The following is a 56,848-nucleotide window of genomic DNA, read 5'->3' as shown; positions in this document are numbered from 1 at the left end:
GCTGCTGCCCCGCAGCACGCTACGGCGGGTATCGGCGCGGCAGGCTTGAGTAACTGGGGCCAGCAGCGTCCCTCCGCTCTGCCCGCGGACTCCGGCTTCGACGTCGACCTTCCCGCAGTAGTTGAACCCGACCTTTCGGGCAGCCGCTCGGACGACCTCGACGTTCCCGACTTCCTGAAGTAAGCCACGTTCGGAGAGTCAGTACCAGGTGTTTTGGTGGCGAAATGAAGTACGGCCCGGCGTTTCTGTAGCCTTCACGGATGCAGGCGCCGGGAACCTGGCTCTCCATGTGGGGGATCACCCCCCGGACGTGATGGCCCGTCGCGCCCGGTTGGCGCAGGCTACTGGACTGAGCGCCGGTGGTCCGGGTGCAGGGCAGTTCCAATATATGGATCAAGTCCACGGCAATCACGTTGAGTTCGTTGCAACTCACGGTCCGGGACCAACTGCTGATGCGATGGTCTCCGTCGGTGGATCGTCCGGCTCGCAGACGCCCACAACAATCCCGCGTCCACCACAGCCTCTGGCTGTCATGGTTGCTGACTGCGTCCCCGTTGTGCTCGTTGGGAGTGACGCCGGCGACAACCCTGTCATAGCAGCTGCCCACGCCGGGCGTCCCGGTGTGGCTTCGGCCGTTGTGCCTGCCACCGTCGAGGAAATGCGACGCCGGGGAGCTGTCAACATCAGCGCATGGCTCGGTCCGTCCATCTGCGGATCCTGTTATGAGGTCCCGGAGCAGCTGCGGGCCGACGTCGCAGCAAAAGTTCCCGAAACATGGTCCTCCACATCGTGGGGAACGCCGGCGCTGGACCTGCCGGCCGGTGTCCGGGCCCAATTGGCTGCACTCCACGTCACCGTGGAGTACTCCGGAGAGTGCACCCTCGAAAACGACTCCCTATTCTCCTACCGGCGGGATTCCCGAACCGGTCGATTCGCAGGTTTGGTGTGGACGCATGACTAGCCTTGGGTATGACAATGAACAGCGCCAGGATTCAGGTGGTGACGCCCGCACCACTGAGCTTGCTGATCGGCTCGGCCTGGTCCGGCAGCGGATAGTGTCGGCCGTCCACGCTGCTGGGCGAACCGATTTACCGAGGCTGATTGTGGTCACCAAATTCCATCCCGCGGCCGACGTCCGTCGCTTGGTGGCCCTCGGCGTAACGGACGTCGGCGAAAACCGCGACCAGGAAGCCGCCGCCAAGAGTGCTGAGCTCGCAAACGTTGACGTCAAGTGGCATTTCATCGGACAGCTTCAGAGCAATAAGGCGAAGTCCGTGGCCAAGTATGCCTCGTCGGTCCAGTCCATAGATCGCCCGGCGGTCGTTGACGCTTTGGCCAAGGCCATCGCCCGTGAAAAGGACGCCACGGGACGAAGCGACCTTGACTGCTTCATCCAGGTCAGCTTGGATGACGACGCCGGGGCGCACCGTGGCGGTGCCAACCCTTCCGACATTGAGGTCCTCGCAGGAAAAATACAATCAGCGGAAGGGCTGCGATTGGCCGGGCTGATGGCCGTGGCGCCGCTGGGGGTCGATCCGAACGCTGCGTTTGAGAAGCTCGCCGGGATTTCCCAAGCACTCTGCGCCATTCATCCCGACGCAACAGGTATTTCGGCGGGGATGAGCCAGGACCTGGAAGCAGCGGTGAAGTTCGGGGCGACACACCTGAGAATTGGCTCCGATATTCTCGGTTCCCGTCCGGCCGTGGGGTAGCGTCAAAGTATTGGAATGACGGGCCGGGGTTCCAATAATGTCAAGTCATGGCGGCCCGCCTACTGCAGAAATGATAGGAGTGCACCATGGCTGGCGCTCTGCGCAAGACAATGATCTATCTTGGGCTCGCCGACGGCGATGAACACTACGAATCTGAGCAGTCCGTCGCCACGCACCACGATGAAGAACGCCCCCAGGCACAGGAACGGGAAGAGCGCCGTGCGCCTGCTCCCGTCCGGGAAGTTGTCCGTGAAATGCCCACTGTTGATGCCGAAGAGGAATACCGCGCACCCGTGACACCCATCAAGCGTGCGGCGTCCAGCCGCGAAGATGCCTCGGGCCTGAGGCAGATCACCACAGTTCACCCGCGTTCATACAACGATGCCAAGGTCATCGGTGAGAGTTTCAGGGATGGCATCCCTGTGATCATGAATGTCACTGACATGGGTGAAGCCGACGCCAAGCGACTCGTGGACTTCTCAGCCGGCCTTGTTTTTGGCCTGCACGGCAGCATCGAGAGGGTGACCAACAAAGTCTTCCTGTTATCGCCGTCGTACGTTGAGGTCATCGGAGATGACAAGAAGGCCAGCGAAACGCAGGCCAGTTTCTTCAACCAGAGCTGACAACAGTCTTTTGCGGATGCCAGGCGGGTCAACCTGCCTGGCATCTGTGTTGCAATAGTAGGGACCGATCCGCATTCCGGAACAAGTGGGAGATCTGAGCTAACTCGTGGGCATTGTTTTCGGCCTTATCTATATTGTGTTGTTGCTGTTCTTCATTGCCCTGATCATCCGACTCATCTTCGAATGGGTCCAGATGTTCGCCCGCCAGTGGCGGCCAAGGGGTGTGGCGTTGGTAACAGCCCATGTGGTGTATTCCGTGACGGATCCTCCGCTTGGCAGGCTCCGGCGGCTGATACCACCCCTTCAACTGGGCGGAATTTCGCTGGATTTGGGCTTCCTTATCCTGATTATTGCCGTCAGCATTGCCATGGCAGTGACCAGCAGCCTGGCGTAGCTGCTCCGCGGAACCCGGGCCACCGATGGTCCATAGGCCGCAAATTCTCCAAATCAACACGATGGTGTTGAATTGGAGGAACAAGATGATATTTAGGTACCGTAGTTTTGAACGGCCGGAAGGCCTACTGACTAACTAGACCAACGAGGTGACCAGATGGCTTTGACGCCAGAAGACGTTGTCAACAAGCGCTTTCAGCCGACCAAGTTCCGCGAAGGCTACGACCAGGATGAGGTCGATGACTTCCTCGACGAGATCGTGGTGGAACTTCGCCGCTTGAACCAGGAGAACGACGAACTTCGCAAGAAGCTCGGCGAGGCTGGATCGGCTGTTCCCGCTGCAACTGCTGCAGCCCCGGTCGTGGAGAAGGTTCCGGCCCCGGTCAAGGTTGACAAGGAAGCCGAGGCTAAGGCGGAAGCCGAAGCCAAGGCTGCCGAAGCTGCCAAGAAGAAGGAAGCCGAGCAGGCTGCAGCCGCTGCCGCAGCTCCGAAGGCACCCGCTGCCAGCAACGGCGTCACCTCTTCAGCTGAGTCTGCTGCAGGCCTGCTTGCCATGGCACAGCAGATGCACGACAAGCACGTTTCAGACGGTGCGCAGCAGAAGGAAAAGATCATTGCCGAGGCTCAGATCGAGGCGTCCAGCCTCGTCAACGACGCCCAGGAGAAGTCCCGCAAGATCCTTGGTGCCCTTGAGCAGCAGCGCTCCGTTCTTGAGCGCAAGGTTGAGCAGCTCCGCGGCTTCGAGCGCGACTACCGTTCACGCCTGAAGGCTTACATCGAGGGTCAGCTCCGCGACCTCGACGCCCGTGGTTCTGTCGCTGCCCCTGAGGTTGGCGAAGCAACCGCTGACGTTTAGCAAGTATTCTGAAAGCCGGTGGCTGAGGACTCCTCGGCCGCCGGCTTTCGCTGTTAATGATTGATAGCTGCCAAAAGCTGACAGCAGCCCGCCACGCTTCCCGAATGAAAGCACTATGACCGACGACTTCACCGCTGATGCCGCACAATCGGCGCCTGCCGGGCGCCGTAAGTGGCGTCCTGCCACGCTTTGGCTCTTTGCCGGCTTCGCCGTGTTCGCCTACGTATTCGATCAGCTCACCAAGCTATGGGTGACCAGCACCATGACGGAGGGTGAGCGCATTCCTGTGCTGCCTCCGCTGTTGCACTGGTACTACATCCGTAATTCCGGGGCAGCGTTTTCCATCGGCGAGAACGTGACATGGATCTTCACAATCGTCATGGCAGCTGTTTCCGTGGCGATCCTCTTCCAAGTGCGAAAGTTGGGTTCTGCTTGGTGGGCGCTTTCCCTGGGGCTGTTGCTGGGAGGGGCTCTTGGCAATTTGACCGACCGTTTGTTCCGTGAGCCATCCTTCGCCATGGGGCACGTGGTGGACTTCATCCAATTGCCAAACTTCGCCATCTTCAACATCGCCGACTCGGCGGTGGTGTCCGGCGTCGTTATTATTTGCCTCCTGACGCTGCGAGGCGTCGGTATGGACGGAACGCGGCAGGTGGCAGCGCCCAAGCCCGCCAAAGATGCGAAGCCTACGGGCGGCACCACGGGGGAGCCTGCTGGTGAGTGAATCCGTAGTGGTCCCCGAAGAGCTGGCCGGCGTTCGCGTTGACGCAGGCCTGGCGCAGCTTCTGGACATTTCGCGATCCGCGGCGGCGCTGCTGATTTCCGAGGGAAACGTCACAAGCGGCGGAGTGGCACTTGGTAAATCGGCAAAGCTCGTTGCCGGCGCGTTGATTGATGTCACGGTTCCCGAGCGTCCGGATCCCTTGGAAGTCGTGGAGGAAGTTGTGGAAGGCCTGAAGATCCTGCTGGACGATGAAGAATTCGTCGTCATCGACAAGCCTGTGGGGGTCGCTGCCCATCCCTCGCCCGGCTGGGTGGGCCCCACTGTTGTGGGTGGTCTCGCCGGCGCCGGATACCGTATTTCAACCTCGGGGGCGCCTGAGCGGGCGGGAATCGTCCACAGGCTCGACGTCGGTACTTCCGGCGTGATGGTCGTGGCGAAGACCGAGCACGCCTACACCGTCCTGAAGCGGGCGTTCAAGGAACGTACCGTGGAGAAGGTTTATCACGCCGTCGTTCAGGGACTGCCTGATCCACTGGAGGGCACTATTGACGCGCCGATCGGGCGTCACCCCGGCCATGACTGGCGATTCGCCGTCATTGAGGACGGCCGCCCGTCAGTAACCCATTACGAGGTCCTGGAAGCTTTCGGCAAGGCGACCCTGGTGGAAGTCCACTTGGAGACCGGCCGGACGCATCAGATCCGCGTCCACTTCTCGGCACTTCGGCATCCGTGTGCCGGAGATCTCACCTATGGGGCAGACCCTCGCCTCGCTGCGAATCTCGGCCTCACGCGTCAATGGTTGCACGCCCGCCAGCTGGGCTTCACCCACCCCCGCACGGGCGATTGGGTTGAAGTCAGCAGCGACTACCCGGCGGATCTCCAGTACGCTTTGGACTTGCTCGCCACCGGCTCCGCATAGACGGAATTTACCGCGGGTCCAACTTCTGTCTGACCCGGGACGGTAGACTGTCGTGGTGACTTCCAGCAATGATTCGTTCGTCCATCTGCACACCCACACCGAATACTCCATGCTGGATGGAGCTGCACGGCTCGGTGAGTTGTTCGATGAAACCGAACGTCTGGGTATGCCCGCTCTGGCCACTACGGACCACGGATATCTGTTCGGTGCTTTCGACTTCTGGCGCAAGGCCACAGACAAGGGCATCAAGCCGATCATCGGCGTCGAAGCGTATGTAACCCCTGGAACCGCCCGAGGGGACAAGGAGCGCGTGCGCTGGGGCGATGAAAGCCAGCGCAAGGACGACGTCTCAGGTGGTGGCTCGTATACCCACATGACGCTGTTGAGTTACAACAACGTGGGCATGAGGAACCTGTTCAGGGCTTCATCCATCGCGTCGCTGGATTCTGTCTTTGGCAAGTGGCCTCGGCTGGACCGCGAACTACTCAACACCTACTCCGAAGGCTTGATCGCCACCACGGGTTGCCCTTCCGGGGAAGTCCAGACCAAGTTGCGGCTCGGCCTATACCGGGAGGCTGTGGAAGCCGCAGCGGAGTTCCGCGATATTTTTGGTGCGGAGAACTACTTCTGTGAACTGATGGATCACGGGCTGGACATTGAACGGCGCGTCACGGGCGACCTCCTTCGCCTTGCCAAGGAGCTCAACCTCCCGCTGGTAGCCACCAACGACCTCCACTACACGCATGAACATGACGCCAAGGCCCACGAGGCCTTGTTGGCGATCCAGTCCGGGTCCACGCTCCTTGAGCCGACGTACGACAATGGCGGCTCACGCTTCGCTTTTTCGGGCAGCGGCTACTACCTGAAATCTCCGCAGGAGATGCGGGAACTTTTCCGCGACCATCCTGAGGCCTGCGACAACACGCTGCTCATAGCCGAGCGCTGCGAAGTTTCCTTCAACACCGGTGCCAACTACATGCCGCGCTTCCCTTGTCCTCCGGGGGAGGACGAGACCTCCTGGCTCGTCAAGGAAGTGGATGCAGGCCTGAAGTACCGCTATCCCCAAGGCATTCCCGATAAGGTCCGCAAACAGGCGGACTACGAGCTTGGCGTCATTACGTCCATGGGATTCCCCGGGTACTTCCTGGTGGTTGCCGACTTCATCAACTGGGCCAAGAACAACGGGATCCGAGTGGGTCCCGGCCGTGGATCCGGTGCAGGCTCCATGGTGGCCTACGCCATGCGCATCACGGACCTCGACCCCCTGCAGCACGGCCTGATCTTTGAACGCTTCCTCAACCCGGATCGCGTTTCCATGCCCGACTTCGACGTCGACTTCGATGATCGCCGCCGCTCCGAGGTGATTGACTACGTCACCAAGAAGTACGGCGACGAGCGTGTGGCCATGATCGTCACGTACGGCACCATCAAGACCAAGCAAGCGCTCAAGGACTCCTCGCGCGTGCTTGGTTACCCGTTCAGCATGGGCGAGACGCTGACCAAGGCACTTCCTCCTGCCGTCATGGCCAAGGACATTCCCTTGGCGGACATCCAGAACCCGGAATCCAAGCGTTACAGCGAAGCAGGAGATTTCCGCCAGCTGATCGCCACAGATCCGGAGGCCGCCAAGGTCTTCGAGACGGCGCTGGGCATCGAGGGACTGAAGCGTCAATGGGGTGTTCACGCGGCTGGTGTGATCATGTCCTCGGACCCCATCATCGATGTCATTCCCATCATGCGCCGTTTCCAGGACGGCCAGGTCATCACCCAGTTCGACTATCCGACGTCCGAAGGCCTGGGCCTGATCAAGATGGACTTCCTGGGCCTCCGAAACCTGACGATCATTTCGGATGCCCTGGAAAACATCAAGATGAACCGCGGCGTTGACCTGGATCTGGAAAACCTGGAACTCGATGACGCTGCGTCCTATGAGCTCCTGGCGCGCGGTGATACCTTGGGCGTGTTCCAGCTGGACGGCGGGCCCATGCGGTCCCTGCTCAAGCTCATGAAGCCTGACAACTTCGAAGACATCTCCGCTGTTCTTGCGCTGTACCGGCCGGGACCCATGGGCGCCAACGCCCACACCGACTACGCCCTTCGCAAAAACGGGATCCAGGAAGTAATTCCCATCCACCCCGAGCTGGAAGAACCGCTCAAGGAAATCCTGGGCGGCACCTTTGGCCTGATCGTGTATCAGGAGCAGGTTATGGCCGTGGCGCAGAAGCTGGCCGGCTACTCGCTCGGCCAAGCCGATATCCTCCGCCGCGCCATGGGTAAAAAGAAGAAGTCCGAGCTGGACAAGCAGTTCGCCGGCTTCTCGCAAGGCATGCAGGACAACGGCTACTCCATGGCCGCCGTGAAGACGCTCTGGGACATTCTGCTCCCGTTCTCCGACTACGCCTTCAACAAGGCCCACTCGGCAGCCTACGGCGTTATCTCCTATTGGACGGCGTACTTGAAGGCGCACTACGCGCCGGAGTACATGGCCGCCCTGCTGACGTCCGTGGGCGATGACAAGGACAAGTCCGCCATCTACCTCAACGAGTGCCGTCGAATGGGCATCACGGTCCTCCCGCCGGACGTCAACGAATCCTCGCTGAACTTCACCCCTGTGGGAACCGATATCCGCTTCGGCATGGGCGCCATCCGCAATGTCGGCGTCAACGTGGTGGATGCCATGGTGGCCGCCCGCACTTCCGAGGGAAAATACACCTCGTTCAAGGACTTCCTCTTGAAGGTTCCGGCCGTGGTTTGTAACAAGCGCACCATCGAATCGTTGATCAAGGCCGGAGCGTTCGACTCACTAGGCCACCATCGGCGTGCTTTGGCGATGATCCATGAAGAAGCCATCGACTCCGTTATCACGCTCAAGCGCAACGAGGCCATAGGTCAGTTCGATCTTTTCGCGGGCTTTGAAGACCAGGAGCCTGAAGCGTCGCTGACCACCGAAATTCCGGACCTGCCTGAGTGGGAGAAGAAGGACAAACTGTCCTTCGAACGGGACATGTTGGGCCTTTACGTTTCAGACCATCCCTTGCAGGGGTTGGAAGGCGTCCTCAGCCAACACGCGGAACAGTCCATTACGTCGATCATCGCCGAGGATGGACCGCACGACGGCGCAATAGTCACCATTGCGGGCATGATCACCTCACTGAGCCGCAGGATCGCGAAAGCCAGCGGAAACGCCTATGCCCGGGCAGAAATCGAAGACCTGGGCGCTTCCATGGAGGTCATGTTCTTCGGCCAGGTGTACGGGCCCATCGCCTCGGTCCTGGCTGAGGACTTGATTGTGGTGGTCAAGGGTCGCCTGCAGCGCCGCGACGACGGGGCGGTCACTTTGAACTGCATGGAGCTCTCCGTCCCGGACCTCAGTGAAAGCGTGAACGGTCCCGTGGTGATCACCATTCCTACGTTCAAGGCCACCGAGGCAGTAGTGACTGACCTGCGTGATGTGCTGCGCACCCACCGTGGAAATTCGGAAGTCCGGCTCAAGCTGATGGGCGACACGAAGGTGGAGGTCATGGGCCTGCCCGTTCATATGCGGGTCAACCCCAGTCCATCGCTTTTTGGTGACTTGAAAGTCCTGTTGGGTCCTGCCTGCCTGGATAATTAGCATGCTCGCGGCAGCTCGATCAGATTTCGTAGTCGAGCGGCGCGGGCTTGCTGTATCCGCCGCTGTGGTACAGCAGGGGAGTGCCGTCCTCGCCCACTTGGCCATCTATGACCTCCACCACCACCACAGCGTTGTTCTCGAATGACAAGCGCATCTGGATCCTACCCACGAGCCAGCCGCTCACATCCTTGAGAATGGGCACGTCGTGGGGCCCCGGCTCCCAATGGTCGCCTTCGAATCGATCGCGTGTCCGCGCGAAGCGATTGGCGAGGGCTTGGTTTTCCAGCCCCAGCATATGGACTCCGATGTACTCCGCATTAGCCACAGCGGGCCAGGAACTGGAGCTCCTGGCCATGTTGAACGTGAAGCGGGGCGGCTCTGCAGAAAGCGAGGCCACAGATGTGGCGGTGAAGCCGAAGGGGCTTCCGTTGAGGTTCGCAGTGATGATGGCGACTCCAGCGGCGTGCCGACGGAACATCTCCCTGAATGTCTGCTCGAAGCCGAATGGTTCGCTGGGCACGTCGGTTTTTCTCCTGAATCGGGGCTTTGGATCTCTCCTTCAGAGTATTCCTCCCGGACTGCGAGCCCCACATTTTTGTCGGGTCGGCGTGAACCTTTGTTAATGTGAGTTGCATGACCGATTCCACCGTGCACGTTCCCGCCGTCGCAGAACAGTTGCCTGCCTCCAAACCGCGGCGATCCAAGGACGTCCTTTGGCTGGTCCTTCCGGCGGCTTCGGGTGTGGTTGCCGGACTTATCTGGTGGCTCCTGGCTCCGGGGGGCCTGAACCTGGTCTCGGGCAATCCTGACTTGGCGAATGCGGCGAATCCTGATTCCTGGCTGCCCCGGGACTTGGTCCTCGCGGCCCTGATGCTGTTGGCAGGGTGCCTCACCGGCGTCATGCTGGACGGAAAGCTGAACGGCGATGGTGCCGCGCGACGCTTTGCCTTTGCTCTACTCGGGGGTGCTTTGGGTGCGGTCTTCGCATGGTTGGTGGGGCTGCTTGCCGCCCAGTTGCTTGGGCCTGCCCCGGACCCGGCCCTTGGCCCTGGGTTTGGCTTCACGTTGCGCTCCTACGCGGTGCTGGTCCTGTGGCCCGCTGCCATCGCGTTTATCACTTTCGTCCTGGCGCTGTTCGGGGTTCTGTCCAAGAAGCCCGTAAAATAGCGGAGTGACCACTTCCTCGGATACCTCCGCCCTCTCCACTGACGCCCTCAACTTCCGGAGCATCGATTTCCGGGGCCGCCACCTTTCCTTGGCGGAGCTGCGCGCAGCTGTGCCAAGGGCGCAGCATCAGACGATGGCGGACGCCGAACAGAAGGTCCTGAACATCATTTCCGATGTCCGTAGCCGTGGCTTTGCCGCCTTGGGCGAACTGGCCAGGAAGTTCGACGGCGTGGAGCAGTCCCACCCCAGGGTCCCGGCTGAGGCGCTCACCCAGGCGTTGACCGAACTGGACCCTAAGGTCCGTGCAGCCTTGGAGGAGTCCATCAACCGGGCCCGGCAGTTTGCTGATCAGCAGCGCCCCACCAACGTTGAGGTGCAACTTGGCGACGGCGCAGTTGTCAGCCAAAACTGGATTCCAGTGGGGCGCGTTGGGCTTTACGTTCCCGGTGGACTCGCCCCCTTGGCGTCATCTGTCATCATGAACGTGGTCCCCGCGGTTGCCGCGGGCGTCGAGTCCATCGCACTGGCCTCCCCGCCTCAGAAAGACTTTGGCGGCCTCCCGCACCCCACCATCCTGGCGGCGGCTAAACTCCTGGGCATTGACGAGGTGTACGCCATCGGCGGTGCTCAGGCGATTGTTTCGTTTGCCTATGGCATTCCGGGAACCGGAGATGAGCTGCCCATCGAGCCTGTTGACGTGGTCACGGGCCCGGGCAATATTTTTGTGGCTACAGCCAAACGCCTCGTCAAGGGTGTGGTGGGCATCGATTCCGAGGCCGGAACCACGGAGATCGCCATCCTTGCCGACTCCACTGCACAGGCCCCGCTGGTAGCCGCCGACCTCATAAGCCAAGCGGAGCACGATCCCAAAGCAGCTTCCGTCCTGGTGACGGACTCAGCGGAGCTGGCTGACGCCGTCGTGCTTGAACTCGCTCAGCAGGCCGCCGCCACAAAGCACAGTGCCCGCGTCCTTGAGGCGCTGTCCGGACCACAGTCCGGTGTGGTGCTGGTAGATGATCTTGAGCAGGGAATCGCCGTCTGCAACGCCTACGCCGCTGAACACCTGGAAATCATGACGGCGAACGCTGCCACGGTGGCCTCGCGGATTCGTAACGCGGGCGCGATCTTCGTGGGCGACTTCAGCCCGGTAAGCCTGGGGGACTACTGCGCTGGTTCCAATCACGTGCTGCCCACCAGTGGGACGGCCGCTTTTTCGTCCGGTCTCAACGTCACCACGTTCCTCCGCGCGGTTCAAGTCATCAACTATGACCGCTCTGCCTTGGAGCAAGTCAGCGGACACATCGTGAGCCTGGCGGGTGCAGAGGACCTTCCGGGTCACGGAGACGCTGTCCGAATTCGCTTTGCATAAGGCATTAACCACTACATATAAGGGTGCCCACCACTACATGTAGTAATTACACGCTTGTCATTACGGTGTGGCGGAACGTAAACTGGTGCCGGAAGTGAATCTTCCGGCACCTTTGCGTATCCGGCGTCCTGCCGATTACGAACTCCGTGCCGGAGCTGTCAGGGGAGGCCCAGCGTGTATTGTCCGTTCTGCCGGAATCCCGACTCCCGCGTCGTCGACAGCCGAATGGCCGACGACGGCTCCTCCATCCGACGCCGCCGCCAGTGCCCGGAATGCGGACGTCGCTTCACCACGGTGGAAACCACCAGCTTGTCCGTAATTAAGAGGTCCGGCGTCGGCGAACCATTCAGCCGGATCAAGGTCATCAGTGGAGTCCGCAAGGCATGCCAGGGACGTCCGGTCACTGAGGACGATCTTGCAATGCTCGCCCAGGAAGTCGAGGAGAATATCCGTTCCTCGGGCGCAGCGGAGATCGATGCGCATGAGGTGGGCCTCGCCATTCTGGGCCCGCTCCGGAAGCTTGATGAAGTGGCATACCTTCGTTTCGCCAGCGTGTACCAGGCGTTTGAGTCCTTGGAGGACTTCGAGTCAGCCATCTCGCTGCTACGCCATGAGGCAGAAGCGGCCAAAGCAGGGGCCAAGGAAGTCAAGGGTTCGGAAAAGAGCCAACTGTAGCTTCGGTGGCGGCCGCGGAGGGGAAGCCGCGGCCGCCACCGGTATCAATCCTGACCGGGATCAGCGCCCCCCGGACACAGGGAGCACGGCTCCGGTAATGTAACCGGCCTCGTCCGACATCAGCCACATCACCGCCGCAGCCACCTCCTCCGGCTCTGCGCCGCGGCCCATGGGAATGGTCGGATTCAGCCTCTCCACGCGGTCCGGCATTCCAGCTGCTGCGTGGAGGCCGGTATTGGTGCTACCCGGGGCTACGGCGTTGACCCGGATGCCCTGTTTGGCGACTTCTGCGGCAAGGCCCACAGTCAACACATCCACCGCCCCCTTGGTGGCCGCGTAGTGGACCCAGGTTCCGGGAGAGCCCGCCTTGGTGGCAGTGGAGGAGATGTTAACGATAGAGCCGCCGCTGCCGTCGTTGTCAGTCGAAAGTCTTCGGACTGCTTCCTGGCACATGAAGATCATTCCGGACACGTTGACATCAACAACCCGTTGGACAGTTTCCGCTGGTACTTCCACGAGGGCACCGATCAGGTTCCCAGTGATCGCAGCATTGTTGATGACGGCGGTCAGAGGACCCCAAGCAGCGGCCTCGTCGAACAGGCGTGCGACGTCGGCGGGTTGGCTGACATCGGCCTGAACGGCACGTGCCTTGCCGCCTTGGGCCAGGATGTCGTTGACAACCTCCCGTGCCCCTCCAGCGTCCCCGGAGTAATTGACCATTACGTGATACCCGGCAGCCGCCGAGGCAAGTGCCACGGCGGCTCCGATCCCTCGACTGGCGCCGGTGACGATCGCGACTCCGCGTTCACCGAGCTCGTCGGCCGCTTTTGCCTCTGTCATGCCGCGGCTACTTCGCGAGTTTGTGGTGCAAGGCAACCTCGAGTGCCGCGCCCACGATGCCGGCGTCGTTCTTCAACTTTGCCGTGACGATTTTGGTCCGCAGTTCAAGGTGCGGGAAGTACTCGTCGGAGCGCTTGGAAATACCGCCACCCACAATGAACAATTCGGGGGAGAACAGGAACTCCACGTGCTGGAGGTAGCGGTTGAGCAGGACCCCGTACTCATCCCAGCTCAGGCCGTCGCGTTCGCGTGCCACCGCGGAGGCCTTGGTCTCGGCGTCGTGTCCGTCCACCTCAAGATGACCGAGCTCGGCATTAGGGACCAGCTGTCCATTGAAGATGAACGCCGATCCTATGCCGGTACCCAGGGTGATCACCAGGACGGTGCCGTCCACCCCTTCGCCTGCGCCGTAACGGGCTTCGGCGAGGCCGGCCGCGTCGGCATCGTTAATGACCTCTACGGGACGGCCGAGGCGTTTGGTGAAGGTGGCGTCGATGTTGGTGCCCAGCCAGGTCTTGTCCACGTTGGCCGCCGAGTTGACCACGCCGTGCTGAATGATGCCGGGGAATGTAACACCCACGGGGGAGTCCGCCGCCGGCGCGTCGGCGCGGCTGCAGAGTTCCTCAACGATTTGGGCGACAACCTCAGCTACAGCCTCGGGCGTGGCGGGCTGCGGAGTGGGAACGCGGAAGCGGTCGCCAATCAGCTTGCCCTTCTTCAGGTCGACGATGCCGCCCTTGATGCCGGTACCACCGATGTCGATACCGATCAACGGGGCGTTCTTGTGGGTCTTCTCATCCTTCTTGGACAATGCATTTCCGATCATGGCAGGAGGGGATGGGCATGGCGCAGCCGCCCGGGCTGCGTGGACCTTCCGAAGAGCTCAGGGAAGGGTCAGGATTTCCGCGCCGGTCTCGGTGACCAGCAGGGTGTGTTCGAATTGGGCCGTGCGTTTGTGGTCCTTGGTGACAACCGTCCAGTCGTCGGCCCACATTTCCCATTCGATGGTGCCGAGGGTCAGCATGGGTTCGATGGTGAAGACCATGCCTGCCTCGATCACGGTGTTGTACGCCGGGGCTGCGTCGTAATGCGGAATGATGAGGCCGGTGTGAAAGGCCTCGCCAACGCCGTGGCCGGTAAAATCCCGGACTACGCCATAGCCGAAGCGTTTTGCGTAGGACTGGATGGCACGGCCGATTACGTTGATTTCGCGGCCAGGGGCCACGGCCTTGATGGCCCGGTTGAGCGACTCCTGCGTACGCTCAACCAGCAGACGGGATTCTTCGTCCACGTCGCCAACCAGGAAAGTGTAGTTGGTATCCCCATGCACGCCGTTGATGAAGGCAGTGATGTCAATGTTCAGGATGTCGCCATCCTGCACCACGGTCGAGTCCGGGATTCCGTGGCAAATAACCTCGTTGAGGGAGGAACACAGGGACTTGGGAAAGCCCCGGTAGCCGAGGGTGGACGGGTACGCGCTGTGGTCCAGGAGGAACTCGTGCCCCACCTTGTCCAGATGGTCCGTGGTGACGCCCGGCTGGATATGTTTGCCGACCTCGACGATCGCTTGCGCAGCGATCTTTCCGGCAATCCGGATCTTCTCGATGGTTTCCGCCGACTTCACCTCGGAGCCCGTGAACTTGGCGGGTGCCTTCTTGCCGACATACTCCGGCCTGGATATCGATGCCGGGACGGGTCGTTCAGGGCTGATGGTTCCCGGGGTGAGGGCGCCAATGGGTGCAGTCGAAGCAAGAGAAGGCATAGATTGATCATATAAGGCACACAAGAGACGTAAGTAACAAAGTGTGGCCGGGTTCCTGTGACCCCGCCAACGTTACGCGTCGAAGGGCCCGAAGACTGAGGAGGAGACGTGACGGAGTACTGGTACAACGTCAAGACGCACGAGATCGAAGAGGACGCCTTGTCCGATTGGACCCAGCTCATTGGCCCCTATAAAACCAGGGAAGAAGCCGAGCACGCCTTGGAAAAGGTCAAAGCACGCAATGACGCCTGGGATGCCCAGGACGACGACTAGCCAGGACGCTGCTTAGAAGGAGTGCTCCGGTCCGGGGAACTGACCGGACCGGACATCCTCCCCGAAAGCGGCGGCGGCATCACTCAGAGTGGTTCGAAGATCTGCGTATTGCTTGACGAACTTGGCCATCTTGCCGCCACGTAACCCTGCCATGTCCTGCCACACGAGGACCTGCCCCGTGGTGCTTTTGCCAGCGCCGATACCGACGGTCGGGACCCGCAATGCGGCGTCGACGACGGCCGCGGTCTCTGCAGGCACCATTTCCATGAGGACACTGAAGGCGCCGGCATCCTGCAGGGCTACGGCGTCATCCACGAGTCTCTGAGCGTCGTCGCCGCGGCCTTGAACGCGGTATCCGCCGAGGGAATGTTCGCTTTGCGGGGTAAATCCGATGTGGGCCATGACGGGGATGCCTGCCTGGACCATGGCCTTGACGGTGTCCGCGTAATATGCGGACCCTTCGATCTTCACGGCGTGCGCCAGCCCCTCCTTGAGGAATCGGACGCCTGTGGCCACTGCCTGGCCGGGAGAAACTTCATAGCTCCCGAAAGGCAGGTCCGCTACGATCAGCGCCCGCTTGGCTGCCCTGCTGACTGCCCGCGTCAGGGGAAGGAGCTCATCCACGGTGACAGGGAGGCTCGTCTCGTTGCCGAACACGTTGTTGGAAGCGGAGTCTCCCACCAGGAGGACTTCGATTCCCGCCTGGTCAAAAATCTCGGCGCTGTACTGCTCATATGCCGTCAGCATCGCGAAATGTTCGCCGTTGTCCTTGGCCTGCTGCAGGTGGTGTATCCGGACCCGGCTGATGGGCTTCCTGCCTGCCGCCGGTTGCGCTTGGGCCGCGGCTGTGGGGCCGTTGCCGTAAGGAGCGGGAACTTCGGCGGGCGTGGTGGACTCAGGGAGGTTGCTCGGGGCCATGGATAGAGCCTAAGCGGTGCCGGCGGTGGCTGCCACCAGTGTGCTCGGCGTCACCTTATGTAAACGCTGTGTTACGCGCAGCTACTGCTGCGGCATTAGTACGGAACTCTTAGTAGAGTGAAGGCTGAGCTGCCGTGGCTTCTATCCATTGGAACCAGCGGCATGGACACTGAATCGGAAATGAGGCCCTATGGACCGCCAGCAAGAGTTCGTTTTGCGGACGATCGAAGAGCGTGACGTGCGCTTCGTACGCTTGTGGTTCACCGACGTCGTGGGTTCCCTGAAATCGGTAGCGCTGGCGCCTGCCGAAGTTGAGGGCGCTTTTGAAGAGGGCCTTGGTTTTGATGGTTCAGCCATCGAGGGCCTTGCCCGTGTTTTCGAGTCGGACATGCTCGCGCAGCCGGACCCTTCCACCTTCCAGATCCTCCCGTGGCGGGGAGAGACGGAGCAGACGTCGCGCATGTTCTGTGACGTCCTCACCCCGGATGGTGAACCGTCGGCCGCGGACCCCCGCAACGTCCTCAAGAGGACCCTTGCGAAGGCCGCTGACATGGGCTTCACCTGCTACACCCACCCCGAGATCGAGTTCTACCTATTGAAGTCCAAGGACCTGGGCCCCGACGGCGCTCCGGTTCCTGTGGACGAAGGCGGCTACTTTGACCATGTACCGGGCGGCGTAGCCCAGGACTTCCGCCGCACCGCCGTGACCATGCTCGAATCCGTGGGCATCTCGGTGGAGTTCAGCCATCACGAGGGCGGTCCGGGCCAAAACGAGATTGACCTCCGTTATGCGGATGCCCTTCAGACCGCGGATAACATCATGACCTTCCGCACAGTCATCAAGGAAGTCGCCCTCCAACAGGGCACGTACGCCACGTTCATGCCCAAACCCTTCACGGACCACCCCGGTTCAGGCATGCATACCCACTTCTCGCTCTTCGAAGGTGATACCAACGCGTTCTTCGAAGCCGGGGCCGAGTTCCAGCTGTCCAAGACGGCGCGGCAGTTCATTGCCGGAATCCTCAAGCACGCTCCTGAGTTCACGGCCGTCACCAACCAGTTTGTTAACTCCTACAAGCGTCTCTGGGGCGGCGGCGAGGCCCCGAGCTACTTGAGTTGGGGCCACAACAACCGCTCCGCATTGGTGCGTGTCCCGCTGTACAAGCCCGGCAAAGGCCAGTCGGCTCGCATCGAGTACCGCGGCATCGACAGCGCAACCAACCCCTACCTGGCCTACGCCGTTCTGCTCGGTGCCGGCCTGAAGGGCATCGAGGAAGGCTACGAACTTCCCGCTGCCGCTGAAGACGACGTCTGGTCGTTGACCACCGCGGAGCGCAGGGCCATGGGACATGCGCCGTTGCCTGCAAGCCTCCACGATGCCATCCGCGCCATGGAGGAATCCGAGCTGGTTGCCCAGATCCTGGGGGAGCAGGTGTTCGAGCACTTCCTGCGCAACAAGCGTGCAGAGTGGCAGGACTACCGCCTCCAGGTCACCCCGTATGAGTTGCAGCGCAACCTCGGCATTCTCTAGGCCGGGCCAATGAGCCTTGCGCGTCGGCTCATCTCAGCCGGATTCAGTGACCTCGAGAAGGGCGAACGGTTCCTTGCGGCTCCGGAACTTGACGGGATCGACGAGGATGCCCTGTTCGCCGGGCTGTCCCTGTCCGCGAGCCCGGACACGGCTCTCCAGTCATTGGTCCGGCTTGTTGAAAAAAACCCGGAGCTGAAGAAGCTTGCCGCAGCTGACCCGGACACCAGTGAGCCCATGTACCGGCTCCTGGGTGCCTCGGAGGCTTTGGGGGAGTTCCTCATGCGGCGGCCGGAACATCTGGATGTCTTCAATGTCCGGGTCAGTCCGGAGCCGCTCCAAGCTTCCAATGAAGAGCTGCGGGCATTGCTGCTTCGCTCTGTGAAAGCCGAACCGGGCGCTCAGCGCCCGGTGGCCGGAATCACCGGCCTACCGGCCTACGCGGCCTTGAGGAGCGCCTACCGCCGAGGTTTGACTGAGCTCGCCATCAAGGACATTTGCGCGGCATCACCAACAGACTTCATGCCTGCAGTCGGTGCCGAGTTGGCCGACCTCGCCGGTGCTGCCATTGAGGCCGCCCTGGCGGTCTCCCGGGCGGAAGCGGCAGCCCAGTTCGACGCCGCGGAGATCGCCGATGTTGGGCTTGCCGTCATTGGCATGGGTAAATGTGGCGCCCGGGAGCTGAACTACATTTCCGACGTCGATGTCATTTATGTCATCGAAGCAGGGGAGTTGGACGACGCCCGCGCCTCCACCATCGGTACTGCCCTCGCCTCCGGCATTTCCAGGGCGATCTCCTCCTCCGCGCCCGAACCCGGGTTGTGGGAGGTTGATGCCAACCTCCGACCCGAGGGTAAATCCGGCCCCCTGGTTCGTACCCTTCCCTCACATTTGAGCTACTACGCCCGTTGGGCCGAAAGCTGGGAATTCCAGGCACTGCTGAAGGCAAGGACCATTGCCGGCGACCGGGAGCTGGGCCAACGCTACGAGAAGGCTGTGGAACCACTTGTCTGGGCATCTGCGGGACGTGAGGGTTTTGTGGAGTCGGTCCAGGCCATGCGCCGCAGGGTGACCGACTACATCCCGGCCGCCGAGGAACAGCGCCAAATTAAGCTAGGGCGCGGCGGGCTCCGGGACGTTGAATTCACGGTCCAGTTGCTGCAATTGGTGCACGGAAAGTCTGACGAGTCACTCAGGTGCCGGGACACCACTTCTGCCATTGCAGCATTGTCAGCCGGCGGTTACATCGGGCGAACAGATGCAGCGGGCTTCGACAACGCCTACCGCTACCTGCGCCTGTTGGAACACAGAATTCAGCTTTTCCAGTTGCGCCGAACCCACCTCATGCCGGTGACTGAGGACGCCCAGCGCTTCCTCGCCAAGGCCGTCCTCGGTCCGTTCGCACTGGAGCGGCCACACCCTGACCAACTGATGGCCACCTGGCAAAAGACCAAGAAATCCGTCCGTGAGCTCCACGAGCGGATCTTCTACCGGCCGCTGCTCAATACCGCAGCGAAGTTGAGCAGCGAAGACGCCAAGCTCAGCCCGGAGGCCGCGCAGGGTCGCCTCGCCGCACTTGGTTATCTGGATCCTCAAGGCGCCATGCGGCATATCGAAGCACTCACCGCGGGTGTCAGCCGGCGAGCCGCGCTGCAGAGGCAGCTCCTGCCGATCCTCTTGGGATGGCTCGCCGAGGGCGTGGATCCCGACGCCGGACTTTTGGCCTTCCGCAGGGTCAGCGAAGCCCTCGGAACTACCCACTGGTATTTGGGGCTGCTCCGGGACTCCCAAGCGGCAGCGGAGCGCCTCTGCCAGGTGTTGGCTAATTCCCGGCTGATCTCGGACTTATTGGAAGTGTCCCCGGAGTCCGTGGCCTGGTTGGGCAGCGACAAGGACCTGGCGCCGGTTCCATTCGAAGCCCAGTGGCAGGAAATCCGGTCCAAGCTTTCCCGCCACGCGGATCCCGAAAGTGCCATGAGGCTGATCCGGCTGATTCGGCGTCGTGAGATTCTCCGCACCGCGATCGCGGACAGCGCTGGATTGCTGGACCAGGATGCCGTCGGACTGGCTCTGGCCGAGACGGACCGGGCAGCGGTTCTCGGGGCGCTGCACGTAGCGGAGTCCGTGGTTGCAGCGGCGGGTCCGTTGAAAACCGATGTCCTGGTGGTGGCGATGGGACGGCAGGGCGGCCGCGAGATCGGCTACGGCTCGGACGCGGACGTCATCTACGTTCACCGTGCCCGTCCCGGTTTCACCGATGCTGAGGCCCAAGAGCAGGCGACGGCGATAGTTGCCAAGGTTTCCAGCTTCCTCACCCAGCCTCTGAAGCCGGCGATCATGGCCGAACGAGTGCTCATGGTGGACGCGGACCTCCGGCCGGAGGGCAAGAATGGTGCCATGGTGCGGTCGCTGGAGTCTTATGCGGAGTACTACCGGCGGTGGTCGCTGATATGGGAGGCGCAGGCGCTTCTTCGAGCCCGTCCGATGGCCGGCTCGGACGAGCTTGCTGCCGACTTTGTACGTCTCATTGACCCCATCCGGTACCCGGAGCAACTTGCGGAGCAGGATGTTCGGGAGATCCGCCGGGTCAAGGCCCGCGTGGAATCGGAGCGCCTGCCTCGTGGTGCCGACCCTGCCCGGCACGTCAAGCTTGGCCGGGGCGGCTTGAGCGATGTTGAATGGTTGGTTCAGCTAATACAACTCCAGCACGCCGGAGAGCATCCCGAGCTGCGGACAACGTCAACTCTGGACGCCTTAGCCGCTGCGGAGAAGTTGCATTTCATTGCCGAAGACGACGCTGCCCTGCTGGGGGAGGCGTGGCGACTCGCCAGCCGCATCCGCTCCGCAAACGTCATTGTCACGGGACGTGCCTCGGATCTCCTTCCATCATCGAGGAAAGACCTTGAGGCTGTGGCACGCTGGTGTGGATATGAGCCCGGAAACGCAGGGCACTTCGAAGAGGACTATTTGCGGCTTAGTCGTCGTGCCAGGAGCGTTTTTGAGAAAGTGTTCTACGGCAACTGAGGTGTGGGAAGTTCCGCGGATGCTTGAAGATGAGTCAGAAGAATTGTTGATCGACGAGGATCGTCATGAGCAGGGTGATATCTGGCTCATCCCCCTCAAAGTGCTCGACGACGATGCCCGCGCCATTCAGCTTGGCGCAGTAGCGGAGTTGACCGTTGAAGCCAGGCAGCGGGAATTCGTTGGTGATCCCTTACGCATGATGCTGATCTCCTTGGAAGAGGAATCGCGCCTCCCGTACGTTATCGAGTCAGGAGGAGCTGCTGTTGGTGTCTTTACTCTGCAGTCCGGCGCTGCCAAGCTCGCGGGCTGGCCTGATGACGATTCAGTATGGTTGTTGAGGGGATTCCTCATTGACTCAGGAAGCCAAGGGCGCGGCCTCGGTACCTTGGCTGCACGGGCGGCTGTGGAGGAAGCGCGCAAACTGACTGCCAGGCTGGGTGGCGGGCAGGCCGGCGTCGTGCTTTCTGTCAACGAACGTAATCCGGCAGGGATCGCCGCCTACTCGAAAGCAGGATTCGTGGACTCGGGGCGCTATCTAGGCGGGAACGCGGGTCCTCAGAGGACCATGTACAAGGCTTTCCCGGCTGACCGCGTCATCAGCATCCAGCAGGATCCTGACGTCAATTAAGGTTGACAGTTCTCCATGGCGTCAACTATGGTTGACGCCATGGAGGTGGATCGGATGAAAACACTTGTGGGATCGATGGACGGCATGGGGCCGTCGGAGGCGCTTTACGCTGTCGCGGAGCTGCAGAAGGAAGTAGGCCGAACGGAGGCCTCGCTGGTGCGGGCCGCCCGGCAGTCAGGCTTGTCATGGGAAGCCATTGCCCTTTGCCTGGGCGTGAGCAAACAGGCAGTGCACAAAAAATACGGGAAGCAGTAGCGAAACCAAGTAGTCGCTGCGCTTGGTCAGCCAAAAAACGAGTACACACTACTCGTGCTCCGGGGTAGCATCAGCCTGCAATATATCGGGTATGACAACGTATATGATTGAATCAGCGGCCCTGCTCCACCGCTGCCAGTGCTGCGGGGAAGAAACCGATCGTGTGTTCTGCGCCGACTGCGCAGCGCCGGAGAGGCCGGGGCAAACGCCCACGACCAAGCATTGACTTCCGGAGCGGTGGATGAATCGCAGGCATTGCCTGCGATTCATGAAGTGCCGGGATGACCCGTAGCTAAGTATCCTTATAGACTTCTTGTGTCACTGTTCTCAAGGCATAGGGGAAGTACATGGAATACAGCGGAAGTTCGACTGAGAAGGCGATTCCTGCCGGCGAACTGGACCGGCGTCACGTGGGGCATTCTGTGAGCTTTCAGCCCAATGATTTCACTGTCGTATTCGGCACAATTGCGGGCATCGCAAGGACCGAGGCGCTTGTCTACCTGTCCCTCGACGGAGTTGCCGGTGGTACTCATCTGAAGGACGAATACGACCTGCCCATCGACAAGAACGTGTACCTTCAGCTGGACCCGTTGGGCAGCGCGGAAAAGGGTCTTTCGGAGGCAGCCACGTTCTTTAAGGACAAACTCGATGAGGTCACCAAAAACCTCAGGGACCGTGACCAGGGCAAATCCGAGTAGTTCGCACCAAACAAAAGGGGCCAGCCTCAGTCTTTGGAGACTGGGGCTGGCCCGTTTTTATGTGTCGGTATTAGACGCCGTAGTAGAGCTCGAACTCGCCATTGGGTATTGGTGAAGTACGAGGCGCGTTGATCTCCCCTAGAATCCGGGGATTTTAGGCTGGTGCGAGATGAGTGAATATTAGGCTTTGCGGACCTCTTGCGGACTTTCTGCGGACTGAGCTGCTCCTCTCTCGGCCCCTTCCCGGCTGTTGCGTGACCGTGCGAGGGCTTTGCTCCGCTTCGTTCCTACCAATGGGCGTTTGGGTGGTGGGGTGGGGGATGGCTCCTGCTTTCGGTACAGGCGCTGAATGGCTTCGAGGTCTTCGGCGGTGAAACGGAATTCTGACCCGATTTGAAGGTGCGGCCAATGGTCCTGTTTGCGTCTGCGGTAGATGGTCGACCGCGACAGCTTTAATAGTTCCCCGATTTCCTCCAGGGTGTATAACTCACCTGGTTGTTTGTCTTCTATCGTCATCCGCAGAGGGTAGACACGCGGTGTTACGGCAGCAACCTGTGGCGTAAGATGCCCCGAATTCAGGGACATATATACCTGAGCATGCCCCAACATACTTGAATAAGCAGCAGAAAGGGTCCGCAGCCACCACAGCTACGGACCCTATAAAAGCTTCACCAACCACCAAGTTGATCTGCAATTAGATTAACAGAAATGCACACTAGCGCAAGTCAGTCTGCAAAAATGTGCAGCCCTAGTTAGCGTGACGAGCTGTCCGCCGGCGCCAATCCACGGATAGCGTGGTGCGATGGAAACTTCGGCGCGCACTGCTCAACTCAATGACCAGCTCAAAGCTCATAGCCTCTCGTGGGCCGAGGGCATGGACTCACTAGGTTTAAGGCCGCAATTAGATCCTGTATTGGACGAGCTAACTGCCATTATTGGCGATGAAGTGCCGGCGTTGGCTAGCGGCCTGCTGGTCCGCAATGTTGATCATGGGCAGCGATAATTTGACGATTCCGGCAATTTGATCTTCCCCGAGTTGCCCAACGTCTATGACGTCATTGTGGTGACAGATCGCCTCATCATCCTCACTTGGGGCTATCTACGGAAAGGTTCAGCTTCCGCTGAGCGGGAACTGACAACCGTTAGAGCACGCAAGAATATCTCTCAAGTCACGGTCCGAGTCGTTCCCGGGCAAGAACGCTACCCAGGCTGCATAGCCACTCATCATGATGTAGCCCTGAACTTCGTGGATGGGGCCGAATTGAACATCCCGAATGCGGAGGAGGATCTGACACCGGCAGGCGTAGCCGCACTGTCCGCGCTGATTCCCGAGTTCTTTGCGGACATGTCTGCCTGAGCGGTCAAGAACTCCGGGTCTGGCTCCATGTCTTATACGGGCTGCGCACAACCACGCCGGAACGGCCCGTAGCGTTCAGCTCGGCCATCATCTTGTGGAAACCATCACGGTCAAACTTCGCCATGACGCAGACAGTACGCGCAGGGGCGGACATCGTCCGATGGCGTAAGTAGAGAGCAGCGAAAGCGCCCAAATTGTTATGGCAAGGTCACCCAAGAGGTGTAGCCGAGAAATAATCCGGCATGGTTCTTGCCAATTTTTTCTGAGGATGTAGTATCCCCGTAACCGGTGCAGCAGCCCGGTAATGGGGGCAATCATCTGGGGGTAAAAGTCGGCTAAGGTAGCCGCTATTTTTTATTTTCTCTCGGCCCGAACTTAGGGCAATTCACTCGCATCAGACCCGCCCGCCTAACTTTTGCGCGCCCAATTTGGGTCGCTGAAAGGATCTACAATGAGCAACGAACAGCCCCAGTACACTCCACCGCCAGCACCGCAGGGATACCAGCCGGGGCAGCCGTACCAGCAGCCCTACGCCGGTCAACCCTACCCACAGCCGTTCCAGCCGACACAAGCCCCGCAGAAGTCCTTCCTGGTGACATGGATTCTGGCGCTTCTGGTGGGAGTTCTCGGTATTGACCGTTTCTACCTTGGCAAGGTCGGAACCGGTATTGCCAAACTTTTGACCTTCGGCGGCCTCGGCGTTTGGGCGCTCGTGGATCTAATCCTCGTTCTTGCCAACAAGCAGACGGACAGATACCGCCGCCCCTTGGAGGGTTACGACAGGCATAAGGTCGTGGCCTTGATCGTGACAGGCGTATTCATATTGGGCAGCTTCGCCTTGAATGCGACCCGCGCTGCAACAACTCCCGTGGCGCTTCCACCAGCGCCAATTGCCACGAGCGCTGCCTCTGTTGAGCCGGCCCCCTCTGCGCCTTCTGCTGCACCGTCAACGCCGGCTGCGGCTAAACCCACCGAACCACCAGCACCCGCAGCACCGAAGGTAGCGACCCAAACGTTTACCGGTGTCGGCGATGACATCAAGACCGCGGACCTCGCTGGTGAGCCTGCCATCGTCACGTTCACCTGTGAAGCATGCGGCGGAAACACGGTCCTCAAGACCAACGGGCGGGACAGCCTGCTTGTAAACACCATCGGCGCCTACTCCGGCAAGCACGTCGTGGATACGACTTCGACATCGGTCACGTCGGAATTTGAGATCAACGCCAACGGCGCATGGACCTTGACGATTGAAGATGTATCAACGATTCCGGCGTCGAAAGGTCCCGTGAGTGGACAAGGCGACCAAGTCATACGTCTGTCGGAAAAGTCCACGAAAGCAGCCATCGTGTACCAAGGTGAGGGAAACTTCGTTGTTCAGGGTTTTGGCGGCAACTACGGAGAACTGGCGGTTAACGAAATCGGCTCATACAGCGGCACAGTGAAATTAACTGGCCCCGGCTTTGTTCAGGTGACCGCGAAGGGCGACTGGACGATCACCCCCGGTTAGCCCCTCATCAAAGGAGCCAATGATAATGAAACACGTTCTGGCCACAATGGGGGCTGGGCTGCTTGTGACGTCGCTCGCAGCATGCGGGTCGGCGAATACGACTGCTGAATCGAGTCCGTCTCCCACCCCGACGCCAACGCCTACTGCCACTGCAACCACTGCTCAGTTCGCCAGCGTCATTACCGAACGGGAACAAGGTTGGCGGGACTACGAAGAAGACATTGTTGACTGCGCCTTGGCGTCAATCGGCAAGTCGACAATCGATGACATAAAGCGGACTTCCTGCGCCTACACCGTGATGACCGTGACACTGACGGCTAGGCAAGCCGTAACTGAGTTGCGGTTACTGCCCGATCCGCCGGATGAAGTGGCAACGCTTGTTGAACGCACGGTAAAGGCTCTGGATGTTTTGGCCAAGAACCCTGCTCCGACGGTTTGCGAGGTTAAGGAAAGCGAGGTATGTGATGCGGCGATCACGCGTGCGAATGGGGAAATTCGTCCGTTGATCCCCATCTTGGACGCTTGGAAGCCTTATACCCGCTAGTCCGCTGGCGTTTCAGTTGTAGTGCCCTGTCGCCGAAGAATGACAGGGCACTACGGCTTGATAGCGTTCTCCTTTTGCCTGAAGACGATAAGCCGAGCCCGCGTTTCCTGACCATTGAGCAGGTAGCCGAAGAGTTGGCAACCAGTGAGGTCCAGATCCGCTCCATGCCCAAAACGGGGCAGCTCATCCAAGACGCCTACCGGCAAGTCAGCGAACGAATCGCAGCGGGGAACTTAGAAGAGGATGCAGCTAGCTGATAGCTGGCGAGTTGAGAAACGCCTCGTATGCCGAGAAGTCTTTCCAGTAATCTTCACGGTCGATATTTGCGAGTGCATACATGAACTTGTCCGAGTCTTGGAGCGCTGACCGTATCAGGGCATCGTCCACTAATTCCAGAAGCAGGAGGATTCTAAGGGCCCATCGGATTGACACGGACAGTACGTAGTACCGGGAGATCTCTTCTTCGCCAAATTCGTCATCCTCCGGGAGCCCGTGGCTTTGTACGTTCCGAACATCCTTCGTAGCATTGATCCAGCTTTCCAGCGATGGGCCTAGCAACCCTGTCGCTATTCTGTTCACCCGCGGCAGCATTTCAGTCAGCCGCTCAGCGTACGAGAGCTGATCCACGTGGCTCATAGCTTCGTTGTAAGCCCTTTTCGCCACTGAAGCATCGGCGACACCCTCCAACGCAACTACGGCCGCATTAGTTGCCTGGCTTTTGACCTTTTCTAGTTTGTTTCTCGATAGAGGAGGGTTAAATCGATTGGCGTCAGGCACCAGCCTTCGGTGCAAGCCTTCCAGCGCTGTTGCAAGCATCTGTGCGTCTACTTGGAGCACACCTCTGTCTTCGGTAGCCACGAAAGGGATCGGGCCGAGCTTTTTAGCTTTCGATAGCCACACGGCTACAACCTTCAAGTCCAACTTGTTGAGGGGTAGTAATGAACGTGAGGCAACCGGGGGTGCGTCTTGAACGAATTCCCAATCGCACCACCCTTTAGCCTGCATGTGCACTTGAGTCACGCAGACACCCGTTGGTGATCCTGTCCAGAGGTGGAAGAGGGCAGTCAAAAGCGTGGGGAACCGCTGAGTGAGACTGTGCACCGTGTGACGAGACGAGGGCTCCCAAGTCAGTCCGGGCCTGTTGCCTTGTGACCAGGGACTGAGCCGCCCTCCAGCCAGTGTGATCGGTTCGTCGTTTACCCAGTCTCCGCGTGACAGGGAAAACGAGAGTCGGACTGCCTCTCCATGGCTGTTCGGTCCATCGACGTGTACGCCCCAAAGAATGGACTCTGTTTCGTACACCTGGAGCGGCGCAAACCTAGTACCCAGTTCCACGCTCATGCGTGCATCGAGGACAGTGAATGGATTTCCGTCCTCAAGCCCCCACAGCGGGCGGGGCTCGAAGTCTTCTACAACCCCCCGGCGATTGCCGAGGTCAAAGGTCACGTGATCGCTTGTGCGGCGGAGGCTCACCTGTTGCGGTTCCTCGACCCACTTTTCGGGACGCAACCGAAAACACTGGTCCTCTAGGCTCAGAGTTGCCGGGGTAGTCGGCTCTTGACCCGGTGTCCCCAGTAGAACCTGTCGTTGCTGAATCAGCTTGGGCCGTGTCTCTGCATTCATGGTCACGTGTGGATCATACGTGCCGGATGCCTTCCCTCGGTCAGTCGATGGGGCGAGGGATTCGTTGTCTTTTCCGCGCTGCAACTCCAACACATTGTGTCACCGAAGCTTCACAGGCTATTTCCGAAGCCCGGATGTGGATGGGGCAGGGCCGGACATCGCTTGTTAGTGGCGTTGTCCGGCCCTTGCCGCGGAACCGAGGGCAGCCCCGACCAAAGTGGGGGAAACGATGGCCGTTGCGAGGATCCGGTGAACTCAGTAAAGACCAGCCCCATAGGGCCCGCACGCGTAGTCCGTACTCAACTTTCGAGGCAAAAGCTGAGCTGCTACCTGCTCAAGTACCTAGCGAACCTATACAAGTACTTAGATCGACTGGGTTGGCATGTTGCCATGACAAGTGACCCCGTGCATGATCGCTTGTTTGCTGCTGAGAAGAAAGACTCCAAAGACTATCTCGATTCTCTGTTGAAAGAGAATGGTGACAGTCTCGGGATCGACGCAGCGACAGAGCCAGTACCAGTAGATCCCGGGGACGCGGAATTCATCGAAACAACCGATGAACACCACGACGCCCAACTGCAAACGCAGGTGCATGACGCTATCGAATGGGGAGTCAGCCCTGTAGATGAAGTCAACGCGGACGGAAAATAAGTATGGATTCTAACGGGCTTACTAGGATCGTGGTTATGGTGGCTGGTATATGAGCAATGTCGGGGGCCGTTCTTGCGTTTTTTGTGGGTCTGCAGGGCCGTTGAATAAAGCACACGTCGTGGCTAAGTCCTTCCTCCGGGTGCTTCCTGAGTCACCGGGTGGACTGCGGCAAACAAACACCTTTCGGAATCCTGAACGGGGAGACCTCAGGAGTGAAAGCAGAGAGTCCAACAGGGATCCCCGGGAACGCGTCGCCCGGGTGACTTGTCACGAGTGCAATGGACAATGGATGGCTGGCATCGAACAAGGTGCATGCGACCTCGTAGTCAACCTCGCGAATAACGTCAGGGTTGAGCTGAGCGCTTCGGACAAACAAGCAATCACAGCATGGGTTGCCGCCGCCGGCGTCGTTGCAGGCAAGCTCGGTGTTGGGCCTGACTTTGTCTCCGAGGACGCGGCTCACATGCGTACCCAGAATGCCTTACCAGAGGGGTTCAAAGCATGGATAATCTATGGTGACGAGCGTCGGGATGACATCTTCAGCCAACACCGCAGTGGTCTTACGCGTCATGGGGCAAGTTGGCTGGCGTGGTTCTGGATCGGACGCACAATCTTCCTTGTAGCTTCTGAGGGAGCGGCACGCCTCCTCGATGCTCGTTTGGAGGGCATCAGCCTAGTCGTCCAGCAGTTGCATCCTTCAATCGCCGGTCCTTCCAAGTGGCCTCCGCCGGAGGCTTCGTTCACCGGCGGAATCACACCTGCCCACATGCACGCAATAGGATCGCTGTAGTCATGTGGACGTTTCGGCTGCCAACCAAGCACACAAACGAGCGGCGCATTCACGCCATCCGGCGCTTGGGCGCGGCCCTGTTCCCCCAAGCTAGCCGTGCACTTATACCGTCCCGCTTGGGTTGGCTTGCATTCCATCTCTGGCTGCCTCCAGGTGCGCACGAAATGCCAAACTTGCACCGTGCACGTCCGTGTAAAGGGCCTTCAGCTGGTCAAGTACGTATACCCTGGTATCTGCATCGGATAGCGGCCAAGCAGTCGCATATGTTGTAAACCCAGCAACTGCTTTTTTCATGCGATCGAAGGCTTGTTGAGCGGACTCCCCGCGCTGATGGGCGATGTTCGCCTCGCTGAAGAGGCAGAATAGAAGGCTGGGCCAAGGGCTTAACGCAAGCTTTAAGTCCTGGTCTTGAGTTTCCATCATCCATCTGGCTAGGGCGGCTTCCATGTCCACGAGGACCGTCTCACGATTGATGCTCTGCCGATAAGTATGGAGCCCGTGGTGCACAGCCGCGACCATGAGACCTATCGCTGTATTCGTGCGTTCCCGAGATGCTTCAGAACGTTGTTCCGTAAGTTGTGTTTCCGTTGCGCTCTCTTGGGCTTTGAGTGCGCGTGCCGCAATAGCTTGCTGATGCTTGTTGGTAACCTTCACCACCATGATCGCGACCAAGGCGGCCAGGACAGCACTGGTGAGAGCACCGATCATGCCATTCCAGAAGCCAAGCCAAGTGCCGCATGAAATCCAGAGCGCTTCACCACAAGTAAATACATCCACGCACGGATCATATCCGGGCCCGAGGGCAATCGAGACCGAGATCCACCCAGGGCAGTTGGTGAGCCAGAATAATTTTGGTGCGCACGTTGACAGTCTTTGACTGCCAGTAAACTTCAGCGGTGAGAACAATTTGGACGATCGTCATAAGTACCGCTGTTGCCATTGGGTATGTGCTCTGCTACTGGCTACAGGCAATCATTGGTGCGTCTGCCCGACCGGATTCTGCTTTCCTCGCCAAGGACTGGGCGACACTTGCACTCGCCTGTGCTGCCTTTCTCGTGTCTTCGGGAGCTCTTTACTTCAACTGGATCAGGGCTAAGCAGGAGGCGTTCCTCGATATACACGACAAGTTGATTGAGCTCGGAGTACAGGAAGGCCGGCGCCTTCTGTACACCAAAATTAAGGGACCTAACGACCCTGCTCGACTGTCTGAGGAGAGTCCCGAAGAGTTCGACAAGATCAACCGTGCTTTAGCAATGTTTGACGTTCTCGGGCTCTACGTCCGAAGAAGGTACGTCTTCCGGAGTTGGGTGATGAATGAGTGGGGCGCTAACCTGGCTGGGGCGTGGCCCCAAGCCCAGCACTTCATCGCGCACAGGGAGAAGCAGGTAGGCCGCGAGGCTTGGCCGAATTACAAAAGGCTGAGCCTCGAAGCTGTGATCAAGAACCAAAAGCCATTCACCTCAGACAGGGCGAAAGCCCTCTCAACGTGTGATAGGTGTGGGGCCGTCCATTTCTGAGGATGAGGGCTGGCGTTCCCTGGTTCCCTCTGCCCCCTGCGCCCCCAAAGGGGGCATGGCTCAGCGCCCGTTGGTTGCTCGGTTGCAACGTCGATGCTCGGCACCTCGGTATTGGTTGCGGTCGTTGTCGTCGTGGCCGAGGTCGAATGGTTCGGTTGGCTGGATGAGGTCACGGCAGCGCCAGCAGATGAGTGTGCCGGCTTGGTGTTCGGGTATGAATGCTTTGCGGAAGGCTCGGCGTGCGTGGTTGTATCCGCGGGCTTCACGTGAGCCTCGTGCTTTGTCTGCTGCCCGTCGGTGCTTCATGCATTTGCCGTCGCTGGTTATCTCAGGGCATCCACGCACAGAACAGATACGCATGGCGCCTGGCATGGTTCGCTCCTATGCTGCTGATAGCTCCATGCCTCCGATGAGGGCTACTCTGTTGCGGATGCGGTAGACGAAGGGCCAGGATTCGGTGTCGTTGTAGTAGGCGAGGCCGAATCCTTGGTGCCAGTTCTCTACGATGCGGGCGGGTGTTCCGTCTGCACTGATGGCACCTTTCACGCTGGGCACTGCTCCATCTACGCGGCACAAGCATCCAGGGTTAGCTGAGTACGATTCGATGCGTTCACCGCGTGGCCCGATCACGCTGTGGTAGGTGATCTCAGTGCGGTGTGTGTGCCCGGCCCATGTGTTGAGGTGCGGCACTTCGTGAACGTACTGGGCCATGGTTGAGCCTTTGCTGTTGGCTTTCGTTCCATGAATGTTCCTGGTCATGTCGTTATCCCAGTTCGTGGCTGCGGGGTAGGCGTCAACGTATTGGATGTTTAGCTCATCCAGGCGCAGCAGGTAGGGGAGTGACATGACAGGCCATGATTCGGGTAGGCCGGCGCGTTTGAGTCCGAAGGCAGCGAGTGCGTTGGCTTCGATGAAGTTCTGCATGCGCTTGTCGTGGTTGCCTTCGATGATGATTATCTCAGCGGTGGGGCAGGCTTCTCGGAGTTCGGCTAGGAACTCATGACCTGTGTTGAGCGCGGCTTGTGTGGTGTTCGCGAATGCTGCTTCTTGAGCGAACCGGCCTTGTGAGGCTAGGTCAAGGAAGTCCCCAAGGATCTGGATCTTGTCAGGCTGTAGCTCCAACGCCGCTTGGCTGAAGCACTTCATGGCTGCGTCGTCGTGGAACGGGTCTAGAGTTCCGTTGGCGAGCTGCCGGTAACCGATCTGCGTGTCAGCACCTTTGAGGGCTAGCTTCATGGCTCGGATGGGTTTGAGCGGCCGGTTCATGCCAACGACGTGGACGGGCTCGGCACGTTGGATGACGGGCCACGCTGGGTCCATCGTTGCGGTGTCAGTGATGGGGCGGACGTTGTTGAGTTTGTTCCAGGCGCCACCGTTGGGGTTACTTGTCCATCCCCATTGTGAAGGTCACTTTGTCTGGATCTTGCCCGACGCTGCGGATGAAGCTGCGGAAGTCCTCGAACCCCCAGGGACGTTCGCTGAACCGAACGTAGTCCGCGGAACCATCTGGGCGGTGGGCCTCTGACTCACGTGAGGCGCTCGCCGTGAGAGTCTTCTCGGTGGCGCATGGGCAAGTACCCGCCCGATGATTGTTGATGGCTGACTTTGATATGCCGGTGGGTTGCCGGTACGTACGTTGACCCTAAGACGGCGCTCACAACGGTTGAAGAATGGTCTGTTGTATGGCTGAGGGGATATGAGAACAACCGCCCATCAACTGTCCGCCAAGCCAAGACGCATTTGAAGCGGATTAACAATGACTTTGGCAGTCGGGCGTTGAAGAGCGTCCGACCGTCCGAAGTGAAGGTGCGGACAGCGAGGCTAAGCGATGAGGGGCTAGCTGACTCGACCGTCTACGCGCTGCATTCACGATTGGGGCAGCTATTCGCGGACGCGGTGCATGATGGGCTTCTTCCGAAGTCCCCGGTTAGCAGACGTACCGCTCCGAAGGCTGGTAAGCAGCGAGCGTATGTTGCCACCACAGAACAGGTGTGGGCGCTCCATGACGCCATGCCAGCAGGTCTACAGCCCGCCATCCTCTTAGCAGCCTTCGCTGGCTTGCGCATAGGCGAAGCGGTCGCGCTGCGGGTCTCGGATGTGGATTTCATGCGAGGCATCATCACCCCAGCCATCCAGTATCCAGGCGTCGAACTTAAGACTGAGGAATCGAAGAACCCGATCCCCATCCCGCAAAACATGTGCCTTGAGCTGTCAGCGAATCATGCGCGGTGGGGGAGCGAAACGTTGGTGACGAACGGATGGGGCCGCGCCATGTCGCCGCATCGCTTAGAGCACTAGTTCCGCGAGGCTCGAAATGCGGTCAAGGGGCTTCCGGAAGGGTTCCGCTTCCATGACCTCAGGCACTACTTTGCATCGCTTCTTATCGCTCAAGGGCTTAATGTGAAGGTTGTTCAGAAAAGCCTTAGGCATTCGTCAGCGAAAACAACGTTGGACACCTACGGGCAGATGTGGCCTGACAAGGAAGACACGGCACGGGCTGCTGTTGCTGACGTCCTTGCGGAACGGCTCAGTTCGCGGGCGGAGAAGCACGCGTAAGCGCCTAGTTATTAACGACGAAAAGGCCGGCCCCAGGTTTCACCACCTGAGGGCCGGCCTTTCTGTGTCTTGATTCTTGTGGACTGTCTGCGGACTATGCCCGCTTCTGCCGCGTGATCTAGCTAGACGCCGTAGTAGAGCTCGAACTCGTAGGGGTTCGGGCGCAGCGACAGCGGACGGATCTCATTCTCGTACTTGTAGTCGATCCAAGTGTCGATGAGGTCCTGGGTGAAGACGCCGCCGGCCTGCAGGAACTCGTTGTCCTCGCGCAGGGCCTCAAGAGCCTCTTCCAGGGAGCCCGGAGCCTTGGGGATGTCCTTGGCTTCCTCGGCCGGGAGCTCGTAGAGGTCCTTGTCGATGGGAGCCGGGGGCTCAATGCGGTTGCGGATGCCGTCGATGCCGGCCATCAGCTGGGCAGCGAACGCCAGGTACGGGTTGGACGAGGGGTCCGGAGCGCGGAACTCGATGCGCTTGGCCTTCGGGTTGGTGCCCGTGATCGGGATACGGATACCGGCGGAGCGGTTGCCCTGCGAGTAAACCATGTTCACCGGAGCTTCGAAGCCCTTGACCAGACGGCGGTAGGAGTTGACCGTCGGGTTGGTGAAGGCCAGGACTGCAGAAGAGTGCTTCAGCAGGCCGCCGATGTACCAGCGAGCGGTGTCGGAGAGGCCAGCGTAGCCCTTCTCGTCATAGAACAGGGGGTCGCCGTTGCTCCACAGCGACTGGTGGCAGTGCATGCCCGAGCCGTTGTCACCGAAGACAGGCTTCGGCATGAACGTGACGGACTTGCCCCAGGCATCTGCGGTGTTCTTGATGATGTACTTGAACTTCTGCAGGTCATCAGCAGCCGCGGTCAACGTGGTGAACTTGTAGTTGATCTCAGCCTGGCCGGCGGATCCAACTTCGTGGTGGGAACGCTCGACCTCAAGGCCGGCCTTGTCCAGTTCGATGCACATGGCATCGCGCAGGTCGGCCTGCTTGTCGGTGGGGGAGACCGGGAAGTAACCGCCCTTGACGGGGGTCTTGTAACCGAGGTTTCCGCCCTCTTCCTTGCGGCCGGTGTTCCAGTGTGCTTCCTCAGAGTCGATCTTATAGAAGCTGCCCTGCGGGGAGGACTCGTACTGGACGTTGTCGAAGACGAAGAACTCGGCTTCGGGAGCGAAGAATGCGGTATCTGCAATACCGGTGGATGCCAGGTACGCTTCAGCCTTCTCTGCCACGCCGCGGGGGTCGCGGTGGTAGGGGTCACCCGTGCGGGGGTTCACGATGGAGAAGTTCAGCGCGAGCGTCTTCTCGATTCGGAACGTGTCGATGAAGGCCGAGGTCACATCCGGGATGAGCTGCATGTCGGACTCGGCGATGCCCTGGAAGCCGCGGATGGAAGATCCGTCGAAGAGCTGGCCGTGGACGAAGAAATCGAGGTCGACACTCTTGGCCGGCACGTTGAAGTGCTGCTGGACACCAGGGAGGTCGGTGAAGCGGATATCGACGAATTTGACGTCTTCGTCTTTGATGAACTTGAGGACTTCGTCCGCAGTCTTGAACATCTATGCTCCTTATGCATATCAAGTAACAGGCCCGGAAGGCCGCGTGGTGCAGCCCATTCCAAGGGTCCGGAGACACAAAAAGTTCCCCGTGCCATGGTGGCTGGCAACTCATACCACCATAGGGAGATGGGATTTCCCGGGGGTGTCAGTATTGTTTCCGGCAGGTTACAGAATCATCTGTCGTGTAAACGGTAGTCGGCTTCCCGGTGTCCGGTCCATGTCGGTCCGCTGGGCGAACACCTGGGCGAAGATCCGGGCGCCAAGCGGCCAGAATCGATCCACCAGCGGTCGGTCACCGGTCACGCCAGCCGTTAGGCTTGGAGGGTGGTAGATCGTAAAGACATTGGCTCTTGGCTGAGCGGCCCGGACACTTCCGGAATCTCCAAATATCCTGGCGAACGGCTCGGGTTGCCCGAGTCCGGTCCCGGCTCCATGGCACGCGCCGGAAGGCGCATCCTGGGCATCATGGTGGACTGGACGATCGCCTTGGTGATCAGCAACTTTGCCTTCGGTGGCAATGCATGGGCAACGTTGGCCATTTTTGCCGCGGAACAGATCCTGCTGATCGGAACGTTGGGTTACAGCATCGGTCACAGGATCGCCGGAATCCACGTGGTTCGACTGGGCGGCGGCCCCGCGGGTCCCTTGGCTGCCGTGGTGCGGACCCTCCTTCTGTGCCTGGTCATCCCTGCCGTCGTCTTCGATCCCGACCAGCGCGGCCTGCACGACAAGGCGATGAACACCATCCTCATCAGGATGTAGTAACCCTTCACACTGGGAACTTTCCTCCCTTCGCGCAATAAACGAAAAACCGCCCCTGTCTCCAACAAACGACAGGGGCGGTTTTCTGTTTCGGGATCAGCGTCCGCGTGCGGCCTTGCGGTCCGGGCGGGCCTTGTAAGGATCGATGCCCTTGGGGATCGGCAGACGGTTTCCAAGGGAGTTGATGCGCTTTGAGACTGCATTGACCTCCACCTTGGTAAGTTCGTTCTTCAGCTTGCCCATGGTCTTTGCCAACTTGTTCAGGGGCACCTGGCCCTCGCCGCGACCGGATTCCAGAACATGGATGGTTACGTTGGGCAGGATGCGCGCAAGGCGCTTGCGCTCAGCGTCCACCAAAGGCTTGACCCGGTGCGTAGGACCTTCACTGACCAAGACGACGCCCGGGCGGCCAATGGCCATGAACACAGCATCCTGGGTGCGGGGGTTGACGGCGACAGGCTGGTCCTGGGTTACCCAACCGCGGCGCAGCGTACCAAGAGCTGCGCCGGAAGCGCCGGGCTGGTTCTCAATTTGCGCGAAGGCGGCCTTCTCAGCTCTACGGGAAAGAATAAAGACGGCGGCGAGCAGGCCCAGCGGGATACCAATGATCAGGCCCGTAACCCAGTTCTCCAGCAAATAGCCGACAAGGAAGGCCACGGCAACCACTGCAAGGAATGCCAGCACCATGATCCAGACAACCTGCGGATCATTCCGCCGGGTCATCTTGAAGACTTCAGCGATCTGCTTCAGCTGGCTCGGCTTCTTGGCCTTGGCTTCCTTGGGCTTGCGCTGGAACAGCCCACGCTTGGGTGCGTCGGCCGAGGGTGTCGAATTGCTGGAATCAGAGGAGTTCGCCATAGTGCCTTAATTCTACGTGATGTACGCAGAAGGACCGGACGCCGTTACGCAGATGGCATCCGGTCCTTCAGTACTAATTGGTTGTGCTTCTTGGTGATGCTGTGCGGGGTGTTTAGCCGTGGGCGGCGAGGATGGTGGAGGCTTCCTGGCGGGTGGTGCCGGAGTCCTGGATACCCTCGGCGATGTGGGCGAGTTCGGCGGGGATGTCCCGGCCCTTCTTCCGCATCGCGGTGGCCCACAAACGCCCGGCCCGGTACGAGGAGCGCACCAACGGCCCGGACATCACACCCAGGAACCCGATCTCCTGGGCTTCTTCCTGGAGGTCCACGAACTCCTGGGGCTTGACCCACCGGTCCACGGGCAAGTGCCGCTCGGACGGGCGCAGGTACTGGGTGATCGTGATCAGGTCGCACCCGGCAGCGTGCAGGTCCCGCAGCGCTTCGGAGATTTCCTCGCGGGTCTCTCCCATGCCCAGGATCAGGTTGGACTTGGTCACCATGCCCAGGTCCCGGCCCTGCGTGATCACATCCAAGGATCGCTCGTACCGGAACGCCGGACGGATCCGCTTGAAAATCCTCGGCACGGTCTCGACGTTGTGCGCGAACACCTCGGGCCTGGAATCGCAGATCGCCGCGATGTGCTCGGGCTTGCCGGAGAAGTCCGGGATCAGCAGCTCCACCCCGGTGCCCGGGTTCAGTTCGTGGATCTTCCGGACCGTTTCGGCGTACAACCAGACACCCTCATCGGCCAGGTCATCGCGGGCCACCCCGGTCACCGTCGCGTAGCGCAACTGCATGGCCTGCACGGAGCGGGCCACCTTGGTGGGTTCGAACATGTCCACCGGGGAGGGCTTGCCGGTATCGATCTGGCAGAAATCACAGCGCCGGGTGCACTCGGACCCGCCGATCAGGAACGTCGCTTCCTTGTCTTCCCAGCACTCAAAAATGTTCGGGCAACCGGCCTCTTCACACACAGTGTGCAGGCCTTCCTTCTTCACCAGGTTCTTGAGCTGGACGAACTCCGGCCCCATCTGGACCTTGGCCTTGATCCACTCAGGCTTACGTTCAACCGGGACCGCCGAGTTACGCTGCTCAACGCGCAGCAACTTACGGCCTTCAGGTGCCAAGGTCACTGGAGTGCTCCTTCGGGTGTGGAAACGAGTGCTTCTTCGTGCTTGCTGAATTCTTCAACGAAGCGGTCGACGATGTCGGCGGGGTTGATGGTCCGGCCGGTTTCCAGCGACATGGTGGTGACGCTGGCGTCGGTGATGCCACAGGCGATGATCTGCGCATAGGGTGCGAGGTCATTGCTGCAGTTGATGGCCACGCCGTGCATGGTGACGCCGTCCAGGACACGAATGCCGATGGCGGCAATCTTGCGGTCGGGTCCTTTGTCATCGGCAAGGATCCAGACTCCGGCCCGGCCCTTCACGGTGACGGCCTTGATGCCGTAGTCCTGCATGACGGCGATCATGATCGCCTCAAGCCGTTCCACGTAGTCGCGGATACCGGCACGGTTCTTGAGTTTGAGGATCGGATAGGCGATGAGCTGGCCTGGGCCATGCCACGTCAGTTTCCCGCCGCGGTCCACGGGAACAACGGGAGTGCCGTCAAAGGGTCGCTCGTGGTCCTCGGTGAGTTTGCCGGCCGTGTAGACGGCGGCGTGCTCAAGGATCAAGACGGTGCTGTTTTTCTCGCCCGCAACAACTTTGTTGTGGATTTCGCGCTGCAGGTCCCAGCCCTGCATGTAATCTACGAAATCCGGGGCAAGACCCAGTTGTGAAAACTCAAGAGTCATGGGTTCAAGCTTAGACCCAGCAGGAGACTGGCCATGGTTTTGTGGTGAAGCTCTCAGTCGCATCCCGGCCCGTCGAAGCAGGGAGCGGTCACGACACCGCCTGTGGATAACTTCTGCGGAAAATCCGGTAGTCGGGTACACCTTGTTTATGGAAACTCTGGACACTCCCGCAGCCGTGGCTCCCCACATTCCGGGCTACGTGATATCCCGCCCACTGGGTCACGGCAGTAGTTCTACCGTTTGGCTTGCCACGAGGGGTAAGGACGGCGCCCGGTTCGCGGTCAAATGTGCCAAAGCCGGTGCCGCTGGTGGACCGGCAAAGTCACAGGCCGATGTTCTTGAGGGCGCCACCCGTGAGATGAGGCTCCTCCATGGGCTCAAGCACAAGCACCTCATACATGTTCACGAAATCCTCCACTTGGGCGGCGCGGCCGACGGAACACTGGGGATCGTCATGGACTACGCGGCGGGAGGCTCACTCACCAACCTGATGACCGCGAGGGGGAAGCTCACTATCGGAGAAGCCGTCACTGTCTTGACTCCCATTGCCCAAGCCTTGGATTATCTGCACGTCAACGGCACGGAACACGGAGATGTGTCACCCGGAAACGTCTTGTTTACAGCCGTTGGGATGCCATTGCTGGCGGACTTTGGCGTCGCCGCCAAAGTAGGCGACAAACCACACCTGGGCGTCGGAACGCCGGGATTCATGGAACCAGTTTTTGAATCGTCGGTGAACGGCGACATTTCCCGGGACACCCTCCAACCTGAGCGGGACGTCTATGCGCTCGGAGCGGTCGGCTGGTACTGCCTGACCGGGACCACTCCGGAGCAGGAACAGGATCGTCCGCCCTTGTCACTGCTGGTTCCGGAGGTGCCCAAAGCCCTGGCCGCAGCCTTGGAAGCCGCTCTAAGCGCGGATCCCCGGAAGCGTCCGTCGGCCAGGGAGCTGGGTACAGCGATTTTCAGGAGTGCTGCTCCCGAGGCCATGGATTTATCCGGTGCCGTGCATTCCTCCGTTATTCCTGAATTGCTGACGCGGCGCGAAATATTGGGACGTCCTCCCCGCCGCGCAACCCGTTCCTTAGGCCGGACAATCCGTTGGTTGAAGATCAGGTCGAGATCGCTGCCGTTCCTGCGCGGGCGGGCGCTGCCAACAACAGAACCTGGCCATCGGAAGAACCGCAGGCAAGGCAATCGGCTTGGCCGCCGCTTAGTTCTTTCTGCAGTGATGGGCGCGCTGATTGGCGGTGCATCATGGGTTCTCTGGCAGCAGAACAGCACGACGACGGCGATGGTGCAGCAAGCGGCAATGGAAAGCGGCGTTGCCGACCCCGATGAGGTGACGGAACTCCCGCGCGGCATGGATCAAGCTGACGTGCGGGATCTGCCTGCCGCACTTGCCGCAGGGCTGAGATCAGAGGATCCCTTAGTAGCCGTGTCCGCACTGTCAGCCGTGCGTGACATCGCCTTGGGAGAACGGCGCCTCGGCCTTTTGGATGTGGTTAACGTCCCTGGTTCGCAGGCCGAAGCTACCGACAAACAGGTGAAAGATTACCTGCGGGACTCTGCATCAGCGTTTGTTGGATTCCATACCGCGTTGACAGACCTGACCCTGGTAGGACCCCCTCAGCCAGATCATGTGGTGGTGGAGGTTACGGCCACCACGTCCGGCTATGAGGAACGGCTTGTATCGGGGGCAGTTGTCAGGTCCGGGGGTGCCGGGACACCGCAGAAGCTTCGACTGGACCTGGTTCGTTCGGATGGGCTCTGGCGGATTTCCGGAATTTTCGACGCCGGTCCGGCCCGGTGACGGCCACTGAAGGCCGAGCACAAGTTCAGCGGGCCTTTTCCTGGCGCAGCCATGACATGGCATCAGGAAGGGATGGGTGCAGCCATTTGAAGCCGGCCTCCTGCAACCGCTCGGGCACCATCCGCTGGTTGGCCATCACGAGTTCATCTGCCAGACCACCCAGGACCAGCCGCAGGGCGGGCCGGGGTACACGGAAGAAGGCCGGTCTGTTGAATGCCTTGGCGAGGCCCGCAACGATCGTGTTCACATCCGCGCTCTCCGGGGCGCAGACATTCACGGGACCGTCAATTTGTGCTGTAGCGAGGTACGCGAGGGCCCTGGCTTCGTCGGCCAACGTGATCCATGGCCAATACTGACGACCGTTCCCAAAAGGGCCACCCAGACCGAGCTTCAACAAGGGGAGCAGTGGACCGAGCGCGCCACCGGAGGTGCTGAGCACCACACCTGTCCGGGGCGTCACCACCCGAACCCCGGCCGGAGCAGTCTGTGCCATGCGCTCCCACTCAACGGACAGTCGGCCTAACACGCCGTCGCCGGGACCTGAATCCTCCCTCAGCGCCCCATCGCGTGAAGCGCCGTAGTAGCCGGAAGCGGATTGGCTGATGAATGTGGCGGGCGGTTTGCCGAGTCGTCGCATGGCAGCCGTCAGGGTTTGAGTGGTCCCGAGACGGGATTCCGTGAGGACCTGGATCCGGCGTTTTGTCCATGGACGGTCGCCTATGCCTGCGCCTGAGAGGTTGACCACGGCGTCGGCACCGTCCAGGACAGCCTCGTCCAGCTCGCCCTTGGCTGGGTCCCACGTCCATTCAAGCGCCGACCTGGCTGGGCGCCGCACCAGCCGGATGACCTCATTACCGTCGGTAACCAGCTGCTCGGACAAGGCCGTCCCGATCATTCCCGAAGCTCCGGACATCACGATTCTCATGACCCATCTCACCATGGCGAACGCTTGTGGTGGAAACGACAGAGGATGCCGCAATTGAAGGGTACCTCTTGACTATGATCGAACAATGACCTCCTCCAGCTACCTCCGTTTCCCGCATGTGCACGGCGATCTGGTCACCTTTGTGGCCGAAGACGACATCTGGATCGCACCCCTTTCAGGAGGCCGCGCCTGGCGGGTGTCCTCCCAGCAACTCCCGGCAAGGAACCCGCGGTTCACCCCGGACGGCAAGGGGCTGGTGTGGACCACTGTGGTGGGCACCTCACCGGAGGTGGTCACGGCCAACGTCGACGGCGGCGGGTACAGGCAGCTGAGTTACTTCGGGCACAGCACCACGAAGGTCAAAGGCTTCACGCCGTCAGGGAACGTGGTGGTAACCAGCGCCTTCCAACAAGCCGAAAGCCGTCACACGCACGCTTACAGCCTCCCGCTGGACGGCGGCGCCGCCGTCGAACTTCCGTTCGGCCCGGTTGAGGCTGTTGCCTTTGGTCCAGAAATCGGTGACGAGAAGCCGGTAGTCCTGGCAAGCGTCCTCTCACGTGAGCCCGCCTGGTGGAAGCGCTACCGCGGAGGCACCGCCGGGAAGCTCTGGATCGATGCCGACGGCAACGGAGAATTCGAGCGGCTGGCGGCGGAGATCGACGGAAATCTGACCGACCCTCTGTGGATTCAAGGACGGATTGCCTTCCTGTCGGACCACGAGGGCTACGGAAACCTTTATTCCGTGCTTCCTGATGGTTCCGGACTGCGCCGACACACGGACCACGAGGACTTCTACGTCCGTCATGCCAGCACGGATGGCACGCGGGTGGTCTTTGAGTCGGCAGGCGAGATCTGGATGCTTCCGTCACTGGACGCAGATGCTGAGCCGGTCAAATTGAACATCTCACTCGGGTCGGCATCACCGGGACGTCGTCCCGCGCCGCTTAAGGCTTCTGCCCATTTGGGGGACGTTTTCCCCAACGTTCCCGGAAGTGCCAGCGCTGTTGAATCTCACGGCACTATTCACTGGCTCCGGCATAAGGACGGACCTTCCCGTGTGGTTGAAGCGACACCTGGCGTCCGCGCCCGCCTGCCCCGGCCACTTACTGACGGTCGGATAGCGTACGTCGCCGACCATGGGGGAGTGGAAGCGCTGTATATCAAGCGCATCGCCGCCCGCCTTTCGGCAGTGGTGGAGATTCCCAAAATTGCTGCGGAACAACCCGCTCCTGCCACCGAAGAATCAGCTCCGCTTCCCAAGCCGGTCTCGGCGTCGAACGTGCTGGGACAGGGGGGCGTTACGGCGCAAGCGAGTACCAGTGTCAGGTGGACCTCCGAAGACGAAGCCCGGACAACGCCGGTTGAGACGGTCAACGGTGAGCCGTCCGCAGATACCGCGGGTGGCGCGACGGCAACTACAGTTCCTGCGCAGGCGGAAGAGTCCGCTGATCTCCGCATTGAATTTCCTGCCCCTACCCGGACGAGTGCTCTGGAAGCCAGTCCGGACGGGCGCTGGCTTGCTGTCGGCACGTCCTTCGGCGACGTCTTCGTTGCAGACACCACTGCCGGAACGCTGACGCGGCTTGTGAGCGTCGGTGAAGGCAGCATCGACGAACTGTCGTGGTCCAGCGACTCCCGGTGGCTCGTCTGGTCGGAGCCGGTGACGTCCTTCGGTTCGCGGAGCAAGCTCAGGATCGCCCGTCCGGCAGAGCCTGAGTCAGGAATCATCGATGTCACTGACGGCCGCTTCTGCGACGAGTCCCCGAGATTCACCCCTGACGGAAAATTCCTGGCGTTCCTGTCCAACAGGAGCTTCGATCCCGTGTACGACGGTCACTCGTTCGACCTGTCCTTCCCGAGCCCCATCAAGCCGTACCTGGTTGCCTTGGCAGCAGACACGCCCTCGCCGTTTGGTCCTTCCGTGGACACGCTGGAGGACGCATCACACGCCGCTACAACGTCCTACGACGGCGTAGCGCCAGTCGTGCGTGTTGACCCGGAGGGGCTTGCCCATAGGGTCATCGCTGTCCCCGTACCTCAGGGAAACTACTCAGACCTGGCCGTTGGCGACGGTGCACTGTTGTGGCTCGATACTGAACTTTCAGGTGTCATGGGCGATGGGCGAGGCACCCTTCAGGACAAGAAAACGGCGCCTTCCTTGGTCCGGTATGACCTTGCCAAGCGCAAGCAGGCCACGCTCGTCAAGGCAGTGGACAGCTACCGCTTGTCGGGTGACCTTAGCCGCATCATCTACGTGCACGACAAGCAAATCACGTCCGTTCCCGCTGACAACAAGGTGGAGGAGGACTCAGCGGACCTCGTGAAGGTGGAGCTCAACAGGGTCCGGGTCATCTTGGACCCCGTGGCCGCTTGGGGCCAGGCATTCGACGAGGCCTGGAGGCTGCAGCGGGACTTCTTCTGGACCGCCGACATGGCAGGCCAGGATTGGGACTCCGTCTACAAGCGCTACCGTCCCATCGTGGACCGGCTTGGTTCCCACGATGACCTGGTTGACCTGCTGTGGGAAATCCACGGCGAGCTGGGAACGTCGCATGCCTACGTCAAGCCGGCCGCTGTTGCGGAGCCCGGACGAAACGGCCAGGGCAGGCTTGGAGCTGAGTTCCAGCTCGGCACCAACGGTTGGCAAATTACCCGTATCCTCGCAGGTGAGTCCTCCGACCCGCTGGCTACTTCACCCTTGACCCGTCCTGGCGCCGACGCCAAGGTGGGCGACGTGCTCCTGGCGATCGACGGCGTCGAGCTTTCCGCGGTCTTGACGCCGGCAATGCAACTGGTAGGGTCCGCAGGCAGGACGGTGGAGCTGACCCTCTTGAACGGTGAAGGCCATGGTGAGGCTGCCGGTGTCCAGCGTCGCGTTGCCGTGGTTCCAGTCCGCGATGAGGAGCGGCTGCGGTACCAGGACTGGGTCCGGGCCAACCGGCGTACAGTCCGTGAGGCCTCGGACGGCAAATTCGGTTACCTGCATGTCCCGGACATGATGGCCAACGGCTGGGCGCAACTTCACCGCGACTTGGATACAGAGACTGCACTGGACGGCCTGATTGTGGATGTGCGTCGCAACCGCGGCGGGCACACATCCCAGTTGGTTGCCGAACTGATCGGGCGTAAGGTCACAGGCTGGAGTATGCCGCGCGGCGAAAAGCCGAGGACATACCCACACCACGCACCACGTGGACCCGTGATCATCCTCGCGGATGAATTCGCGGGATCCGACGGCGACATCATCACCCAAGTGTCCAAGCTGAGGGGTATTGGCCCCGTCATCGGTACGCGCACCTGGGGCGGCGTGGTGGGCATTGACAACCGCTTCTCACTAGCCGATGGCACCGGGGTCACCCAGCCGCGATACGCCACATGGTTCAGTGGCGGGATCGGTTGGGACGTGGAAAACCGCGGGGTGGAGCCGGACATCGAGGTCCTGTTCCCGCCGCACGCCTACGCAGCCGGGACGGACCCGCAACTGGAATACGGAATTGGTGCGCTCAAGGAAATGATCCAGGAGCTGCCCACCGATCGCCCTCCGGTGCGTGAGGGCTACCGCAAGGTTCGGCCGGCGCCACTACCCTCGCGCCCCCAAAAGGGCTAACAGCAGGGTCCCCAAAAGGGCTAACAGCAGGGTCCCCAAAAGGGCTAACAGCAGGTAAGTACAGAAGAGCCCCGCCACTTCCTTAGGGGAGTGGCGGGGCTCTTCTACGCTTCGAAGGTGTTATTACTGCGCGAGGGTGGCATCCAAGGTGATCTCGATGCTGGCCAGAGCGCCGGAAACGGGGCAGCCCGTTTTTGCATCTTCCGAAATACGGCGGAAGTCCTCTTCGGACAGGCCCGGAACCTTGGCCGTCATGGTCAGGTGGCTGCCAGTGATGCCGGTACCGGGAACAAACGTAACGTCGGCTTTGGTCTGAACTTCTTCAGCAGTGAATCCTTCGCCGGCAAGAGCGTGGCTGAAAGCCATGGAGAAGCAAGCGGAGTGGGCAGCGGCAATCAGTTCCTCCGGGCTGGTTTTGCCGCCTGACTGCTCCGTGCGTGCCTTCCAGGTGACATCGAACGTGCCCAGTCCTGAACTGTCCAGCGTTGTGTTGCCGGCGCCTTCAATCAGGTTGCCGTTCCAAACCGTGTGTGCGGTGCGTGTTGCTGCCATGTCCACTCCTTGGGGTCGTTGTGAGTCGGCAACCAGCCGTCGGCAGGTGCCATCGGATCAATCCTATGGATTTGCCTGCCGGACCGCACGGCCATTCCGCTGACAGTGGATTGTGACCCCGGACTGATGACGTGGATACCGAAGAAGTCGGCCCCGGATTAGTTCCAGAGGGTTGCGATGGCTATGTTGATCAAAGCCAGGCCGCCAACGCCGTGGGCCAGGCCGGTAGAGACCGGCTCGCCTTTCTTCACCCTGCGTGTGCCGATAACTGCCAGAACAGCTACTGCCACGCCGATGGCAAACTTCACGCCAAGCTTGAAATAGTTGGGATCAGCGTCGGGCAGCAGGGGGAACACACCCATCATGGCGACGCCGGTGAGGAGCTGGAGGAAGGCGCCGTCACGCTGGCGCGGGTGGACGGTTGGCTCCTTGAGGGTGGCGATCCAGTAGCCCACAATCATGGCTGCGCCGACGATGTGCAAGAACACCAGAATGTTGAAGAGAATACTCATGGCCCAAGCTTATCCAGTTGGTTCTACGTCCCGTAGCAAAGCCACGCTGACACCATGAGGTGCATGAATAGCAGGGGGCTTGCAAAGCAAAAGGGCAGGTTACCGGTTTCCCGGTAACCTGCCCTTCTGCTTTTGAAAGCGTGGTTAGAGACGCAGGCTCTTAGAGACCGAGGTCTGCTTCGAAAGCGCCTTCTTCAAGGCGAGCCTTGAGGGTCTGCAGGAAGCGGCCGGCATCCGCGCCGTCCACCAAGCGGTGGTCGTACGTGAGGGACAGGTACATCATGGAGCGGATAGCGATCGAGTCGTCGCCGTTTTCGTCGGCAACCACGACGGCGCGCTTGACGATGGCGCCGGTTCCGAGGATGCCTACCTGAGGCTGGTTGATGATCGGAGTATCAAACAGTGCACCAACGGAACCGATGTTGGTGATGCTGAATGTGCCACCGGACAGTTCATCCGGGCCGATCTTGCCGTCGCGGGTGCGGCCTGCGACATCGGCGATCTTGCCGGCCAAGCCGGCGAGGTTCAGGTTGCCGGCGTCGGAAATGACAGGTACCAGGAGACCCTTGTCAGTATCCACGGCAATCGCCAGGTGCTCGGCGTTGTGGTATGTGATTTCCTGCTTGGATTCGTCGTAAGCGGCATTCAGCTTGGGGTGCTGCTTCAAGGCTTCGGCTACTGCCTTGGCGATGAACGGGAGGAAGGTCAGCTTGACGCCGTTCTGGGCCTGGAACGAGTTCTTGGCCTTGAGACGGAGCTTGGCGATCTTGGTCATGTCGACCTCGTGCACCTGGGTCAGCTGAGTGGAGACCTCAAGGGACTCGCGCATACGGCGGGCAATGACCTGTCGGATGCGAGGGGCTTTCTCAGTGGTTCCACGCAGGGAAGATGCGACCACGGGGGCAGCGGCCTTAGCTGCGGGAGCTGCTGCCGGAGCAGCTGCAGCGGGGGCTGCGGCCGCCTGCTTTGCTTCTGCGGCGGCGAGAACATCCTGCTTGCGGATGCGGCCACCGACACCGGTGCCGGAGACCGATGAAATGTCTACACCGTGCTGGTTGGCAAGCTTGCGGACCAAGGGAGTGACGTATCCGGATTCCGAGGAGCCTTCAGCCGCAGGCGCAGCCTCGGGAGCAGCAGGTGCCGGAGCAGCAGGCGCGGCAGCAGGTGCCGGAGCGGCAGGTGCGGCGGCGGGTGCCGGAGCAGCAGGTGCCGGAGCAGCAGGCGCGGCAGCAGGTGCCGGAGCGGCAGGTGCGGCGGCGGGTGCCGGAGCAGCAGGTGCGGCGGCGGGTGCCGGTGCAGCAGCGGGAGCAGCCGGAGCCTCGGCGGCAGGCGCTGCAGCAGGAGCGGGAGCCGATGCAGGAGCAGCTGCGCCGGAACCGATGATGGCAAGCACGGAGCCAACCTCTGCTGTTTCGTCCTCGCTGACGCGGATTTCCTGCAGGGTGCCGGCAACCGGGGAAGGAATTTCGGTGTCTACCTTGTCGGTGGAAACCTCCAAGAGGGGTTCGTCCACCTCAACGGTATCGCCAACAGCCTTGAGCCAGCGGGTGACAGTACCCTCGGTGACGCTCTCGCCCAATGCGGGGAGGGTTACTTCATGGCCCTCGCCTGAAGCAGCGGGTGCGTCAGCCGCCGGTGCTTCTTCAGCGGCGGGTGCGGCAGGAGCTTCTTCGGCCGCTGCTGCCTGCTCTGCGGGCGCGGCAGGAGCTTCCTCAGCCGGTGCGGACTCAGCCGCCGGAGCGGCGGAGCCGGAACCGTCGCCGATTCGGACCAAGGGGGCGCCTACTTCGGCCGTCTCGTCTTCAGCGACGAGGATTTCTTCGATGACGCCTGAGATCGGAGAAGGGATTTCGGTGTCTACTTTGTCGGTTGAAACCTCGAGCAACGGCTCGTCGATCTCCACCCGGTCACCAACCTGCTTGAGCCAGCGGGTGACGGTTCCTTCGGTGACACTCTCACCGAGGGCGGGCAAGTTAACGGATTCAGACATGTCGTCCCCGTTCTCCTTATTGATCTTTGTGCGGATGAATTCTGCTGGTTCGGATCGGGTGCATGCGGCATATTCCGCTGCATGCACCCGATCCGTGGGTCTTGGTAAGACTTAGCCGTGGAGGGCCTTGCCCGCGAGGGCAAGGTGGGCTTCGCCCAGGCTTTCGTTCTGGGTGGGGTGGGCGTGGACCAGCTGGGCCACGTCCTCCGGGTATGCTTCCCAGTTCACGATCAGCTGGGCCTCACCGATCTGCTCGCCCATGCGGGAGCCGATCATGTGGATGCCCACCACGGGGCCATCCTTCTGGCGAACAAGTTTGACGATGCCACCGGTGCCGAGGATTGAACTCTTGCCGTTGCCGGCAAGGTTGTATTCCTGGGTCTGCACCTGGTCGTCGCCGAACTTTTCCTTGGCGGCCTTTTCGGTGTAGCCCACCGTTGCGATTTCAGGTTCGCAGTAGGTGACCTTGGGGATGTTGATGTCCTCGACGATTGCCGGGTTCAGGCCGGCGATCTCCTCGGCGACGAAGATGCCCTGCTGGTAGCCGCGGTGTGCGAGCTGGACGCCGGGGACGATGTCGCCGACGGCGTAGATGTTGCCAACGCCGGTGTGGAGGCGTTCGTTGGTGATGACGAAGCCACGGTCGATGGTGATGCCGGCTTCTTCGTAGCCAAGGTTGGCGGTGACCGGACCGCGGCCGACGGCTACGAGCAGGAGGTCGGCTTCGAACGTTTGGCCGTCAACCAAGGTGACCTTGACGCCGTCGTCGTTCTGCTCAACGCCCTGGAAGAAGATGCCGGTGGTGAACTTGATGCCGCGCTTCTTGAAGGCACGCTCAAGGTTCTTGACGATCGAGGCGTCCTCGTTCGGAACCAGGGAGGGAAGGCCTTCAATGATGGTGACATCCACGCCGAAGGACTTCCAGACGGAAGCAAACTCGACACCGATGACGCCGCCGCCCAAGACGATGGCGCTCTTGGGGATGTAGTCCATGGTGAGGGCCTGATCCGAGGTGATGACCTTGCCGCCGATTTCCAGGCCGGGGAGTGAACGCGAGTAGGAACCCGTGGCAAGGACAATGTTCTTGCCCGTGTAAGAGGTGCCGTTCACGACGACCGTGTTGTTGCCCTGGAGCTTGCCTTCACCCTCGATGACGGTGATGCCCTTGGACTTGATAAGTCCCTGGAGGCCCTTGAACTTACCGGCGATGATGCCGTCCTTGTACGCGTTCACGGCAGACATGTCGATGCTGTCGAGCGTGACGTTCACGCCATACTTGGCGGAATCGCGTGCATGGTCGGCCAGTTCGGCCGAGTGCAGGAGTGCCTTGGTGGGGATACAGCCGTTGTGCAGGCAGGTTCCGCCGAGCTTTGCCTTTTCCACAAGGCCAACGGTGAACCCAAGCTGTACGGCCCGCAGGGCAGTGGCGTAGCCGCCGCTGCCGCCACCGAGTACCAGGATGTCGAATTCTTGCGCAGTTGCCTGATCGGCCACTAAAACGCTCCCTCGCGTGAATGATGACACGGGACTGCGTGCCATCTGGTCTTTGGAACTTGTTCTGCCGTGATTATGCCAGCACCTAAGTTCTCTTGCATTTGTGACTATCGAGTTCACCTTAGCGAACCACCTACCCATGCTCCACCCTCTGCGGGCGTTTGTGGAGCGCTTGTGTCGAGACTCACGTTCACTTGTGACACAGCGCTACACCCCGCATAATTCCGGGGTTGCGCAGGCCCTGGACGACGATCGTCAGGAACCTGCGCAACCCGGAAGGGCGCGGGGGAGTGGAGCTAGGCGGAGACCGCCAGGAGATCCTCGGCGTAGGCAACCAAGGTACGGACGGTGCATCCGGTTCCCTGCTTGGGCGTGTAACCATACGGGGCGCCGTTGTTGAACGAGGGACCGGCGATGTCCACGTGGGCCCACGGGATCTGCTGGCCGTCACCGTTCTTACCCACGAATTCGCGAAGGAAGACTGCTGCGGTCATCATTCCACCGTTACGCTCACCGATGTTGGCAAGGTCTGCCACCTGCGAGTCAAGGCTTGGGCGGAGTTCTTCGGGCAGCGGCATGGGCCAAACCAATTCGCCCGCCCTGTCGGCCGCCGACTTCAGCGCTGCCGTGACGGAATCCGATCCCATGACGCCGGCAGTACGCAGGCCCAGTGCAATCAGCTGTGCGCCGGTCAGTGTTGCGACGTCAATGATGGCGTCCGGCTTCTCCATGCTGGCAGCGACGATGCCGTCGGCCATCACCAAACGCCCCTCAGCGTCCGTGTTCAGAACCTCAACGGTCTTGCCACCGTAGATGGTGAACACGTCAGCAGGCCGCGCTGCGGCGCCTGAGGGCATGTTCTCGGCGATGCAGAGCCAGGCAGTTGCCTTGAGTGGCAGGCCGAGCGAGGCGATGGCCAGGACCGTATTAAGTACGACGGCGGCGCCCGCCATGTCGCTCTTCATGTCACCCATGCCGAGGGCGGGCTTAATGGAGATGCCTCCGGTGTCGAACGTGATGCCTTTGCCTACGAGGGCGATCTTCTTGGTGGCCTTCGCGGGAGCGTATTCCACCTTGACGAGGCGGGGTTGGCGGGTAGAGCCCTTGCCGACGCCGAGGATGCCTCCGAAGCCTTCCTTTTCCAGACGCTTTTCGTCCCACACCGTGATCTTGACCGGGAGGCCCTTGGCGAGTTCCTTGGCGGACTCGGCGAACGACTCGGGGTAGAGGTGGCTTGGGGGCTGGTTGACCAAGGTGCGGGTCGCGTTGACCGCACGGGCGAGCACAATTGCCCGGTCCAGGGCGGGTTGGGCGGACTTGGCATCGACATCCGAGAAGATAAAGGCTTTGGCTACTGGGGCTTTGAGCCCATCCTTGCTGGAACGGTGCTCCGTGTAGGAGTAAGCGCCCAAAGCGGCACCTTCGGCGACCGCCGCGACGTCGGCGAGGGTAGCCGTCGGGAAGGCCAAAGTGACTGAAGAGGCTCCGGCGAGCTGGCGAACGGCGGATCCTGCGGCGCGCCGTAACGCTTCTTCGCTGAGGCTGCCGACATCGGACAGCTTTCCCACGCCTGTAAGGACAAGAATCCCTGAGCCTGTTTCGGGCAGTCCCGGAAGCCGGTGAACCTGGTCCGCGGCGCCGGTGATCCCCAAAAGCTGCAGGGAGCCCGCAACGGATTCGGCGGCTTTCGCGCTCAACGGGTTGGACAGCAGTACCGGCCCGTCCGCGCCTTGGGCAACGCCGATCACAAGGGCGTCGCTGGGGGACTTTTTCAGGTCCTTGGCGATGATGCCCAGGATGATGTCAGTAGTCTTGACCACGAGGATGTGTCCTCACTTCTCTCTGCATTGCATGGCGGGACCGCATGTTTGGCGGCCTGCCCCGGTACGCGCCCGACGTCTTCCTGCGACGGCGGCCTTGGACTTCAGGTCCAGCATCGCAAAGGACCTCGACCCGCTTCGATCGTAGTCTCTTGAACGCTGCGGACGGCAATTAAATGAGAGCTGCGGCACATCGGGGGCAGGAATGCGTGCATGGCGTGGAGCGTTGTATGGATTAATAGAGTCCCGCAGCCAATCAATGGTGCCCGGTGTTGTCATGCCGCTGGGTGTCATGAGCTTGGCGCCGTGTAGTTGGCACCGGGGACTTCCCTAAACTTTGTCATTGCGAAAGGAACACGCCGTGTTTGAACGGATATCCGGCTCTCTCCTGGACCCCGAATCGCTGTACGCGCGAAACATCGAGACCTTCCACAGCCCCGAGCTCCGCGGGCTGAACATGGTCATGGGATTCACGGGCTTTGCCGATGCCGGTCACGTGGTCCGGCAGATCAACGCGGAACTGTTGGACGAACTGGGCGCCGAAGTGGTGGCCATGTTCGATGCCGACCAACTCATCGACTACCGTTCGAGGCGGCCCCACATCAGCTTTGTGGAAGACCATCTGCAGGACTACCAAGCACCAAAGCTGGGCCTGTACAAGCTGAATGACGGTCTCGGCCAGCCGTTCCTGCTGCTTGCCGGCTTCGAACCCGACCTGCAGTGGGAGCGCTTCTCGAGGGCCGTCGTCGGAATTGTTGAAGAGCTCGACGTCAACCTGGTGACCTGGATCCATTCCATCCCCATGCCCGTCCCGCACACGCGGCCTGTTGGAGTGACGGTCCATGGCAACATGCCTGAGCTCATTGAGGGAATTTCAAGCTGGAAACCCACTGTGGATGTTCCTGCCGCCATTGGACACATTCTGGAACTCCGGCTCACCGAAGCGGAACGTAATGTGGCCGGCTACGTCATCCATGTCCCGCATTACCTGTCTGAAGCGGAGTACCCACCGGCCGCCGTCGCCGGTTTGGAATACCTGGGGGCGGCAACGTCCCTCATGCTGCCAACGGACAGGCTACGGGAAGCCGGGCGTGAAGTCGGCCGCCAAATTGCGGAGCAGATCGAGGCTTCTGAAGAAGTTCAGGCAGTAGTGACAAATCTCGAGACACGCTACGACGAAAAATCCGAGGGCATCGTCCGCCGTTCGTTGCTGGCGGACGAGAATGATGAGCTGCCCAATGCCGAGGATATTGGAGCTGCCGTGGAGGCCTATTTGGCGCGTAAAGACTCGCCTCAATAAATCAGCTTTGAGTTCCCGGCAGGCATAATTGTTGGGTGAATGCTCCCCGCGCCTGGCTCATCTGGACGATCGGCGTGTTCGCCTACCTTGTGGCGGTGGCGCAGCGAACCTCGTTCGGCGTAGCAGGGCTTGAAGCCACTGAGAGATTCCACGCCAGCGCCGCTGCCATCTCATTTTTCACGGTGCTTCAACTCCTGGTTTATGCGGGGCTGCAGATCCCCGTCGGCGTGCTGGTAGACAGGTTCGGTTCACGGGCCATGGTGGCCGGTGGCGCCGTGCTCATGGGACTGGGTCAGTTGCAGTTGGCCTTTGCGGACAGTGTTCCCGGGGGAGTCCTGGGCCGCGTCCTGGTGGGAGCCGGCGATGCGATGACCTTCATCTCGGTAATCCGTCTGGTCCCGTTGTGGTTCGCTCCTTCCAAGGTTCCGCTGGTTACTCAGCTGACTGGCATGTGCGGCCAGCTCGGCCAACTCTTCAGTGTTGTTCCGTTCGCATTGCTTCTTCACGCGGCCGGATGGACACCCGCGTTCCTCACCCTGGCGGCCATGTCCGTGCTGGCAGTAGTCCTCGTGCTCGCGGCGCTTCGGGATGCACCACCAGGGCACCCGCCCAGGGACACCGGCCAGGGTCTCCGCGCCACCGGTATCTCGCTGTCCCGCGCGTGGAAACAGCCCGGGACCCGGTTGGGCCTTTGGAGTCACTTCACTGTGCAGTTCAGCGGGAACCTTTTTGCCATGACCTGGGGCTATCCATTCCTGTTGTCTGCCCAGGGGCTCGATGCAGGGACGGTCTCAGGCCTCATGGCACTGTTTGTGGCCACGGCGATTGTTGCCGGCCCCGGTTTTGGCCGCTTCGTCTCCAAACATCCCATGCGAAGATCGGCCATGGTCCTGCTGATTGCGCTGGCTACAGCCTTGGCCTGGGCTGCTGTGCTTATTCTTCCCGCACGCGCCCCGCTGTGGCTCCTGGCCGTTCTGGTGGTAGTGCTCGCTGTCGGCGGGCCCGGGTCCATGATTGGATTCGATTTCGCCAGGACCTTCAATCCCTCGCACCGGATCGGCACGGCAACGGGGATAGTCAACGTTGGCGGCTTTATTGCGGCCCTCGTTGCCATCTACCTCATCGGTCTGGTGCTCGACCTCCTGTACGCCAGTGGGTTCTCCGGCGGGGATCTTTACGGGCTTGCGCCGTTCCGGATTGCCCTCAGCGTTCAGTTCGTTCTGCTGGGCCTAGGTACTGTGCTCATCCTGGTGACACGGCGGAAGGTGCGCCGGCAGATGGCATCGCAGGGGATTCACGTGCAGCCGTTGATGGCCGCCCTTGCCAGGCAGCGTCGGGAACGGATCGAGCGGCGTCGTGCCGCACGCCCCGTTTCTCCGGACGAGCACTAGGCGCCTGCGCTGCTGCGGCAGCTTTTCCACATAGGCATGATGGTCACTGTCTCCTCCGGCAGGAGTTGAGCAGGCTGGAACCATGAATTCCAACAGAACGCTCAGCATCCACCAACCCGAAGACATCCTTGGCTACATTCCCCATATGTTGGGCTACTGGCCCGAGGACAGCCTTGTAGCCATCACCATGCAAGGGAAAGTCCTTGGAGCCACACTGCGAGTGGATCTGCCGAACCTTGATTCACAGCTTGCCCGCTCGGGTTTCGCAGACCAGATCCGCAGTTTCCTGATTGCCGACGAGGAAGCCAACGGGGTGGTACTTGCCCTCTACACTGACACGGGATGGGATGACGGCAGCGTGGTCCGGGAGGCAATCCCGCTGCTCGAGGCCCTGCAGCTAAGCCTCGATGAGGTCGATCTATCGGTGAGGGATGCATGGCTGGTAGGCGCCGGGTATTGGCGTAGCGCCTACTGCGCGAACCTGGACTGTTGCCCGTTGCCTGGACTGCCTGTTGATCGCATCAAGAACAGCAGGTTGAGCGCTGAACTGGTGTACAGGGGGAGCTCCATTGGGCCGTCGCCGAGGAGCGGGCCCGGAATGCCGCAGCTTACACGTCCAGGGGCGTTGAATCCTCTGGTGCTGGCGTCGGAGTCACGCTATGGGAAGCAGATTCTCGGTGGGTGGCGGAGCGAACGTTGTTTGGACGCCGTCCTCGCCGTGTGGGACCACGTGCTGAAAAGGTGCGCAGCAGATGACCCGCTGCAGCCCCGGGCTGACGCAGAAATCATGGGTTTCCTCAGAACCACCCTCAGAGTCCCCGCGTGGCGGGACGCTGTGGTCGTCATGGCGGCAGCAGGCATGGAATCTGCAAAGTCCGGTGCTGCGGCGTTCGGGCTTTTCATCGAAGACGACGCAGGCGCGGCCTTCGACCCACAAGAACTTGGCATACCCGCCTCAGCCCTTCCGGCTCCCAAAGTTCATCATGAGCCCGACCCGTCCGGGGACGTCTTCACCTACGGAGATGTCTTATTGGGCATGCAACCGCACATGCCGTGTTGGAGCACCCTTGACGCGCTGCAACAGGTTCTTTCCGTGCTATGTGTCGATGACGAATCCGGCGTAGTGCCAGCGGCCGCATTGACACTTCAGGGCTGGATTTCCTGGTGCAAGGGGCGCGGATCCATTGCCCATGCCTGCCTGAGCCGGGCGGAGTCTGCGCAGCCGGGATACCGACTGGCCGAACTGCTCATGGATCTTCTGGGACAGGGGACCATCTGCACGTGGGCGCGGAGCTCCGAGACGGCGTGGCGCGGATTCAAGGACACTGTCGCATAGGTGGCATAGGGGGTTTGAAAATTCCTGAGGTATGCGTTTCGCAAAACCGTGAGACAATGGATGCCGAGACCCGGTTGGGTCCGCGTTCGAATGCCTGAATTGGCCCCTTCATCGGGAACAATACAGTGTCGTCGGGAGTTCTCTATAGAGACTCTGCAGACGGCGATCGCATTTGAAATTGATCGCGGACTTGACAGGGTCATAGTGGTGTTGCCCGTATGGTGATTCCACAGACCGCCGCTAGAAAGGTTTTCTGTGACCCCGTCTTCCGTCGAGAAGGAACCCGCCGCCCAGGCCGAATTGTCCGCTGAGGAAAAGAAGGCGGCAACATCGGCAAAGCGCGCAGCGACACGTGCTGCCAACAAGGCCTCAGAGGGCGACTCTGACAAGCCGGCACCCAAGAAGCGTGGACCCAAGCCCGGCGCGAAGGCCGCCGCTGAAGCCGCGAACAAGTCCTCAGGCTCCGACGCTGAGGATTCCAACGGCGAGGATGAAGACTTTGATCCCGCAGCTGCCGAAGAAGTCGAAGTCGGAGAAGATGACGTCGAGGACGGCGCCACGGCCACCAAGGACAAGGCTGCTCCCTCAGGTACGGGATTCGTGTACTCCGATGCCGACGACGACGACGCTCCTGTTCAGCAGGTCATGTCGGCCGGTGCGACTGCCGACCCCGTCAAGGATTACCTGAAGCAGATCGGTAAGGTCGCACTGCTGAACGCAGAGCAGGAAGTTGACCTCGCCCTTCGTATCGAGGCAGGCCTCTTTGCCGAGGAAAAGATCAACGCTGACGACGGATCCATGGATCCCAAGCTCAAGCGTGAGCTTGAATTCGTCATCCACGACGGCAAGCGTGCCAAGAATCACCTGCTCGAAGCCAACCTGCGCCTCGTCGTTTCCTTGGCCAAGCGCTACACCGGCCGTGGCATGCTCTTCCTGGACCTGATCCAGGAAGGCAACCTGGGCCTTATCCGTGCAGTGGAGAAGTTCGACTACACCAAGGGCTTCAAGTTCTCCACCTACGCAACCTGGTGGATCCGTCAGGCAATTACCCGCGCCATGGCAGACCAGGCCCGCACCATCCGTATTCCGGTGCACATGGTGGAAGTCATCAACAAGCTGGCCCGCGTACAGCGCCAGATGCTTCAGGACCTCGGCCGCGAACCGACGCCTGAAGAGCTGGCACTCGAGCTGGACATGACGCCCGAGAAGGTTGTCGAGGTTCAGAAGTACGGCCGTGAGCCGATTTCGCTCCACACGCCTCTGGGTGAAGACGGTGACTCCGAGTTCGGTGACCTGATTGAGGACTCCGAGGCTGTGGTCCCTGCCGACGCCGTGAGCTTCACGCTCCTGCAGGAGCAGTTGCACTCGGTTTTGGACACCCTGTCCGAGCGCGAAGCGGGAGTTGTTGCTATGCGCTTCGGCCTGACCGATGGCCAGCCGAAGACTTTAGACGAAATCGGCAAGGTCTACGGCGTCACGCGCGAGCGCATCCGCCAGATCGAATCCAAGACCATGTCCAAGCTGCGGCACCCGTCCCGCTCGCAGGTCCTGCGGGATTACCTGGACTAAAAAGACACACTGCGGGTGTTGAGAGCGGCTCAGTCGGACTTCCGGCTGGGCCGCTTTCATGTTGCACAAAAGTCGAGTGCAACAAGTCCAAAACGACAGACTCAACGCAACAAGGCCCCTCCCGTCCGGGAGGAGCCTTGTCATGTGATCAAAAAGGGTTTCCGGATAACCGGACTGCCTAGTCGACGGGGACGGGAGCCTTCTCGTTGAGGCGCTCGGTCTCATCGTGCCAGTCAGAAGTCATGGGCCGAAGCGTAGCTTCAACTGCACGTGCGTGGTGGCCGCAGAAGAGCAGCTCACCGCCGGAGGACTCGAGTACAACGCGGACGTACGCCTGGGCTCCGCAACGGTCACAGCGGTCAGCTGCGTTCAGCGTGCGGTCTGCAACTGCTGTTGTCATGTCGGCCTCCTTAGTAGTTCTGTACATCCATATAACCAGCATTCGGTCCAGATCCATGGCAAGGATGGGTCACTTTCGCTGTCCGCGTATCACATGTGCGTAACGTAACCAGGCAGGCTGCGTCCGTGCTGGAGTGGCAAACGGTGCCTGACGACTTCCCCGGCTACGCTTGTACGGGCAGTGTTTGCCTTGAATTACCAGTCAACACACGGCTGGGAAGTACCCGGAGATATACCCCGAAGGAGCACACCGCGAGTGGCACCGAGTTCTGAATACAACGCCCGGCATCTATCTGTCCTTGAGGGCCTGGAAGCCGTTCGTAAGCGCCCGGGCATGTACATCGGCTCCACTGACTCCCGCGGCCTCATGCACTGCCTCTGGGAAATCATCGACAACGCCGTGGATGAGGCTCTGGCGGGCTTCGGACATGACATCAAAGTCATCCTGCATGCCGACAACTCAGTGGAAATCCACGACGACGGCCGTGGAATCCCAGTGGATGTAGAGCCCAAGACCGGCCTCTCCGGCGTCGAAGTTGTCTTCACCAAACTGCATGCAGGTGGCAAATTCGGTGGCGGTTCCTACACTGCCTCGGGTGGTTTGCATGGTGTCGGGGCTTCGGTGGTAAACGCTTTGTCAAGCCGCCTTGATGT

55 protein-coding genes and 1 pseudogene (2 of these 56 only partly in view) are annotated in these 56,848 nt (G+C 60.7%); 36 read left to right on the top strand and 20 right to left on the bottom strand.

What is annotated here, in order from left to right:
• The 9 genes from ftsZ to dnaE all read left to right on the top strand — a co-directional run.
• On the top strand, positions 1-183 hold the final stretch of the coding sequence (gene ftsZ, locus ACIQTW_RS13300; RefSeq protein ID WP_011774419.1) for a cell division protein FtsZ. Its footprint begins 1,038 nt before the window's first position; 183 of the gene's 1,221 nt are visible here — the last part of the coding sequence; its start codon lies beyond the left edge, outside the window; the stop codon is at positions 181-183.
• Positions 184-208: 25 nt separating this feature from the next.
• Positions 209-961, top strand: coding sequence for a polyphenol oxidase family protein (locus ACIQTW_RS13295; RefSeq protein WP_402937421.1), 753 nt, complete (start codon positions 209-211; stop codon positions 959-961).
• The gene (locus tag ACIQTW_RS13290; RefSeq protein ID WP_402937419.1) at positions 954-1,712 is read left to right on the top strand and encodes a YggS family pyridoxal phosphate-dependent enzyme; all 759 of its coding nucleotides are present in this window, start codon (positions 954-956) and stop codon (positions 1,710-1,712) included. The genes ACIQTW_RS13295 and ACIQTW_RS13290 overlap by 8 nt, the downstream gene beginning before the upstream one ends.
• Positions 1,713-1,798: 86 nt before the next feature.
• Positions 1,799-2,335 (top strand): cell division protein SepF, encoded by a 537-nt coding sequence (locus ACIQTW_RS13285; RefSeq protein WP_011774422.1) that lies wholly within the window; start codon positions 1,799-1,801, stop codon positions 2,333-2,335.
• A 106-nt stretch (positions 2,336-2,441) separates the two neighbouring features.
• A complete protein-coding gene (locus tag ACIQTW_RS13280; RefSeq protein ID WP_017200850.1) occupies positions 2,442-2,729 on the top strand; it encodes a YggT family protein in 288 nt (95 codons plus the stop codon).
• 156 nt (positions 2,730-2,885) lie between these two features.
• Positions 2,886-3,584: a DivIVA domain-containing protein gene (locus ACIQTW_RS13275; RefSeq protein WP_017200851.1), complete on the top strand. Its 699-nt coding sequence runs from the start codon at positions 2,886-2,888 to the stop codon at positions 3,582-3,584.
• A 115-nt stretch (positions 3,585-3,699) separates the two neighbouring features.
• The gene (lspA, locus tag ACIQTW_RS13270) at positions 3,700-4,308 is read left to right on the top strand and encodes a signal peptidase II (RefSeq protein ID WP_402937417.1); all 609 of its coding nucleotides are present in this window, start codon (positions 3,700-3,702) and stop codon (positions 4,306-4,308) included.
• Positions 4,301-5,227 (top strand): RluA family pseudouridine synthase, encoded by a 927-nt coding sequence (locus ACIQTW_RS13265; RefSeq protein WP_402937415.1) that lies wholly within the window; start codon positions 4,301-4,303, stop codon positions 5,225-5,227. Before lspA ends, ACIQTW_RS13265 begins: the two co-directional genes overlap by 8 nt.
• A 55-nt stretch (positions 5,228-5,282) precedes the next feature.
• On the top strand, positions 5,283-8,840 hold the full coding sequence (dnaE, locus tag ACIQTW_RS13260; RefSeq protein WP_026005822.1) for a DNA polymerase III subunit alpha: 3,558 nt from the start codon (positions 5,283-5,285) through the stop codon (positions 8,838-8,840).
• A gap of 19 nt (positions 8,841-8,859) precedes the next feature.
• Here dnaE and ACIQTW_RS13255 read toward each other — a convergent pair whose 3' ends face one another.
• Positions 8,860-9,360 (bottom strand): flavin reductase family protein, encoded by a 501-nt coding sequence (locus ACIQTW_RS13255; RefSeq protein WP_402937413.1) that lies wholly within the window; start codon positions 9,358-9,360, stop codon positions 8,860-8,862.
• Between the two features lie 113 nt (positions 9,361-9,473).
• Between ACIQTW_RS13255 and ACIQTW_RS13250 the strand changes: the two genes are divergently transcribed.
• The 3 genes from ACIQTW_RS13250 to nrdR all read left to right on the top strand — a co-directional run bounded on the left by ACIQTW_RS13250 (position 9,474) and on the right by nrdR (position 12,051).
• A complete protein-coding gene (locus ACIQTW_RS13250) occupies positions 9,474-10,007 on the top strand; it encodes a hypothetical protein (protein WP_402937411.1) in 534 nt (177 codons plus the stop codon).
• 4 nt (positions 10,008-10,011) lie between these two features.
• Positions 10,012-11,376: a histidinol dehydrogenase gene (gene hisD, locus ACIQTW_RS13245; RefSeq protein WP_402937409.1), complete on the top strand. Its 1,365-nt coding sequence runs from the start codon at positions 10,012-10,014 to the stop codon at positions 11,374-11,376.
• Positions 11,377-11,550: 174 nt separating this feature from the next.
• Positions 11,551-12,051: a transcriptional regulator NrdR gene (gene nrdR, locus ACIQTW_RS13240; protein ID WP_402937408.1), complete on the top strand. Its 501-nt coding sequence runs from the start codon at positions 11,551-11,553 to the stop codon at positions 12,049-12,051.
• Between the two features lie 60 nt (positions 12,052-12,111).
• Here the strand turns inward: nrdR and ACIQTW_RS13235 are convergent, their stop codons facing one another.
• From ACIQTW_RS13235 to map, 3 genes are all read right to left on the bottom strand, one after another.
• On the bottom strand, positions 12,112-12,891 hold the full coding sequence (locus ACIQTW_RS13235) for an SDR family oxidoreductase (protein WP_402937406.1): 780 nt from the start codon (positions 12,889-12,891) through the stop codon (positions 12,112-12,114).
• A gap of 7 nt (positions 12,892-12,898) precedes the next feature.
• The gene (gene ppgK, locus ACIQTW_RS13230; protein WP_402937593.1) at positions 12,899-13,702 is read right to left on the bottom strand and encodes a polyphosphate--glucose phosphotransferase; all 804 of its coding nucleotides are present in this window, start codon (positions 13,700-13,702) and stop codon (positions 12,899-12,901) included.
• Between the two features lie 72 nt (positions 13,703-13,774).
• Positions 13,775-14,653, bottom strand: a complete 879-nt coding sequence (gene map / locus ACIQTW_RS13225; RefSeq protein ID WP_402937404.1) for a type I methionyl aminopeptidase — start codon at positions 14,651-14,653, stop codon at positions 13,775-13,777.
• A 108-nt stretch (positions 14,654-14,761) separates the two neighbouring features.
• Here map and ACIQTW_RS13220 point away from each other — a divergent pair, with 108 nt between their 5' ends.
• A complete protein-coding gene (locus tag ACIQTW_RS13220; protein WP_017200863.1) occupies positions 14,762-14,926 on the top strand; it encodes an SPOR domain-containing protein in 165 nt (54 codons plus the stop codon).
• Between the two features lie 12 nt (positions 14,927-14,938).
• Here the strand turns inward: ACIQTW_RS13220 and panB are convergent, their stop codons facing one another.
• Positions 14,939-15,844, bottom strand: coding sequence for a 3-methyl-2-oxobutanoate hydroxymethyltransferase (gene panB / locus ACIQTW_RS13215; protein ID WP_402937402.1), 906 nt, complete (start codon positions 15,842-15,844; stop codon positions 14,939-14,941).
• A gap of 190 nt (positions 15,845-16,034) precedes the next feature.
• Between panB and glnA (ACIQTW_RS13210) the strand changes: the two genes are divergently transcribed.
• The 5 genes from glnA (ACIQTW_RS13210) to ACIQTW_RS13190 all read left to right on the top strand — a co-directional run bounded on the left by glnA (ACIQTW_RS13210) (position 16,035) and on the right by ACIQTW_RS13190 (position 21,977).
• A complete protein-coding gene (gene glnA / locus ACIQTW_RS13210) occupies positions 16,035-17,375 on the top strand; it encodes a type I glutamate--ammonia ligase (RefSeq protein WP_309074347.1) in 1,341 nt (446 codons plus the stop codon).
• Between the two features lie 9 nt (positions 17,376-17,384).
• Positions 17,385-20,396 (top strand): bifunctional [glutamine synthetase] adenylyltransferase/[glutamine synthetase]-adenylyl-L-tyrosine phosphorylase, encoded by a 3,012-nt coding sequence (locus tag ACIQTW_RS13205; protein ID WP_402937399.1) that lies wholly within the window; start codon positions 17,385-17,387, stop codon positions 20,394-20,396.
• Positions 20,397-20,415: 19 nt separating this feature from the next.
• Positions 20,416-21,024, top strand: a complete 609-nt coding sequence (locus tag ACIQTW_RS13200) for a GNAT family N-acetyltransferase (RefSeq protein ID WP_402937397.1) — start codon at positions 20,416-20,418, stop codon at positions 21,022-21,024.
• Between the two features lie 39 nt (positions 21,025-21,063).
• Positions 21,064-21,279, top strand: a complete 216-nt coding sequence (locus ACIQTW_RS13195) for an AsnC family protein (RefSeq protein WP_402937590.1) — start codon at positions 21,064-21,066, stop codon at positions 21,277-21,279.
• Positions 21,280-21,626: 347 nt separating this feature from the next.
• Complete coding sequence (locus ACIQTW_RS13190; protein WP_402937395.1) at positions 21,627-21,977, top strand: hypothetical protein; 351 nt, start codon at positions 21,627-21,629, stop codon at positions 21,975-21,977.
• 180 nt (positions 21,978-22,157) lie between these two features.
• Here ACIQTW_RS13190 and ACIQTW_RS13185 read toward each other — a convergent pair whose 3' ends face one another.
• The gene (locus ACIQTW_RS13185) at positions 22,158-22,493 is read right to left on the bottom strand and encodes a helix-turn-helix domain-containing protein (RefSeq protein ID WP_402937393.1); all 336 of its coding nucleotides are present in this window, start codon (positions 22,491-22,493) and stop codon (positions 22,158-22,160) included.
• A 505-nt stretch (positions 22,494-22,998) separates the two neighbouring features.
• Between ACIQTW_RS13185 and ACIQTW_RS13180 the strand changes: the two genes are divergently transcribed.
• The 4 genes from ACIQTW_RS13180 (at position 22,999) to ACIQTW_RS13165 (ending at position 25,642) form a co-directional block, all read left to right on the top strand.
• Positions 22,999-23,334 (top strand): hypothetical protein, encoded by a 336-nt coding sequence (locus ACIQTW_RS13180; RefSeq protein ID WP_402937391.1) that lies wholly within the window; start codon positions 22,999-23,001, stop codon positions 23,332-23,334.
• Between the two features lie 451 nt (positions 23,335-23,785).
• Positions 23,786-24,841, top strand: a complete 1,056-nt coding sequence (locus ACIQTW_RS13175) for an NINE protein (protein WP_402937390.1) — start codon at positions 23,786-23,788, stop codon at positions 24,839-24,841.
• 25 nt (positions 24,842-24,866) lie between these two features.
• Positions 24,867-25,385, top strand: a complete 519-nt coding sequence (locus tag ACIQTW_RS13170; protein ID WP_402937388.1) for a hypothetical protein — start codon at positions 24,867-24,869, stop codon at positions 25,383-25,385.
• Positions 25,386-25,459: 74 nt separating this feature from the next.
• Positions 25,460-25,642 carry a hypothetical protein gene (locus tag ACIQTW_RS13165; RefSeq protein ID WP_402937386.1) on the top strand — a complete coding sequence of 61 codons (183 nt, stop codon included), beginning with the start codon at positions 25,460-25,462 and terminating at the stop codon, positions 25,640-25,642.
• Here the strand turns inward: ACIQTW_RS13165 and ACIQTW_RS13160 are convergent.
• Positions 25,635-27,008 carry a HEPN domain-containing protein gene (locus ACIQTW_RS13160; RefSeq protein WP_402937587.1) on the bottom strand — a complete coding sequence of 458 codons (1,374 nt, stop codon included), beginning with the start codon at positions 27,006-27,008 and terminating at the stop codon, positions 25,635-25,637. The genes ACIQTW_RS13165 and ACIQTW_RS13160 overlap by 8 nt on opposite strands.
• Positions 27,009-27,398: 390 nt before the next feature.
• On the opposite strand from ACIQTW_RS13160, the gene ACIQTW_RS13155 reads away from it, so the two are divergent.
• The gene (locus ACIQTW_RS13155) at positions 27,399-27,659 is read left to right on the top strand and encodes a hypothetical protein (RefSeq protein WP_402937384.1); all 261 of its coding nucleotides are present in this window, start codon (positions 27,399-27,401) and stop codon (positions 27,657-27,659) included.
• A 289-nt stretch (positions 27,660-27,948) separates the two neighbouring features.
• Positions 27,949-28,449 carry a hypothetical protein gene (locus ACIQTW_RS13150; RefSeq protein WP_402937382.1) on the top strand — a complete coding sequence of 167 codons (501 nt, stop codon included), beginning with the start codon at positions 27,949-27,951 and terminating at the stop codon, positions 28,447-28,449.
• Between the two features lie 102 nt (positions 28,450-28,551).
• Here ACIQTW_RS13150 and ACIQTW_RS13145 read toward each other — a convergent pair whose 3' ends face one another.
• Complete coding sequence (locus tag ACIQTW_RS13145; RefSeq protein WP_402937381.1) at positions 28,552-29,226, bottom strand: hypothetical protein; 675 nt, start codon at positions 29,224-29,226, stop codon at positions 28,552-28,554.
• 119 nt (positions 29,227-29,345) lie between these two features.
• Here ACIQTW_RS13145 and ACIQTW_RS13140 point away from each other — a divergent pair, with 119 nt between their 5' ends.
• Together ACIQTW_RS13140 and ACIQTW_RS13135 are read left to right on the top strand one after the other, a co-directional pair.
• A complete protein-coding gene (locus ACIQTW_RS13140) occupies positions 29,346-29,966 on the top strand; it encodes a hypothetical protein (RefSeq protein WP_402937380.1) in 621 nt (206 codons plus the stop codon).
• A gap of 93 nt (positions 29,967-30,059) precedes the next feature.
• On the top strand, positions 30,060-30,236 hold the full coding sequence (locus ACIQTW_RS13135) for a hypothetical protein (RefSeq protein ID WP_402937378.1): 177 nt from the start codon (positions 30,060-30,062) through the stop codon (positions 30,234-30,236).
• 111 nt (positions 30,237-30,347) lie between these two features.
• Here ACIQTW_RS13135 and ACIQTW_RS13130 read toward each other — a convergent pair whose 3' ends face one another.
• Complete coding sequence (locus ACIQTW_RS13130; protein ID WP_402937376.1) at positions 30,348-31,286, bottom strand: hypothetical protein; 939 nt, start codon at positions 31,284-31,286, stop codon at positions 30,348-30,350.
• A 690-nt stretch (positions 31,287-31,976) separates the two neighbouring features.
• Here ACIQTW_RS13130 and ACIQTW_RS13125 point away from each other — a divergent pair.
• Positions 31,977-32,264, top strand: a complete 288-nt coding sequence (locus ACIQTW_RS13125) for a hypothetical protein (protein ID WP_402937374.1) — start codon at positions 31,977-31,979, stop codon at positions 32,262-32,264.
• Positions 32,265-32,300: 36 nt separating this feature from the next.
• Positions 32,301-32,522 (top strand): annotated as a pseudogene (locus ACIQTW_RS13120) (tyrosine-type recombinase/integrase); the annotation flags it as partial.
• Positions 32,523-32,644: 122 nt separating this feature from the next.
• On the opposite strand, the gene glnA (ACIQTW_RS13115) reads toward ACIQTW_RS13120, so the two are convergent.
• A complete protein-coding gene (glnA, locus tag ACIQTW_RS13115; RefSeq protein ID WP_091466683.1) occupies positions 32,645-34,069 on the bottom strand; it encodes a type I glutamate--ammonia ligase in 1,425 nt (474 codons plus the stop codon).
• 324 nt (positions 34,070-34,393) lie between these two features.
• Between glnA (ACIQTW_RS13115) and ACIQTW_RS13110 the strand changes: the two genes are divergently transcribed.
• Complete coding sequence (locus tag ACIQTW_RS13110) at positions 34,394-34,831, top strand: RDD family protein (protein WP_402937371.1); 438 nt, start codon at positions 34,394-34,396, stop codon at positions 34,829-34,831.
• Between the two features lie 96 nt (positions 34,832-34,927).
• On the opposite strand, the gene ACIQTW_RS13105 is transcribed toward ACIQTW_RS13110, so the two are convergent.
• The 3 genes from ACIQTW_RS13105 to lipB form a co-directional block, all read right to left on the bottom strand.
• Positions 34,928-35,689: a DUF4191 domain-containing protein gene (locus ACIQTW_RS13105; protein WP_402937370.1), complete on the bottom strand. Its 762-nt coding sequence runs from the start codon at positions 35,687-35,689 to the stop codon at positions 34,928-34,930.
• A gap of 112 nt (positions 35,690-35,801) precedes the next feature.
• On the bottom strand, positions 35,802-36,821 hold the full coding sequence (gene lipA, locus ACIQTW_RS13100) for a lipoyl synthase (RefSeq protein ID WP_402937368.1): 1,020 nt from the start codon (positions 36,819-36,821) through the stop codon (positions 35,802-35,804).
• Complete coding sequence (lipB, locus tag ACIQTW_RS13095; RefSeq protein ID WP_026005827.1) at positions 36,818-37,486, bottom strand: lipoyl(octanoyl) transferase LipB; 669 nt, start codon at positions 37,484-37,486, stop codon at positions 36,818-36,820. The genes lipA and lipB overlap by 4 nt, the downstream gene beginning before the upstream one ends.
• Positions 37,487-37,634: 148 nt before the next feature.
• On the opposite strand from lipB, the gene ACIQTW_RS13090 reads away from it, so the two are divergent.
• The gene (locus ACIQTW_RS13090) at positions 37,635-39,299 is read left to right on the top strand and encodes a serine/threonine protein kinase (RefSeq protein WP_402937365.1); all 1,665 of its coding nucleotides are present in this window, start codon (positions 37,635-37,637) and stop codon (positions 39,297-39,299) included.
• Between the two features lie 25 nt (positions 39,300-39,324).
• Here the strand turns inward: ACIQTW_RS13090 and ACIQTW_RS13085 are convergent, their stop codons facing one another.
• Positions 39,325-40,224 carry a TIGR01777 family oxidoreductase gene (locus ACIQTW_RS13085; protein WP_402937364.1) on the bottom strand — a complete coding sequence of 300 codons (900 nt, stop codon included), beginning with the start codon at positions 40,222-40,224 and terminating at the stop codon, positions 39,325-39,327.
• Positions 40,225-40,309: 85 nt separating this feature from the next.
• Here ACIQTW_RS13085 and ACIQTW_RS13080 point away from each other — a divergent pair, with 85 nt between their 5' ends.
• Positions 40,310-43,831: a S41 family peptidase gene (locus ACIQTW_RS13080; RefSeq protein ID WP_402937362.1), complete on the top strand. Its 3,522-nt coding sequence runs from the start codon at positions 40,310-40,312 to the stop codon at positions 43,829-43,831.
• A 123-nt stretch (positions 43,832-43,954) separates the two neighbouring features.
• On the opposite strand, the gene ACIQTW_RS13075 is transcribed toward ACIQTW_RS13080, so the two are convergent.
• The 5 genes from ACIQTW_RS13075 to ACIQTW_RS13055 form a co-directional block, all read right to left on the bottom strand.
• Complete coding sequence (locus ACIQTW_RS13075; protein ID WP_026005506.1) at positions 43,955-44,383, bottom strand: OsmC family protein; 429 nt, start codon at positions 44,381-44,383, stop codon at positions 43,955-43,957.
• A gap of 158 nt (positions 44,384-44,541) precedes the next feature.
• A complete protein-coding gene (locus tag ACIQTW_RS13070; RefSeq protein ID WP_402937360.1) occupies positions 44,542-44,895 on the bottom strand; it encodes a hypothetical protein in 354 nt (117 codons plus the stop codon).
• A gap of 160 nt (positions 44,896-45,055) precedes the next feature.
• Positions 45,056-46,885 carry a 2-oxoglutarate dehydrogenase, E2 component, dihydrolipoamide succinyltransferase gene (gene sucB, locus ACIQTW_RS13065; RefSeq protein ID WP_402937358.1) on the bottom strand — a complete coding sequence of 610 codons (1,830 nt, stop codon included), beginning with the start codon at positions 46,883-46,885 and terminating at the stop codon, positions 45,056-45,058.
• 111 nt (positions 46,886-46,996) lie between these two features.
• Positions 46,997-48,379: a dihydrolipoyl dehydrogenase gene (lpdA, locus tag ACIQTW_RS13060; RefSeq protein ID WP_026005508.1), complete on the bottom strand. Its 1,383-nt coding sequence runs from the start codon at positions 48,377-48,379 to the stop codon at positions 46,997-46,999.
• Between the two features lie 296 nt (positions 48,380-48,675).
• The gene (locus tag ACIQTW_RS13055; protein ID WP_402937356.1) at positions 48,676-50,199 is read right to left on the bottom strand and encodes a leucyl aminopeptidase; all 1,524 of its coding nucleotides are present in this window, start codon (positions 50,197-50,199) and stop codon (positions 48,676-48,678) included.
• A gap of 361 nt (positions 50,200-50,560) precedes the next feature.
• Between ACIQTW_RS13055 and ACIQTW_RS13050 the strand changes: the two genes are divergently transcribed.
• The 4 genes from ACIQTW_RS13050 (at position 50,561) to ACIQTW_RS13035 (ending at position 55,795) form a co-directional block, all read left to right on the top strand.
• Complete coding sequence (locus ACIQTW_RS13050) at positions 50,561-51,499, top strand: proteasome assembly chaperone family protein (RefSeq protein ID WP_091466697.1); 939 nt, start codon at positions 50,561-50,563, stop codon at positions 51,497-51,499.
• Positions 51,500-51,534: 35 nt separating this feature from the next.
• The gene (locus tag ACIQTW_RS13045) at positions 51,535-52,890 is read left to right on the top strand and encodes a nitrate/nitrite transporter (protein WP_402937354.1); all 1,356 of its coding nucleotides are present in this window, start codon (positions 51,535-51,537) and stop codon (positions 52,888-52,890) included.
• A gap of 82 nt (positions 52,891-52,972) precedes the next feature.
• Positions 52,973-54,226 carry a DUF4192 domain-containing protein gene (locus ACIQTW_RS13040; RefSeq protein WP_402937352.1) on the top strand — a complete coding sequence of 418 codons (1,254 nt, stop codon included), beginning with the start codon at positions 52,973-52,975 and terminating at the stop codon, positions 54,224-54,226.
• 255 nt (positions 54,227-54,481) lie between these two features.
• Positions 54,482-55,795: an RNA polymerase sigma factor gene (locus ACIQTW_RS13035; RefSeq protein ID WP_402937350.1), complete on the top strand. Its 1,314-nt coding sequence runs from the start codon at positions 54,482-54,484 to the stop codon at positions 55,793-55,795.
• 178 nt (positions 55,796-55,973) lie between these two features.
• Here ACIQTW_RS13035 and ACIQTW_RS13030 read toward each other — a convergent pair whose 3' ends face one another.
• Complete coding sequence (locus tag ACIQTW_RS13030) at positions 55,974-56,195, bottom strand: hypothetical protein (RefSeq protein ID WP_018778705.1); 222 nt, start codon at positions 56,193-56,195, stop codon at positions 55,974-55,976.
• A 255-nt stretch (positions 56,196-56,450) separates the two neighbouring features.
• On the opposite strand from ACIQTW_RS13030, the gene ACIQTW_RS13025 reads away from it, so the two are divergent.
• Positions 56,451-56,848: the start of a type IIA DNA topoisomerase subunit B gene (locus ACIQTW_RS13025; RefSeq protein WP_402937348.1), read on the top strand. Its footprint extends 1,711 nt past the window's final position; only the first 398 of its 2,109 coding nucleotides appear in the window; it begins with the start codon at positions 56,451-56,453; the stop codon falls past the right edge of the window.

Source organism: Paenarthrobacter sp. NPDC090517, from assembly GCF_044769165.1.
Taxonomy (GTDB): Bacteria; Actinomycetota; Actinomycetes; order Actinomycetales; family Micrococcaceae; genus Arthrobacter.
This window is presented reverse-complemented; position numbering and strand designations above follow the sequence as displayed.

Bases quoted from the DNA above. Each gene is read 5' to 3' on its own strand.
- ACIQTW_RS13290 (WP_402937419.1), top strand. From the start codon at position 954: ATGACTAGCCTTGGGTATGACAATGAACAGCGCCAGGATTCAGGTGGT.
- ACIQTW_RS13285 (WP_011774422.1), top strand. From the start codon at position 1,799: ATGGCTGGCGCTCTGCGCAAGACAATGATCTATCTTGGGCTCGCCGAC.
- ACIQTW_RS13275 (WP_017200851.1), top strand. From the start codon at position 2,886: ATGGCTTTGACGCCAGAAGACGTTGTCAACAAGCGCTTTCAGCCGACC.
- lspA (WP_402937417.1), top strand. From the start codon at position 3,700: ATGACCGACGACTTCACCGCTGATGCCGCACAATCGGCGCCTGCCGGG.
- ACIQTW_RS13250 (WP_402937411.1), top strand. From the start codon at position 9,474: ATGACCGATTCCACCGTGCACGTTCCCGCCGTCGCAGAACAGTTGCCT.
- ACIQTW_RS13235 (WP_402937406.1), bottom strand. From the start codon at position 12,891: ATGACAGAGGCAAAAGCGGCCGACGAGCTCGGTGAACGCGGAGTCGCG.
- map (WP_402937404.1), bottom strand. From the start codon at position 14,653: ATGCCTTCTCTTGCTTCGACTGCACCCATTGGCGCCCTCACCCCGGGA.
- panB (WP_402937402.1), bottom strand. From the start codon at position 15,844: ATGGCCCCGAGCAACCTCCCTGAGTCCACCACGCCCGCCGAAGTTCCC.
- glnA (WP_309074347.1), top strand. From the start codon at position 16,035: ATGGACCGCCAGCAAGAGTTCGTTTTGCGGACGATCGAAGAGCGTGAC.
- ACIQTW_RS13205 (WP_402937399.1), top strand. From the start codon at position 17,385: ATGAGCCTTGCGCGTCGGCTCATCTCAGCCGGATTCAGTGACCTCGAG.
- ACIQTW_RS13200 (WP_402937397.1), top strand. From the start codon at position 20,416: ATGCTTGAAGATGAGTCAGAAGAATTGTTGATCGACGAGGATCGTCAT.
- ACIQTW_RS13195 (WP_402937590.1), top strand. From the start codon at position 21,064: ATGGAGGTGGATCGGATGAAAACACTTGTGGGATCGATGGACGGCATG.
- ACIQTW_RS13190 (WP_402937395.1), top strand. From the start codon at position 21,627: ATGGAATACAGCGGAAGTTCGACTGAGAAGGCGATTCCTGCCGGCGAA.
- ACIQTW_RS13185 (WP_402937393.1), bottom strand. From the start codon at position 22,493: ATGACGATAGAAGACAAACAACCAGGTGAGTTATACACCCTGGAGGAA.
- ACIQTW_RS13175 (WP_402937390.1), top strand. From the start codon at position 23,786: ATGAGCAACGAACAGCCCCAGTACACTCCACCGCCAGCACCGCAGGGA.
- ACIQTW_RS13170 (WP_402937388.1), top strand. From the start codon at position 24,867: ATGAAACACGTTCTGGCCACAATGGGGGCTGGGCTGCTTGTGACGTCG.
- ACIQTW_RS13160 (WP_402937587.1), bottom strand. From the start codon at position 27,008: ATGAATGCAGAGACACGGCCCAAGCTGATTCAGCAACGACAGGTTCTA.
- ACIQTW_RS13155 (WP_402937384.1), top strand. From the start codon at position 27,399: ATGACAAGTGACCCCGTGCATGATCGCTTGTTTGCTGCTGAGAAGAAA.
- ACIQTW_RS13150 (WP_402937382.1), top strand. From the start codon at position 27,949: ATGGCTGGCATCGAACAAGGTGCATGCGACCTCGTAGTCAACCTCGCG.
- ACIQTW_RS13135 (WP_402937378.1), top strand. From the start codon at position 30,060: ATGCTCGGCACCTCGGTATTGGTTGCGGTCGTTGTCGTCGTGGCCGAG.
- ACIQTW_RS13130 (WP_402937376.1), bottom strand. From the start codon at position 31,286: ATGGACCCAGCGTGGCCCGTCATCCAACGTGCCGAGCCCGTCCACGTC.
- ACIQTW_RS13125 (WP_402937374.1), top strand. From the start codon at position 31,977: ATGCCAGCAGGTCTACAGCCCGCCATCCTCTTAGCAGCCTTCGCTGGC.
- glnA (WP_091466683.1), bottom strand. From the start codon at position 34,069: ATGTTCAAGACTGCGGACGAAGTCCTCAAGTTCATCAAAGACGAAGAC.
- ACIQTW_RS13105 (WP_402937370.1), bottom strand. From the start codon at position 35,689: ATGGCGAACTCCTCTGATTCCAGCAATTCGACACCCTCGGCCGACGCA.
- lipB (WP_026005827.1), bottom strand. From the start codon at position 37,486: ATGACTCTTGAGTTTTCACAACTGGGTCTTGCCCCGGATTTCGTAGAT.
- ACIQTW_RS13090 (WP_402937365.1), top strand. From the start codon at position 37,635: ATGGAAACTCTGGACACTCCCGCAGCCGTGGCTCCCCACATTCCGGGC.
- ACIQTW_RS13085 (WP_402937364.1), bottom strand. From the start codon at position 40,224: ATGAGAATCGTGATGTCCGGAGCTTCGGGAATGATCGGGACGGCCTTG.
- ACIQTW_RS13080 (WP_402937362.1), top strand. From the start codon at position 40,310: ATGACCTCCTCCAGCTACCTCCGTTTCCCGCATGTGCACGGCGATCTG.
- ACIQTW_RS13075 (WP_026005506.1), bottom strand. From the start codon at position 44,383: ATGGCAGCAACACGCACCGCACACACGGTTTGGAACGGCAACCTGATT.
- ACIQTW_RS13070 (WP_402937360.1), bottom strand. From the start codon at position 44,895: ATGAGTATTCTCTTCAACATTCTGGTGTTCTTGCACATCGTCGGCGCA.
- sucB (WP_402937358.1), bottom strand. From the start codon at position 46,885: ATGTCTGAATCCGTTAACTTGCCCGCCCTCGGTGAGAGTGTCACCGAA.
- ACIQTW_RS13040 (WP_402937352.1), top strand. From the start codon at position 52,973: ATGAATTCCAACAGAACGCTCAGCATCCACCAACCCGAAGACATCCTT.
- ACIQTW_RS13030 (WP_018778705.1), bottom strand. From the start codon at position 56,195: ATGACAACAGCAGTTGCAGACCGCACGCTGAACGCAGCTGACCGCTGT.